Source organism: Aeromonas cavernicola (assembly GCF_002795305.1).
GTDB lineage: Bacteria > Pseudomonadota > Gammaproteobacteria > Enterobacterales > Aeromonadaceae > Aeromonas > Aeromonas cavernicola.
In genome coordinates, this window is record NZ_PGGC01000109.1 from 1 (window position 1) to 51,938 (window position 51,938).

General features: G+C 54.1%; 45 protein-coding genes, 6 tRNA genes, 1 pseudogene and 1 riboswitch. Of the genes and pseudogenes, 29 read left to right on the forward strand and 23 right to left on the reverse strand.

Annotated features, from left to right (window positions below):
- Positions 1-49 precede the first annotated feature (49 nt).
- The 3 genes and pseudogenes from CUC53_RS12410 to CUC53_RS12420 form a co-directional block, all read left to right on the forward strand.
- A tRNA-Lys gene (locus CUC53_RS12410) sits at positions 50-125 on the forward strand.
- Positions 126-142: 17 nt separating this feature from the next.
- A tRNA-Val gene (locus CUC53_RS12415) sits at positions 143-218 on the forward strand.
- Between the two features lie 139 nt (positions 219-357).
- A pseudogene (locus CUC53_RS12420) lies at positions 358-874 on the forward strand (transposase); the annotation flags it as partial.
- A gap of 64 nt (positions 875-938) precedes the next feature.
- On the opposite strand, the gene CUC53_RS12425 reads toward CUC53_RS12420, so the two are convergent.
- The 8 genes from CUC53_RS12425 to CUC53_RS12460 form a co-directional block, all read right to left on the reverse strand.
- Positions 939-2,000 carry a class I SAM-dependent methyltransferase gene (locus tag CUC53_RS12425; RefSeq protein WP_236757917.1) on the reverse strand — a complete coding sequence of 354 codons (1,062 nt, stop codon included), beginning with the start codon at positions 1,998-2,000 and terminating at the stop codon, positions 939-941.
- A 147-nt stretch (positions 2,001-2,147) separates the two neighbouring features.
- Positions 2,148-3,509, reverse strand: a complete 1,362-nt coding sequence (locus tag CUC53_RS12430; protein ID WP_100294454.1) for a DUF4910 domain-containing protein — start codon at positions 3,507-3,509, stop codon at positions 2,148-2,150.
- A complete protein-coding gene (locus CUC53_RS12435; RefSeq protein WP_100294455.1) occupies positions 3,506-3,907 on the reverse strand; it encodes a VOC family protein in 402 nt (133 codons plus the stop codon). The genes CUC53_RS12430 and CUC53_RS12435 overlap by 4 nt, the downstream gene beginning before the upstream one ends.
- Positions 3,897-4,661, reverse strand: coding sequence for an AAC(3) family N-acetyltransferase (locus tag CUC53_RS12440; protein WP_100294456.1), 765 nt, complete (start codon positions 4,659-4,661; stop codon positions 3,897-3,899). The genes CUC53_RS12435 and CUC53_RS12440 overlap by 11 nt, the downstream gene beginning before the upstream one ends.
- Positions 4,658-4,888 carry an acyl carrier protein gene (locus tag CUC53_RS12445; protein WP_100294457.1) on the reverse strand — a complete coding sequence of 77 codons (231 nt, stop codon included), beginning with the start codon at positions 4,886-4,888 and terminating at the stop codon, positions 4,658-4,660. The genes CUC53_RS12440 and CUC53_RS12445 overlap by 4 nt, the downstream gene beginning before the upstream one ends.
- Positions 4,881-6,566, reverse strand: a complete 1,686-nt coding sequence (locus CUC53_RS12450; RefSeq protein WP_236757918.1) for an HAD-IIIC family phosphatase — start codon at positions 6,564-6,566, stop codon at positions 4,881-4,883. Before CUC53_RS12450 ends, CUC53_RS12445 begins: the two co-directional genes overlap by 8 nt.
- A 255-nt stretch (positions 6,567-6,821) precedes the next feature.
- Positions 6,822-7,355, reverse strand: coding sequence for an ATP:cob(I)alamin adenosyltransferase (locus tag CUC53_RS12455; protein WP_100294459.1), 534 nt, complete (start codon positions 7,353-7,355; stop codon positions 6,822-6,824).
- 124 nt (positions 7,356-7,479) lie between these two features.
- Positions 7,480-8,592, reverse strand: coding sequence for a DUF5610 domain-containing protein (locus CUC53_RS12460; protein WP_100294460.1), 1,113 nt, complete (start codon positions 8,590-8,592; stop codon positions 7,480-7,482).
- Between the two features lie 172 nt (positions 8,593-8,764).
- Between CUC53_RS12460 and trmA the strand changes: the two genes are divergently transcribed.
- Complete coding sequence (gene trmA / locus CUC53_RS12465) at positions 8,765-9,898, forward strand: tRNA (uridine(54)-C5)-methyltransferase TrmA (protein ID WP_100294461.1); 1,134 nt, start codon at positions 8,765-8,767, stop codon at positions 9,896-9,898.
- 74 nt (positions 9,899-9,972) lie between these two features.
- Here the strand turns inward: trmA and thiQ are convergent, their stop codons facing one another.
- The 3 genes from thiQ to thiB are packed head-to-tail and all read right to left on the reverse strand — an operon-like array spanning position 9,973 to position 13,263.
- Entirely contained in the window at positions 9,973-10,680 is a 708-nt protein-coding gene (gene thiQ, locus CUC53_RS12470) for a thiamine ABC transporter ATP-binding protein (RefSeq protein ID WP_100294462.1), read from the reverse strand.
- Positions 10,667-12,286: a thiamine/thiamine pyrophosphate ABC transporter permease gene (thiP, locus tag CUC53_RS12475; protein WP_100294490.1), complete on the reverse strand. Its 1,620-nt coding sequence runs from the start codon at positions 12,284-12,286 to the stop codon at positions 10,667-10,669. Before thiP ends, thiQ begins: the two co-directional genes overlap by 14 nt.
- On the reverse strand, positions 12,283-13,263 hold the full coding sequence (gene thiB, locus CUC53_RS12480) for a thiamine ABC transporter substrate binding subunit (protein ID WP_100294463.1): 981 nt from the start codon (positions 13,261-13,263) through the stop codon (positions 12,283-12,285). Before thiB ends, thiP begins: the two co-directional genes overlap by 4 nt.
- A 60-nt stretch (positions 13,264-13,323) precedes the next feature.
- A riboswitch (TPP riboswitch) is annotated at positions 13,324-13,414 on the reverse strand.
- A 105-nt stretch (positions 13,415-13,519) separates the two neighbouring features.
- Between thiB and CUC53_RS12485 the strand changes: the two genes are divergently transcribed.
- From CUC53_RS12485 to ribBA, 5 genes are all read left to right on the forward strand, one after another.
- Complete coding sequence (locus tag CUC53_RS12485; protein ID WP_167386752.1) at positions 13,520-13,810, forward strand: PilZ domain-containing protein; 291 nt, start codon at positions 13,520-13,522, stop codon at positions 13,808-13,810.
- Between the two features lie 327 nt (positions 13,811-14,137).
- The gene (nrdR, locus tag CUC53_RS12490; protein WP_005298086.1) at positions 14,138-14,587 is read left to right on the forward strand and encodes a transcriptional regulator NrdR; all 450 of its coding nucleotides are present in this window, start codon (positions 14,138-14,140) and stop codon (positions 14,585-14,587) included.
- Positions 14,588-14,692: 105 nt separating this feature from the next.
- Positions 14,693-15,802, forward strand: coding sequence for a bifunctional diaminohydroxyphosphoribosylaminopyrimidine deaminase/5-amino-6-(5-phosphoribosylamino)uracil reductase RibD (ribD, locus tag CUC53_RS12495; protein WP_100294464.1), 1,110 nt, complete (start codon positions 14,693-14,695; stop codon positions 15,800-15,802).
- 54 nt (positions 15,803-15,856) lie between these two features.
- Positions 15,857-16,510, forward strand: a complete 654-nt coding sequence (locus CUC53_RS12500; RefSeq protein ID WP_100294465.1) for a riboflavin synthase — start codon at positions 15,857-15,859, stop codon at positions 16,508-16,510.
- 152 nt (positions 16,511-16,662) lie between these two features.
- Positions 16,663-17,772 carry a bifunctional 3,4-dihydroxy-2-butanone-4-phosphate synthase/GTP cyclohydrolase II gene (ribBA, locus tag CUC53_RS12505; protein ID WP_100294466.1) on the forward strand — a complete coding sequence of 370 codons (1,110 nt, stop codon included), beginning with the start codon at positions 16,663-16,665 and terminating at the stop codon, positions 17,770-17,772.
- 60 nt (positions 17,773-17,832) lie between these two features.
- On the opposite strand, the gene CUC53_RS12510 is transcribed toward ribBA, so the two are convergent.
- Positions 17,833-18,993, reverse strand: a complete 1,161-nt coding sequence (locus CUC53_RS12510) for a S1 family peptidase (protein ID WP_157798266.1) — start codon at positions 18,991-18,993, stop codon at positions 17,833-17,835.
- Positions 18,994-19,242: 249 nt separating this feature from the next.
- Here CUC53_RS12510 and ribH point away from each other — a divergent pair, with 249 nt between their 5' ends.
- From ribH to CUC53_RS12550, 8 genes are all read left to right on the forward strand, one after another.
- The gene (gene ribH / locus CUC53_RS12515; RefSeq protein ID WP_100294467.1) at positions 19,243-19,713 is read left to right on the forward strand and encodes a 6,7-dimethyl-8-ribityllumazine synthase; all 471 of its coding nucleotides are present in this window, start codon (positions 19,243-19,245) and stop codon (positions 19,711-19,713) included.
- A 14-nt stretch (positions 19,714-19,727) separates the two neighbouring features.
- Positions 19,728-20,141: a transcription antitermination factor NusB gene (gene nusB / locus CUC53_RS12520; RefSeq protein WP_100294468.1), complete on the forward strand. Its 414-nt coding sequence runs from the start codon at positions 19,728-19,730 to the stop codon at positions 20,139-20,141.
- Positions 20,142-20,198: 57 nt separating this feature from the next.
- Positions 20,199-21,158, forward strand: a complete 960-nt coding sequence (gene thiL, locus CUC53_RS12525; RefSeq protein WP_100294493.1) for a thiamine-phosphate kinase — start codon at positions 20,199-20,201, stop codon at positions 21,156-21,158.
- Positions 21,155-21,649: a phosphatidylglycerophosphatase A family protein gene (locus tag CUC53_RS12530; RefSeq protein ID WP_100294469.1), complete on the forward strand. Its 495-nt coding sequence runs from the start codon at positions 21,155-21,157 to the stop codon at positions 21,647-21,649. Before thiL ends, CUC53_RS12530 begins: the two co-directional genes overlap by 4 nt.
- 490 nt (positions 21,650-22,139) lie before the next feature.
- The gene (locus tag CUC53_RS12535; protein ID WP_100294470.1) at positions 22,140-23,864 is read left to right on the forward strand and encodes a dipeptide ABC transporter ATP-binding protein; all 1,725 of its coding nucleotides are present in this window, start codon (positions 22,140-22,142) and stop codon (positions 23,862-23,864) included.
- A gap of 69 nt (positions 23,865-23,933) precedes the next feature.
- Positions 23,934-25,490, forward strand: coding sequence for an ABC transporter substrate-binding protein (locus CUC53_RS12540; protein ID WP_100294471.1), 1,557 nt, complete (start codon positions 23,934-23,936; stop codon positions 25,488-25,490).
- Positions 25,491-25,590: 100 nt separating this feature from the next.
- On the forward strand, positions 25,591-26,565 hold the full coding sequence (locus tag CUC53_RS12545; RefSeq protein WP_100294472.1) for an ABC transporter permease: 975 nt from the start codon (positions 25,591-25,593) through the stop codon (positions 26,563-26,565).
- A 3-nt stretch (positions 26,566-26,568) separates the two neighbouring features.
- Complete coding sequence (locus CUC53_RS12550) at positions 26,569-27,510, forward strand: ABC transporter permease (protein ID WP_100294473.1); 942 nt, start codon at positions 26,569-26,571, stop codon at positions 27,508-27,510.
- A 290-nt stretch (positions 27,511-27,800) separates the two neighbouring features.
- Here the strand turns inward: CUC53_RS12550 and CUC53_RS12555 are convergent.
- Positions 27,801-27,877, reverse strand: a tRNA-Ile gene (locus CUC53_RS12555).
- A 429-nt stretch (positions 27,878-28,306) separates the two neighbouring features.
- On the opposite strand from CUC53_RS12555, the gene pth reads away from it, so the two are divergent.
- The 5 genes from pth (at position 28,307) to CUC53_RS12580 (ending at position 30,621) form a co-directional block, all read left to right on the forward strand.
- Positions 28,307-28,897: an aminoacyl-tRNA hydrolase gene (gene pth / locus CUC53_RS12560; RefSeq protein WP_100294474.1), complete on the forward strand. Its 591-nt coding sequence runs from the start codon at positions 28,307-28,309 to the stop codon at positions 28,895-28,897.
- A 61-nt stretch (positions 28,898-28,958) separates the two neighbouring features.
- Entirely contained in the window at positions 28,959-30,050 is a 1,092-nt protein-coding gene (gene ychF, locus CUC53_RS12565) for a redox-regulated ATPase YchF (RefSeq protein ID WP_100294475.1), read from the forward strand.
- Between the two features lie 233 nt (positions 30,051-30,283).
- Positions 30,284-30,360 (forward strand) — tRNA-Met (locus tag CUC53_RS12570).
- Between the two features lie 9 nt (positions 30,361-30,369).
- Positions 30,370-30,444, forward strand: a tRNA-Gln gene (locus CUC53_RS12575).
- A 93-nt stretch (positions 30,445-30,537) separates the two neighbouring features.
- Positions 30,538-30,621, forward strand: a tRNA-Leu gene (locus CUC53_RS12580).
- A gap of 64 nt (positions 30,622-30,685) precedes the next feature.
- Here CUC53_RS12580 and CUC53_RS12585 read toward each other — a convergent pair.
- Positions 30,686-32,023, reverse strand: coding sequence for an MATE family efflux transporter (locus tag CUC53_RS12585; protein ID WP_100294476.1), 1,338 nt, complete (start codon positions 32,021-32,023; stop codon positions 30,686-30,688).
- Between the two features lie 352 nt (positions 32,024-32,375).
- Between CUC53_RS12585 and ung the strand changes: the two genes are divergently transcribed.
- The 3 genes from ung (at position 32,376) to grcA (ending at position 34,709) form a co-directional block, all read left to right on the forward strand.
- Positions 32,376-33,044: a uracil-DNA glycosylase gene (gene ung, locus CUC53_RS12590; RefSeq protein ID WP_100294494.1), complete on the forward strand. Its 669-nt coding sequence runs from the start codon at positions 32,376-32,378 to the stop codon at positions 33,042-33,044.
- Between the two features lie 76 nt (positions 33,045-33,120).
- The gene (locus CUC53_RS12595; protein ID WP_100294477.1) at positions 33,121-33,678 is read left to right on the forward strand and encodes a hemerythrin domain-containing protein; all 558 of its coding nucleotides are present in this window, start codon (positions 33,121-33,123) and stop codon (positions 33,676-33,678) included.
- A 650-nt stretch (positions 33,679-34,328) separates the two neighbouring features.
- On the forward strand, positions 34,329-34,709 hold the full coding sequence (grcA, locus tag CUC53_RS12600) for an autonomous glycyl radical cofactor GrcA (RefSeq protein ID WP_100294478.1): 381 nt from the start codon (positions 34,329-34,331) through the stop codon (positions 34,707-34,709).
- Between the two features lie 298 nt (positions 34,710-35,007).
- Here the strand turns inward: grcA and CUC53_RS12605 are convergent, their stop codons facing one another.
- Positions 35,008-36,147: a MalY/PatB family protein gene (locus tag CUC53_RS12605; RefSeq protein WP_100294479.1), complete on the reverse strand. Its 1,140-nt coding sequence runs from the start codon at positions 36,145-36,147 to the stop codon at positions 35,008-35,010.
- A 184-nt stretch (positions 36,148-36,331) separates the two neighbouring features.
- Between CUC53_RS12605 and CUC53_RS12610 the strand changes: the two genes are divergently transcribed.
- Positions 36,332-37,504, forward strand: coding sequence for an MFS transporter (locus CUC53_RS12610; RefSeq protein ID WP_100294480.1), 1,173 nt, complete (start codon positions 36,332-36,334; stop codon positions 37,502-37,504).
- On the opposite strand, the gene CUC53_RS12615 is transcribed toward CUC53_RS12610, so the two are convergent.
- Together CUC53_RS12615 and CUC53_RS12620 are read right to left on the reverse strand one after the other, a co-directional pair.
- On the reverse strand, positions 37,501-38,391 hold the full coding sequence (locus tag CUC53_RS12615; RefSeq protein ID WP_100294481.1) for a LysR family transcriptional regulator: 891 nt from the start codon (positions 38,389-38,391) through the stop codon (positions 37,501-37,503). The two genes, CUC53_RS12610 and CUC53_RS12615, sit on opposite strands and share 4 nt — an antisense overlap.
- 129 nt (positions 38,392-38,520) lie before the next feature.
- Positions 38,521-39,276: a YciK family oxidoreductase gene (locus tag CUC53_RS12620; protein WP_100294482.1), complete on the reverse strand. Its 756-nt coding sequence runs from the start codon at positions 39,274-39,276 to the stop codon at positions 38,521-38,523.
- A 220-nt stretch (positions 39,277-39,496) separates the two neighbouring features.
- On the opposite strand from CUC53_RS12620, the gene sohB reads away from it, so the two are divergent.
- Positions 39,497-40,504 (forward strand): protease SohB, encoded by a 1,008-nt coding sequence (gene sohB / locus CUC53_RS12625; protein WP_100294483.1) that lies wholly within the window; start codon positions 39,497-39,499, stop codon positions 40,502-40,504.
- Between the two features lie 192 nt (positions 40,505-40,696).
- Here sohB and astB read toward each other — a convergent pair whose 3' ends face one another.
- Positions 40,697-42,034, reverse strand: a complete 1,338-nt coding sequence (astB, locus tag CUC53_RS12630) for an N-succinylarginine dihydrolase (RefSeq protein WP_100294484.1) — start codon at positions 42,032-42,034, stop codon at positions 40,697-40,699.
- Between the two features lie 328 nt (positions 42,035-42,362).
- Here astB and topA point away from each other — a divergent pair, with 328 nt between their 5' ends.
- Together topA and CUC53_RS18975 are read left to right on the forward strand one after the other, a co-directional pair.
- On the forward strand, positions 42,363-44,984 hold the full coding sequence (gene topA, locus CUC53_RS12635) for a type I DNA topoisomerase (RefSeq protein WP_100294485.1): 2,622 nt from the start codon (positions 42,363-42,365) through the stop codon (positions 44,982-44,984).
- Positions 44,985-45,078: 94 nt separating this feature from the next.
- Entirely contained in the window at positions 45,079-45,243 is a 165-nt protein-coding gene (locus tag CUC53_RS18975) for a hypothetical protein (protein WP_167386753.1), read from the forward strand.
- 32 nt (positions 45,244-45,275) lie between these two features.
- On the opposite strand, the gene CUC53_RS12640 is transcribed toward CUC53_RS18975, so the two are convergent.
- The 5 genes from CUC53_RS12640 to CUC53_RS12660 form a co-directional block, all read right to left on the reverse strand.
- Positions 45,276-45,629 (reverse strand): MGMT family protein, encoded by a 354-nt coding sequence (locus CUC53_RS12640; RefSeq protein ID WP_100294495.1) that lies wholly within the window; start codon positions 45,627-45,629, stop codon positions 45,276-45,278.
- A gap of 66 nt (positions 45,630-45,695) precedes the next feature.
- On the reverse strand, positions 45,696-47,249 hold the full coding sequence (locus tag CUC53_RS12645; RefSeq protein WP_100294486.1) for a methyl-accepting chemotaxis protein: 1,554 nt from the start codon (positions 47,247-47,249) through the stop codon (positions 45,696-45,698).
- A gap of 244 nt (positions 47,250-47,493) precedes the next feature.
- The gene (locus tag CUC53_RS12650; RefSeq protein ID WP_100294487.1) at positions 47,494-49,359 is read right to left on the reverse strand and encodes a beta-N-acetylhexosaminidase; all 1,866 of its coding nucleotides are present in this window, start codon (positions 49,357-49,359) and stop codon (positions 47,494-47,496) included.
- On the reverse strand, positions 49,344-50,216 hold the full coding sequence (locus tag CUC53_RS12655; protein WP_100294488.1) for a glucosamine kinase nucleotide-binding domain-containing protein: 873 nt from the start codon (positions 50,214-50,216) through the stop codon (positions 49,344-49,346). The genes CUC53_RS12650 and CUC53_RS12655 overlap by 16 nt, the downstream gene beginning before the upstream one ends.
- A 110-nt stretch (positions 50,217-50,326) precedes the next feature.
- Positions 50,327-51,938, reverse strand: a 1,612-nt coding sequence (locus tag CUC53_RS12660; RefSeq protein ID WP_100294489.1) for a glycoside hydrolase family 9 protein, incomplete at its 5' end; no start/stop codon positions are given.

Sequence of the window (51,938 nt, forward strand, 5' to 3'; positions counted from 1 at the left end):
CAGTAACGACCACCATATTTGTAGTAAAAAGTTTAAAAATGACGTAGACGGGTCGTTAGCTCAGTCGGTAGAGCAGTTGACTTTTAATCAATTGGTCGCTGGTTCGAATCCAGCACGACCCACCATCATTTAAAGAATCCCAGGTCGTTTAGCTCAGCTGGGAGAGCACCTCCCTTACAAGGAGGGGGTCACTGGTTCGATCCCAGTAACGACCACCAGTTTTGATACCTCATAAATGAAGTCCCCCTCCAATACTATTCCTGCATACATTCGATTCTTTAAGCAGGGTAATCCCCCCGAAAAACAGGGATGCTCATAATTAGAATTTTCTCGTATCTTGAACGCAGTAGGTTCTACATGAAAGCATCGCGCTTTAGCGATGCCCAAATCATCGTTATTCTCAAGCAAGCCGAGTCTGGTTCACCCCTCCCTGAGTTGTGCCGTGAGCATGGCATCAGATCCGCGACCTTTTATAAGTGGCACTCCAAATTCGGTGACATGGATGCCTCCCTCATGACTCGCCTCAACGAGCTGGAGGAGGAAAACTGCCGCTTCAAGAAGATGTATGCCGAGGAGCGCCTCCAGACAGAGAGCATCGCCGAGACCATGGCAAAAAAGGGGTAACGCCATCTGCCTGCAGGGCGCTGGCTACCAAAGCGGTTGCGCACTTTGCCATCTCAATCAGGCTGGCCTGCAACATCTTCACAGTCAGTGAAGGCTGTTATCGCTATCAACCCGTGCTCGCCGATGAAAACTAGCTCATCGCGGACTGGTTGCTGCGCATCACCAACACCTAGTGGAACTGGGGCTTTGGCCTCTGTTCTCTCTACACCTGCGTCATATCAAAGGGTTTGCTTGTAACTACAAGCGGATCGACGATCATCCCATTTTTCATTTCGATCCACCCTTGGTGAACGGTTACTTATCTGAGGTCATGGTTAGGCATCACTAAATATTTCAACGTTGCTATATCGGATGCCATGGGCTTCCATAGTTTTAAAGATCTCGTTATAAAAGCTAGAAGCAATAATCAAATCTGTAATATGAGAATTCCTTATTATTTCATAGCTACATACCTTTAAATTAACACCAGGAATCGTTAAGTCGGCCTTATTTTTGTCGCCATCAATCACTATCACAGTTGTTTCTTGTAAAATCGCTGGATCAAGGTTATTCAATAAAATAACTGATGCGGACCCAGCCCCCCACCAGAATACGGTTTTTTTATTTCTGAGGAAGTCATTTGCTCTGTGACTCAGAGACTCACATTGCTGTTTCACTTCCACTAAGTTTTTGATGTAGTCAATTTTATTGAAAGCGAACTCTACCTCGCGGTAAGAGGCATTACTATTTTTTGCAAATACTACCCGCAGGCTGTCCATCTCTATGGCAAAATCGATAATTTTTAACTGATGAGCACGAGCTAATGTATGCATGAATTGAATATTGTAATAGAAGAGATGTTGAACATGAAATCCCCCAAAATCAGGAACCTCTATGACAATCTTACCTTTGTCGCTTAATGAGTTTGCCATTAGAGTAAATATTGAAAAAGGATCTTCAAAGTGCTCAAATACGTGCATTAAGTAATAGCCATCTATTTTATTTGCTGCATAGCTTTTATCAAAGTAACCCTTTATTACATTTAATCCTAATGCCTTGGCACTGTCCGCTTGTGGGCCAGGCTCTATGCCTGTAATATTTGAAAAACCGCTATCACTCAGCACTTTTAATAAATATGCTTCGGAGCAGCCAATTTCAATTATTTTGTCACGGGAATTAAAATGCCGCTTTATTGTATTAATCATGCCATCATATTTAGTTGTGCCAATATTATTTAATGGGGAAATATATAGATAGTTGTCATATATTTCCTTTAATTCTTCAGAGGACAATTTCTTTGATGCAAACCCCAACATGCAGTCCTTACAAATGCTTACTTGCATATCGGCTACTTTGACGGGAAAATTCCCCGCATATGCAGATAAAATAATCGGCATGCTTCGCTCAAGGAAAACTTGGGTGTTATGGCTATGACAATAAGGGCATTTCATCATATTCATCCTTAAATATAAAATAATACAAAATTGAAGCTATAGAATGTCATTTTTACTAAATAATGTATCGGCTGGTTTTCGGTAAAGCACTTAACTATTTACTGAGTTTTCAGAAATAACGTTAACACGGCGCAATAAATCTGCGCCTAGCAAGATGTCCGCTAGCGGTGCTATCTGCCAAAAAGGGACTTTAATAACCTCAGCAATTTCAAATAGCGTGAGGCGGCCATCACTATAGGCCAGTAAATTCATCATGTCCTGTGTTTGCCCACCTGAGCTACGTGTGGATAAGTTTGGATAGAGTCCTCGTTTACCTAGCTGGGGTTCACCTAATACGGTTACCTGATAACGGTCATCCAATTCTAGGATTTCGATAGCTCGGCGTAGTGCTAAGAAACTACCAGCGAGGCCTGCAGGTGTGACTAAGGTGAGATCATCTAATGAAGTGTGATACTCGGCATAACAACCATATTTACTGCGCATTAATGTGGTTATTGGGAGATCAATACCAGGTGCACAGAGTTGACGTTCGTTAGAGCCTCGCTCGAGATAACTGTATACCTGATAATCTGGCGCGATATGGCTGAGCACATGACGGCCAATGCGATCAGCCAAGCTGTTACCTTGTCGAGAAGGCAAGAATGAGTAGCAGCGCTCATCTCCCATGCAGGTTAGATTGAATCCAGCTAGTGTATGACGTTTGAGATGATCTAGGTGCTGAGCCAAGTAGACGATTGCGCCCAAGGTTTCAGGAACAAGCATTAGCCGATAGCTATAACGACGTCGGGGCAATGAGGCTAGCCAAGCCATCAAAAAGACTCCGACACCAGGTCCTGATAGCTCGTTGTTAGCCATGGATGGATGACAGATATAGCTAGATAATAAGATTTCCTGCTCGCTCTCCCCCGGTAATACCCACTCGGCGTAGGTCATTGAACCTGGTTGCAAACGGGTATCAATTACCACTTGATAATCGCCTTCTGGCAGTGCTGCACGGACTTTGTGGGGTAAACAAAATCCCCAGTAACGTTGGTAATAGGAGGTGATATAAGGAATGGCGTCAGGTAATTCGGGTAATGAATGTAAATGAGGCTGAAGTTCAGCTAATGAGAGAGTACAGCGGATCGGCTCTGAATAACCAACCAGATGTAAATTGTGATCATCGAAATCAACCACTTTTTGGCCGTCAGGTCCTATCAGATAGGCCTGTTGCACATTCCATTCATCAGGTACGGTCCAATCAAAAAATTTAGTTCCGCTTGGGATCTCGTGAATGCGTAAATCTGGCAGGCAATGTTCGCGTAATAAGTGCAGCGTTTGCCGGGCACCATCGCCTGTTAAGCTGCGATTGAGTGGGAATAATAAGGTAAGTAAACGGTGTAGTCGCTCACCTAGTTCTGTCTGGTTGTTCCAATCAGTAGGGAGATAATCGCTCTTATCTGAAGATGTCATATCGCTTCCTCAATTAATTCGACGATATGGCCTAAGGGGCTTAGAAAGAACTGAACGTATGCCCCACCGAATGCCACAGCGGGTTGGCGAGGGCCAAGGGGAAGGTGGCGCTGTTCCCTTAATTTATCCGCTGTTGTGGTCAAGCACGTTACCCGATAAGCCAGATGATTAATCACGTTACGGCGTGTTTTGAGTACCTGTGTAACAGGACTGTCTTCCCCAATTGGGGCAATTAACTCGTAGCATATTCCTGCAGGGTCATGAACGAATTGTACCCACACCTTTTGCAGTGGATCTTTGACTGCCACTGAGAATTGGCTTAGTCCTAATACCTCTCGGCAGTAATGCTCCCCATTCGCTAGGTCTGTCACAACCAGCCCAATATGATCAAACCGCATTTTGGTTCCCTCCCGCTCGGATAAGTGCATAGGGGGTGCTGGCTATCAGCTCACGGGCTACACGACTAAAATCACGGCAAGATACCGCCCATATCGGTACGCGTTGGCATAGCGCCTGGCGCCAGGCACCTTCAGCCTTTAATTGCTCGACCAAGCGAGTCAGGTCTATTTCACTCGCGAGGGATAAGTCGCGGACGTAGTAATCAGAGCGCCAATTTCGACTTATCCCTTCGCTATACACCTGACCTTCAAACCATTTGTGATAACGGTAAGGTACCGCTAATTGCTGCTCTACATAGTGGGTAAAGGTCAATCGATCAGGGTGACATCCCAGCCCTAGCAGCCACCCCTCTTGCTCTGCTAGCCAAGCAAACACACTCTCAGGGCCAAAGCAGTCGTGATATTCCTGAGTGGCGAGCTGATGAGCGCTAGGTCCGCTGATTGCGATACTGAAAATAGGGTCTAATGTGCGATGAACCCCCTCACGTTGCCTGAAAATTTCAGTCATCAAACCCACTCTGCTGGGGGTCGTCGCAGGGTTAAAACATTCAGCCTCCATCGGGCTGTATGTAAAGGTGGGGACTAGCACGTTTCCAGCCAACCAATGTTCTAGATATGACCAAAACATGTTGATCCCATGAGGATTTCCCATATTGGGAAATTGCGCTACTACCATCGCATCTGAGTGGACCATCACGGAGCAGCCTTTGGGAATAGCTAGCATGTCTAATGCCTGCTCAATCGCCTGCTTCATCTAGTCACACCTTTATGAAGCAGTGCTTGATGAATATCAGGCAAGTTTTTGAGCATGGCTAATTCTTCTGGCTCAAACCGAATAGCAAAATGCTGTTCAATTAATAACAACAGGTTGAAATGCCCCAGCGAATCCCATTCAGGAAAGCAGCCAAGGCCGAGTGCTTGAGGATGGTCTAAATTGGCGTGGGGAAATTGCTGACTAACCAGATTAATTAGATCATTCATGGGTATAAAACTCCAAATATGGAAGAGACACTAACGGCAAATCCAGAGATAGCAATATTTCATCAGCCTGCGGCACATACCCAACGTCAGCGGCGACTGGGTGAGTCGGTAAGGTCGCTAAAAAATTCCGTGCAGGTTGGTTTCGGTCGGTGGCGATGTAACTTATGACTAATTGGCTAATGCCTTTTGCCATTAACGCGGTGGCTAATTGGGCAAGCAACCAATATTCAAAACCACGGCCTAATACTCGACAACTAATGGCTAAGGTATCGAGCAACGCCGTATTGGTATTAAGAGGGCGCACCATCAACAAGGCTGTCATACCATGGTCGGCGAATTTGTCTTGTAACGACGCTAGCCAAACATCCCCCTGATCTTTGGCAAATAGCGCCAGCTCTCCTGCCTGATATCGTTTGCCTGAGAGGTTAAACTGGTTTGTTTTTTGGGTCAGTTGTTCGGCCCGCAGCTGATTAGAGGGGGCGAGTGGTTGCCATTTCGCCGCTAGCCTCAGTTGCTGTAAAAAAGCTCGCTCATCGCCCAGTTGTTGCTGTACTTCTTGTGCTTGCGCTTTAGCCCGATAAGAGCGTTGGCGTAGCTGATCATCAGGGCTATGTTGATGGCGATGGAGTGCCGTTAGCATCATCAATGCATCAGGCCATTCCCAGATTTCACTTGGCGGGGTCACTACCGTTACTTCTGGGCAGTTGGCCCTGACCTCACTACGTTCTAATTCACTGTCATCCCAGAACACCATGCTCTCTAAGCCAACATTGAGCTGCTGTGCTAAGCGCCGTAGGCCGGCCGACTTCGTATCCCAGCCGATTTCAGCGGCAGTGATCTGTTGCCGAGTCAGCACCATTCCTTGGTGGCGATCGAACAAGTGCCAGACATCATCGGCTCCATTTTTAGAGCAAAGTGCCAAGATGACACCTTGGCTATGCCAGTAGCAAACGGCCTGCTGAAAAGCCTGATAAACGCGCCCAATACCATCTTGTCCAAGTGAGATGCCTGCAATGCCATCTTCACCGACCACTCCTCCCCACAATGTATTATCGCAATCTAGCACCAGCACTTTATGAGCTGGGTGATGTAGCCGGTGCAATAAGGGGGCGATCCACTCCGCTAAACTTACCAGTCCAGTCATGGAGAAGGGACAAGACATTAAGTAGTAATTACGGCTATCAAAGTGGTGTGAGTATCCGTGTCGCTGGAGCCAAAGTGGCAGGTGCAGGTTACTTAAACTGGGGTAACGTTGGTGCAACGAAGCTAGTTGATGATCAAATTCATTGGATAAGCGCGCAAGAACGGAAGGAGCTGTGCCAAATACGGATGCCGGTGAACGGCTATATGCCCCCACTAACAAGGTATCTTGCGGCCGCAGCTGTAAACGTTGGACAAGTGGTTGACATAGCGTATTAAGCCACTCGGTAACGGCTTGTTGCTTCCCCTCCTCAGCTAATCGCTCCCAGGTTAGTAAGGTTTGGGTTGGCACCAAATCTTCCCACAACCAGATAATAATATGTGTTTGTGGCTCGGCATCAGCGGGTTGGCTCATCAAGGTCTGTAACCACTGGCCATGTGGGGCAACGTGGACCTCTGTAGCCGGAGATAATGACCGCCACGCCACGTTGCCTGGCATTAAAAATGAGCTGCCACTCAGATAAATCGTCCTTGTCACCTGCAAGCCTCGTTATCACTAAACCCATCAGTTAATGGAGTAATAGAACTAGCCCGAACTTAATGCAAAATATTTCAAAGGGTTATTTTTATTTTTTGGGGAGGGCACGATCAAAGGCATATGGCTAAAAAGAGTTACTTTTATCAGTAACTAGAGATTGATAAGTACGACCGTCTCAGCTGTTTTTGCAACCGAAAAACTGATGATGTTCATATTTACCCAAAATGGAGTTATCCCCTATTTTAAATGGCAATATTAGTAATTGATGCTGATATAGGTAGATTCTGGTATATCCCACAGATGTTTTAGGTATACGGTCAGCACAAAGAAGAGGTTGGCCAGCAGATTGGTAAAGCGATACAGGATAGGGTCAAAACGAGCGCCACTTTCCTCCAGCCTGACCAGCCATCGTACGACTTTTTTACTGCCACAACGACATAGGTGTAGGGTGGGAACAGGTTGGGGGCCTTGAGGTAGCACAAAGCCGGTTACTCGTCCTTTAGTGGCTTCGTTATAGTGATCGTAACGTTTTTTTAGCCATTCGATGTCTGTCTCAACAATGCCCAGCCTGCCTCGTACAGAACCATTTAGATGGTAAATTAATCGCTGGATCGCCTCTAAGTCGCTGGCGACCTCTTGAGTGTTGTCTTGCCTCGGTAACTGAGCAAGGGCAGCACCAACTTGGCAGCAGAGTTCATCGGTGGCAATTTCATAATCACAGCTGAGCCGTGTTTCGAAGATAAAGGGATAACAAAGTTCCCGCTTATCACTGGGTTTTTTGGGGTTCATAAGCTGACCAAGGCAGAAAAAAATGAGAGTGTGCCAGCCCCAAGAGGGGCTGGCACATGGTGAGTCATTGATAGCAGATATTATTGCCAGACTTTGGTCTGATAGTGGGCTGTGCCCCTATGTTTTATAGCGCGTTGAGCATGCGCTGGTTAAAGCTACTGAAGCGACTGAGATCGTCAGCATTTCCTTGACCACGGGCCGCCAATACTGCAGCAAGTAACGCTTGCTGCTGAAACCTAGGCAATATGACATCGGATCTTTGCTGAAGTTGTTCCAACTTGGGTAGATAGTCTGCCATTGGCTGGAGGGTTTCTTGCAGCGGGTTTGCTCCTTGATACGCTTGGCTTATTTTGAGATTTTGCTTAATTCTCATGGAGAAAGAGGCGAGATTGCTGTCGTCCAGATTTAACTTACCGGCTTTCTCGAGTAATTCCTCGAAGTTGCCGGAAAAAAAGTGTCCAAGCAGTTCATCTATTCCCTTCACTATGTCGCCAATGGCACTCATATCACCACTGCTCACATTTCCTTCTACTGAAAATTTAAAGCTTTGACTCGATTTAAGGGTGAACTGATTACCAGTTTGCTCAGGCTGGGACGTCTGCGCATCGTCGTTGAAACGCAGTACCACGTTGCTACCGCTATTGGTCTGGATTTCCAGCATGTTTTGCAAAGGCGCTGCGATATCGTCAGCATCTGTTTTGGGGGCAGGAACCTGGCCGAAAAACTCTTGCTCAAATTCATCCATGCTTTCTTGGATAAGCTTGTAGCTCTGCTCGATGCCGACCCTGATGTCTTCATTATCTGTTGCTAGAGAGCCGAGTTGTCGCTTCGCATCCTCAAAGCCCATATCTATGCCTCTGCGGGCCTGAGCCATCATCTCGGTCAGTTCCGCATCCGATTTGCCATTGGCGCGGGCTGCATTCAGTCCACCGGTGACAAATTGCATCACATTGTCTGACACCTCTTGGAAGTCAAACAGCGTCTCTGGCGTCACCACTTCAGGCTCTTCTATTGGCTCCTGCATTCTGGGCGCTTTGTAGCTCAAACCATGCAGCTCTAGCGAGAATTGCAATGTTTGCAGCACTAGCTTTTGCGCCCATTTAGGGGGCTGAGGCAACGAGACTTCATCTTCGCTTTGGGCGGGCTTTGGCTGCGCCTGCACCTGAGTTTGTTGAGGAGATTTGGAAGTCACACCCACTCCCCTAGGTTGAGCTACGCCCATTCCATCTATCTGCATGATCAACACTCCTATACATCTGGCAATGATCTATCGACACGATTGAACATTTCTTAACCAGAAAATACTGGACAATCCGCAGGAGCCTTTTAGAATCTGCCCCCTTTGGATGGCGTGGTGCCATCTCTCTTCGCTTTCATACCGGCACACTCGGTGTGCATATGAGGTAGTTATGACTCAGCCCCAGCAGGCTTCCCCCGATACTCCGCCCCTGCGGACTCCAGCTGACTATCAGACTCAGCTCGACGAAAAGAGCGCTCGCCTCCGCGCTCTGTTTACCGATTTCAATCCACCAGCGCTGGAAGTGCATAGTTCACCGGCGCAGCACTACCGGATGCGGGCCGAGTTCCGCATCTGGCACAACGGGGATGACCTCTACCACTGCATGTATGCACAAGCTACTAAAGAGATCATCCGAGTCGACCAGTTTCCTACCGCCAGCCGTCTGATTAACCAACTGATGCCGCTGCTACTCGACGGGCTGCGACCCCATCAGGTGCTGCGCCGTAAGTTGTTCCAGATCGACTACCTCTCCACCCAGTCCGGCCAGATTTGCGTGAGCTTGCTCTATCACCGCAAGCTGGAAGCCGAGTGGCAGCAGGCCGCCGCAGCGCTGCAGGCTGACCTGCGTGCCAAAGGGTTCGCGCTGCAACTGATTGGCCGCGCCCACAAGCAGAAGATCTGTCAGGGGGATGATTTTGTCATCGAGCAGCTCAACGTGGCGGGTCGTCAGCTTATCTACAAACAGGTGGAGAACAGCTTCACTCAGCCCAACGCCGCCATCAACGAGCAGATGCTGGGCTGGGCGCTGGATGTGACCAAGGGGAGCGAAGGGGACCTGCTGGAGCTCTATTGCGGTAACGGCAACTTTTCCATCGCGCTGGCGCAGAACTTTCGCAAGGTGCTGGCCACCGAGATCGCCAAGCCAAGTGTGGACTCCGCCCAGTTCAACATCGCCGCCAACGGTGTCGACAACCTGATCATCCTGCGCATGTCGGCCGAAGAGTTCACCATGGCGATGCGTGGCGAGCGGGAGTTCAACCGCCTCAAGGGGGTAGACCTCAAGAGTTACCAGTGCAACACCATCTTCGTCGACCCACCCCGCGCCGGTCTCGACGATGCCACCGTCAAGCTGGTGCAGGAGTACGACAACATCCTCTACATCTCCTGCAACCCCGAGACCCTGCAGGCCAACATGGCGGTATTGGGTGAAACGCACGAGATCGCCCGTTTTGCCCTGTTTGACCAGTTCCCCTGGACCCACCACATGGAAGCCGGGATCTATCTGCGCCGAAAAACAGCTTAATGGCTCCCAGTGCAGCTGAAAAAGAGCCGGTTGGCAGTAGGCCAACCGGCTCTTTTTACTTGTGGTGAGGCCGGTTAGGCTGCCGTGGTACGGCCTAGATAACGCAGCAGCCCAGGATGTTCGCTGGTTTGCAGGATGTCCGGTGTCCCTTGCAGGGCGATCTGCCCCTCGTCAACGAACAGCACCTGATCGGCGATGAGCTGGGCATCTTCTGGATTATGGGAAACCATCAATACGGTGATGCCCTGTTCGCAGGCGAGGCGAGCCACTTCGGCCAGCATCTCCCGGCGCAGGGCGGGATCGAGTGCCGAGAAGGGTTCATCCAGCAGCAGCAGCGGTTTGCCTCGCACCAGCGCACGGGCCAGCCCGACTCGCTGTTGCTGGCCGCCGGAGAGCTGTTCAGGCTGGCGGTCTAACATCTCACCAAGGCCAACCCGCCCGGCTGCATCGATCACCTGTGCCCGCTGGGCTGCACTCAGGCGCAGGCCCGGGTGCAAGCCGATGGCGATATTGTCGAACACCGACAGGTGGAGGAACAGGTTGTGATCCTGAAACAGGGTGGTGACCGGTCGCTCGGCGGGGCCCAGCGGCAGCAGATCTTCGCCACCGAAGCTGAGGCGACCTGATTCTACTGGCACGAAGCCGGCGATCATCCCGAGCAGGGTCGACTTGCCCGCGCCGCTTGGGCCAATCAGCGTGGTGATCTCCCCCTTGGGCAGGGTCGCGCTGAAGCTGACCCGCCAGTCGGGGTAGCTGGTCGCCAGCGTATCAATGTTCAGCATGTTTTCCTCCTAGTCCCCGTTCCACCAGCCAGAACAGGGAGAAACAGAGTGTCAGCAGCAGCAGAGCGGTGGCGGCTGCCTCGGTCAATCGATAGCTGCCAAGCTGCTGGTAGAGCAGCCAGGGCAGGGTGGTGAGCTCCTGACTGCCAAACATGGCGATGGCGCCAAGATCCCCCAATGAGAGGATCATCGACAGTGCCATCGCCAGCGCCAACGGACGGCGCAGCAGCGGCCACTCCACCAGCCGCAGGCGATGCAGGCCACGTACCCCCAGGCTATCAGCCAGCCGGTCATATTGGCGCACCACCAGCTGCATGGGGGCACAGAGGGTGCGCAGCACATAGGGCAGCGCCATCAGGGCGTTGACCAGCACCACCAACCAAGGGCCTAGAGCGAACACGTCGGCAAAGGGCATAAACAGGATAAAGAGGCCGGTGGAGAGCACCACCGCCGGGATCATCAGGATCATCGAACCGCTGGCCTCCCACAGGGCGGCAGCTCGCCGCTGGCGGGTGCGTACCTTGAGGTGACGGCTGGTGAGCAGCAGGCCGCTACCGAGCAGGGTAGCCAGGGTGCCTGCTGCCAGTGCAATCAGCAGCGACTGGCCGCTTGCCTGCCACAGCTTGCTGGAGGTGAGCGCTGTCAGCAGGCCGGGGTGAAGACCAGCCACCACAATGGCCAGCAGCGGCGGCAGAAAGATGGTGAGCCCGATGCCGAGCGAGAACAGATCCACCACCGCCGTACCCGGTTGATGGCGATCCGGCCGCAGGCAGGGACGACGGGGAGTCACCCGACTGGCCGGGGTACTCTGCAGCTTGTGCTGCAGGGCGAGCAGGGCGGCGGTCAGGATAAGTTGCACCAGCGCCAATCCGCCCGCGGTGGCGAGATCGAAGTCAAAGCGCAGCGCCTGATAGACGGCCACCTCCAGGGTGGTGGATTTCGGCCCGCCTCCCAGCGCCAACACTGTGGTGAAGCTGGTGAAACAGAGCATGAAGATGAGGCTGGCCAGCCCCGGCAATATGCCGCGAATAAGCGGCCACTCCAGCAGCCGGAAGATGTGGGAGGAGCGCATGCCTAGCTGACTGGCAAGGCGCCAGCTCGATTCGGGGATGCTCTCTATGCTCTGCAGCATCAGGCGGGCCGCCAGCGGCATATTGAAGAAGACATGGGCCAGCAGGATACCGAACAGGCCGTAGAGATAATTGCCGGGATCCAGCCCCAATGAGCGCAACAGTTGCGGCAGCCACCCCTGTTTGCCATGTACCGCCACGATGCCGAAGATGGCGATGATGACCGGCAGCACCAGCGAGAGGCCAAACAACTTGATCAGCAGGGTGCGGCCAACGAAGCGGCGCCGCGCCAATGCACGGGCCACCGGAATGGCGAGCCCGAGACTGAGCAGGGTGGAGAGCAGTGCCTGCCCCAGACTGAAGCCCAGCACATGACGCAGATAAGGATCTGCGAACAGGGTGCGGGGTGCCAGCGAACCGGCCTGCCACAAGAGGGCCGCAAGCGGCCCGAGGGATAACAGCAGGATCAACAGGGTGGCTGCACTGCCCGGCAACCACCAGAGGGGACGAGCCTGTGGTCTCAGATGACGGCTCACTGGGTGACGGCTTGCAGCCACTCGCGGATCCACCCTTTGCGATTGGCGGCCACCTCATCGCTGCTGAAGGCGAGCGGCTTGGCTACGGTGATCATCTGCTCGAAGCCCTTGGGCAGCGGCGTGTCGATTACCGGATACATCCAGTTGCCGGTCGGGATCTCGTGCTGGAAGGCGGGGCTCACCATAAATTGCAGGAACTGGTCAGCCAGCTTCTCCTGTTTGGCGCTCTTCAGCTTGGCGGCCACTTCTACCTGACGGTAGTGACCCTCTTCGAAGGCGGCAGCCTGATACTGGGGCTTGCTCTCGGCAATCAGGTGATAGGCCGGAGAGGTGGTGTAGGAGAGCACCATATCCGCTTCACCATCGAGGAACATGCCATAGGCCTCTGACCACCCCTTGGTGACGGTGACCGTCTTTTTGGCAAGCTCGGCCCAGGCGGCAGGCGCCTTGTCGCCATAAACGGACTTCATCCACAGCATCAGCCCCTGTCCCGGGGTGGAGGTGCGGGGATCCTGATAGATCACCTTGAGGTCAGGTCGCTCCACCAGCTCTTTCAGACTCTTGGGTGGCTGCTTGAGTTTGTCCTTGTCATAGACAAAGGCGAAGTAGCCGTAGTCGTAGGGGACAAAGGTGTCATCCTGCCAGCCACCCGGCACCTTGATGCCGTCGAGCTTGGCGGGATGGGGGGCGAACAGGCCACTCTGCTTGGCTTCGCTAATGAGAGCATCATCGAGCCCCAGCACCAGATCGGCCTTGCTGTGGTTGCCCTCCAGCCGCAGCCGGTTGAGGATGGCGACCCCATCTTCGAGGGGAACCAGATTGAGGGTGCAGTCGCACTCTTTCTCGAAGGCCTGTTTGATCTTGGGCCCCGGGCCCCACTCGGCAGTGAAGGAGCTGTAGGTGTAGACGGTGAGGGTATCGGCGGCGAACGCATTGGCCGACAGCAGGCTGGTGGCGACCAGCAGCAGGGCTTTCATTGATGGCACTCCCTATTACTTATTCCTAATGAGGTGCCAGCGGATGAGGGCGCCCACAATGAGCGCCATGCCTCAAATTCCTCCGCCAGCATTATCTGGATCAGGTACACGGGTATAATCTCAGCGGTAAACCGCACCCCGTTTGAGAAACGAACCGCATTGTATTAACGTTCTTTTGGGTAGGCCAGCACTATGTTTCTCGGGTTATCGAGGTGTGGCCATCAAGATGGCATTATCCCCAACAGAGGATGTTCTCGTGATCAACAGCACCAATGAAAGACGCGCGTTCCAGCGCATGTTAATTAATGCCCCCGTTACCCTCTATCAACAACAGCTGGTCTTGGAGGGGATTTGCCACGATCTCAGTGCCAATGGCATGGGTGTCACCGTGGCTGAACATCGGCTTGATGTCAGTCAACCGTTGCGGGTTAGCCTTGCCACTCACAGTAATCAATTACCCCCTTTTGAAGCCCACGCTCGCATCATTCGGGTATTAGAGCAGCCAGATGGGGTGCTGATGGCCATCGAATTTTACTCGCCAGCTTAACTCGGCCCGATGAGGGGGCGTCCACCTGCAATCTTGGCCATGGGCTGCGCAGTTTATATAGACGGCCCGAGCCATGCTCACTCCCCCATGATGCGGCAGTGTGCTGTTCAGAGGGGCCACTCACCCTTGGGGCCCTGAGGAGAGGGCGCATCAGCCGATGCGGTGCCAATAGTACCATCCGGCCTACTTAGATCCTTGCCACTTAGCATCGAACCGCTGCCACAGGCGGCTGGCTTGTTCCGGTTTTATATGGCCGTGCTACACTGCCCCTCCCAATCATCCCGCCCTGATGCGGCAGGATCTTGTTTCGTCAGCGCCGGAGGTCCGATGCATTGCCCATTTTGTAGTGCAGTTGATACCAAGGTGATCGACTCCCGGTTGGTGGCTGAGGGCCATCAGGTCCGTCGCCGTCGAGAGTGTCTGCTCTGTCACGAGCGTTTTACCACGTTTGAGATGGCAGAGTTGGTGATGCCGCGAGTGATCAAATCGAATGGCTCCCGTGAGCCGTTTAACGAGGATAAGCTGCGCGCGGGGATTTTACGGGCGCTGGAGAAGCGGCCGGTGAGCATGGAGGCCATCGAAAAGGCGGTCAACCACATCAAATCCCGCTTGCGTGCCACCGGTGAGCGCGAAGTCGCCTCCGAGCTGGTGGGTAATCTGGTGATGGATGAGCTCAAGGGGCTAGATAAAGTCGCCTATATCCGCTTTGCCTCGGTCTATCGCAGCTTCGAGGATATCCGTGAGTTTGGTGAAGAGATCGCCAAGTTGGAAAAATGAACTTGCTCGGATGTAGGTTCGATCAGCGATACGTCATCGGACGTGGTCACGCAGTCAGTTAGCTGATTCGATGCGGTTAGGGTGTTGTTGAAGAGAGGAGCCCAGATGTTTAGTCAAGATGATTACCAATGGATGAGTCGGGCCCTCGAGCTGGCCCGCCGTGGCCGTTACACTACGGCCCCCAACCCCTGCGTCGGCGCTGTGCTGGTCAAGGATGGCGTGCTGGTCGGTGAAGGGTGGCATCAGAAGGCGGGTGAGCCCCATGCCGAGGTCTACGCCCTGCGCGCCGCCGGTGACAAGGCCCGTGGCGCGACTGCCTATGTGACTCTTGAACCCTGCTCCCACCATGGCCGTACCCCCCCCTGCGCCGAGGCGCTGATTAATGCTGGAGTGGCCCGAGTGGTGGCGGCGATGATCGACCCTAATCCCGAAGTGGGCGGGCGTGGCTTACACAAGCTGTCAGAGGCGGGTATCAAGACCGATTTCGGCCTGTTGGCGAGCGAAGCCGAAGCGCTCAACCCGGGCTTTTTCAAGCGGATGCGCACCGCGTTCCCGCGGGTGACCGTTAAGCTGGGGGCTAGCCTCGATGGCCGTACCGCCATGGCCAGTGGCGAGAGCCAGTGGATCACCTCTCCCGATGCGCGCCGCGATGTGCAGCGACTGCGGGCCCGTCATGATGCGGTGCTCTCTAGCGCCGAGACGGTGCTGGCCGATGGCGCCTCCCTGACCGTGCGTTGGGACGAGCTGCCTCCTTCGGTCAAGGCGAGCTCCCCCAAAGAGCGGGTGCGCCAGCCGCTGCGGGTGATCGTCGATTCGCAAAACCGGCTCACCCCCGATCTGCCGCTGTTCCAAAGCGAGAGCCCCGTGCTGTTGGCCCGCCATACCGCATCCGGCGAGTGGCCCGAGTGGGTACAGCAGCTGGAAGTGCCGCTGCTGGATGGCAAGTTGGATCTGGTCAGTTTGTTCATGCTGCTGGCAAAGCAGAGCGTCAACTCGGTACTGGTGGAGGCGGGGCCAAGATTGTGCGGTGCCCTGCTGGAGAAGGGGCTGGTGGATGAGCTGGTGCTCTATCAGGCGCCCAAGCTGATGGGTGATGAGGGGCGTGGCCTGTTTCATCTACCGGCGCTCACCCGACTGTTACAAGCGCCTAAGCTCGTCATCAAGGATGTGCGCATGGTCGGGTCTGATATTCGCATTACCGCCAACATAGCCTGATTTATCCATGTTCATGAAGGCATAAGCTGTCTTCGTTACAGTAAGGTGATTTGCATGTTTACCGGAATTATCGAAGCGGTGGGAACCTTGGCCGAGCTGCGTCGGCAGGGTGATGACATGGCCCTCACCGTCCACGCACCGGGCCTCGATTTTGGCGACGTCAAACTGGGTGATTCTATCGCTACCAACGGCGTCTGCCTTACCGTGGTAGCGCTGGGCGACCAGCGTTATACCGCCGATGTGTCGCTGGAAACTCTCTCCCGCACCGGCTTTGCCACAGCAAAAGTGGGCGATCGGGTCAACCTCGAGAAGGCGCTGATGGCCACTTCCCGTCTCGGCGGCCATCTAGTCTCCGGCCATGTAGATGGGGTCGGGGAGGTCAAGAGTGTATCCAGCAGTGGCCGCGCCATTGAGTACTGGATCAAGGCACCGAGCGAGCTCTCCCGCTACATCGCCGAGAAGGGCTCGATTGCGGTGGATGGCATCAGCCTCACCGTCAACGCGGTGCAGGGCGACCGTTTCCGCCTGACCATCGTGCCCCACACCGCCCAAGAGACCACCATCACCCGCTGGAAGCCTGGCCATAAGGTCAACCTTGAGGTGGATCAGATCGCCCGCTATCTGGAGCGGCTGATGATGGGCAAGCGTCAGGAGAGCAGTGCCTCGACCCTGACCATGGCGACGTTGGCCAAGGCCGGTTTTCTCTAAGGGGGTTCTCTCAATCAGGTCACAAAAACGATTTTCTGTGATCCCGCTCTGGTTGAAACGGGGCGGCTTGCCCCCCATCTAGTAGAGCAACCTATACCGCATTTGTGTTGAGCCAGCAGGCTTAACCCCCACGCACACTAATGGAGTAGCTAATGGCGCTGAGCACAACCCAGGAAATCATTGCCGATATCAAGGCCGGCAAGATGGTGATCCTGATGGATGACGAAGACAGAGAAAATGAAGGTGACCTGATCATGGCTGCCTCCTGCGTTCGTCCGGAGGATATCAACTTTATGGCTCGCTACGGCCGTGGCCTCATCTGTCTGACCCTGACTCGGGATCGCTGCAAGCAGTTGGCACTGCCGCTGATGGTGGATCGCAACAATGCCCAGTTCTCCACCGCGTTTACCGTGACCATCGAAGCGGCCGAAGGGGTGACGACCGGTATCTCCGCAGCCGATCGCGCAGTGACCGTGCAAGCGGCGGTGGCGCCTGATGCTAAGGCGGCTGATCTGGTGCAGCCGGGCCATATCTTCCCGCTGATGGCGCAAGATGGCGGTGTGTTGACCCGTGCTGGCCACACCGAAGCGGGCTGCGATCTGGCTCGTCTGGCCGGTTACGAGGCGGCCTCCGTCATTGTCGAGATCCTCAACGACGATGGCACCATGGCGCGCCGTCCGGATCTGGAGGTGTTTGCCGAGCAACATGGCATCAAGCTTGGCACCATCGCCGACCTTATCGAGTACCGCAACCAGCACGAGACGACAGTCGAGAAGGTGGCCGAATGCAAGTTGCCCACCGAATTTGGCGAGTTTGACCTCATCACCTTCCGCGACACCATCGACAATCAGGTTCACTTTGCCCTGAAAAAGGGTGAAGTACAGACCGACCAGCCGACGCTGGTGCGGGTGCACCTGCACGATGTGCTGAGCGATCTGCTGCTGACTGACCGTCACGCTGCCCGCAGCTGGCCGTTGCCCAAATCCATGGCCCGTATCGCCAGCGAGGGCGGGGTGCTGGTGATTCTGGGGGCGGAATCCCATGGCGAGGAGCTGCTGGCCCGAGTGAAGGGATTTGAAGCCGCCGACAAGGGGCTGGCACCGGAAGGGGCCAAGTGGCAGGGCACTTCGCGCCGGGTTGGCGTGGGCTCTCAGATCCTCAAAGCCCTTGGCGTGGGTAAAATGCGCTTGTTGAGCTCGCCGAAGAAGTATCATGCGCTTGGCGGCTTTGGCTTAGAAGTGGTGGAATACGTGGGCGAGTAGTCTCATCTATGTAAAAAACGGGGGATGGTGAGCCATCCCCCGTTTTTTATGCGCGAGTGTTTATGCCTTACGCCGGCGTAACCACAGTAAGGGCAGCAGCAACAAGGCACTTAAACCAAATGCACCGCCGCCATTGCTTGATGTGCGAACCGGTGGAGGGGCTACCGGATCCGCACTAACTCTACCTATCATCACGGCCTTTAGCTGTTTGCGATTGCCATTTATCGCAGTCTCGACGGTGACATTTTCTAGTTTAATCGTGTTCTTCGCATACTTGCCTTCGAACAGGGCTTCAATCATGCAGCTCTGGTTTGGTTGCAGCTGGGCTGGGCAATCAGTGCGCAGGTCTGCAGCGGAGCCGCCCATATCGCTCAGTTCTGCCACGTCGCCAGTGCGATTGGCAACGGTGAATGGGGCCCAGCCACGTTCATTGACTTTAACCTCAACGCTGCTCTGTGTGGTAATGGTCAGGGCAGTTTGCTGCTCATTGATCCAATTTACAAATTGTGGCGCATAGGTATACCCACCTGCTTTATTCGTTTGCGCACAGGGAGAGGGGCCGTAGCTGACAATGCCGACTAGTTGATTGTTAAAAATAAGCGGGCCGCCGCTGTCGCCTTGGCAGGTGTCTTTGCCTAGCACGTAACCGGCAAAAATATGGGAGGTTGTTGGGTCATTCACCCATAAATCGGTATCCCCTTTATAAGCGAGCTCGACAGTTAGTGAGCGCTGGCTTTGGCTTTCACTATTGCCTTCGGGGTTCGTCGCACCATAACCGTAGGCTCTTAGCTGAGTACCATCCGGCCAACTGTGTTTGATATTCTCTGCGGCAATCGCCAGAGGGGTATTGGTCGTCGGCGAGGCGAGATGAAGCAGCGCAATATCATTTTCGTATGTAGGTATTGGGAGGGCGAGCAGGGGAAACATACTATTTCGGTGATAGGTCTCTTCTATGAGTATTTGATCGACCTTGATTCGCTGATGCGGCGTGGTTAGATCTGTGACGCCAACAGCCACTTCGAGTGGCAGCCCCGCCGTTACGCAGTGTGCCGCGGTGAGGACCCACTCGCTATTTATCAGCGTTCCACCACATTGGCTTTTCCACGGTTCTGTTTGATTGCTCGTACCAAACGCAACCATCCAGCTGGGCGCGTTGGCGAGGTCGCCATTAATAATTCTGGTACTCGCATAGGCTGGGGCGGCTGCGATCAGGGCGATCAAGACAGACCCTCTTATGTGTGGCATATCAGCTCCTTCTAATTACTGCCCACTTAAATTCAATGAAGTTACTTGTGTAAGCTTTAACCTACGCAGGTCGCCGCACGTTATCACCCGCCTTATCACAGTGTAAAAACTCAATAAATTATTCCGCTCAAGATTTATTGGCTGGTTTTGGTAATAGGGTGGCTGTGTTAGAATGCGGCCACTTTTGACCTCGGCCCTTTGGGTTGCACAGAGACAGGATTGCCAATGAAGGTTATCGAAGGAAACATCGCCGCCCCCGAGGCGCGCATTGCGATTGTCGTTGCTCGTTTCAATAGCTTTATCAACGACAGTTTGGTGAATGGTGCCGTAGACGTATTGACTCGTCAGGGCCAGGTACAAGAGGGCAACCTTACCTTGGTAAAGGTGCCGGGTGCGGTTGAAATGCCATTAGTCATCAAGAAGCTGGCCAAGAGTGGCCACTATGATGCGATTGTTGCGGTTGGCACGGTTATCAGAGGTGGCACATACCACTTTGATCTGGTGGCAAACGAAAATAGCAAAGGCATGGCCCAAGTAATGATGGAATATGAAATTCCGGTTGCGTTTGGCGTGCTGACCACTGAAAACATTGAACAAGCCATCGAGCGTGCCGGAACCAAGGCGGGTAACAAGGGTGCAGAGGCTGCACTGGCGGCGCTCGAAATGATCAACGTCCTGCAACAACTGGACGTGTAACGAGGAGAAGTACATTGAAACCGTCTGAGCGCCGTAAAGCCCGCCATTGTGCCATCCAAGCCATCTATCAGTGGCAGATGACCAAGGCTAATGTGGGTGACATCGAAGAGCAGTTCAAGATCGATCAGGATACCAAAGGGGTAGACCTGAGCTATTTCCGTGATCTGCTGTTTGGGGTCGCTATCCACTGCAATGAGCTGGACAAGGCGTTTGCTTCTTATCTCTCCCGTCCGCTAGAAGAGGTGGACATGGTTGATAAGGCAATCTTGCGGTTGGCAACCTATGAGCTAACTCGCCGTGATGATGTGCCACCACGGGTGGTGATCAATGAGGCGATCGAGCTGGCGAAAGCGTTCGCGGCCGATGACAGCCACAAGTTTGTCAACGGTGTACTTGATAAGGTGATCAAGTCGCTGAATAAGCGTTGATCCTACTGTCGATGACCATTTAAGAGAGGAGCCAGCAGATTGCTGGCTTTTTACTGTATGGGTGAATTTGAACTGATAGAGAAGTACTTTAAGCACAATCATGCCCGCAAGGACGTGGTGATGGGGCCTGGTGATGACTGTGCATTGCTGACGTTGCCTGCGAACACCCAGTTAGCGGTGAGTACCGATACCTTAGTGAGCGGTGTTCATTTTTTACCTGACATGGACCCAGTCGACTTAGGTTATAAGGCACTGGCGGTCAATCTCTCGGATCTTGCTGCGATGGGGGCTGAGCCACGCTGGGTTTCGTTGGCGTTGACCCTGCCCGCCATCAACGAAGCTTGGGTGGCCGGCTTTGCCGAAGGATTTCTTGAGCTTGCCGAGTATTACAATGTGGCGCTGGTGGGGGGCGACATGACTCGTGGTCCCCTCTCCATCACTGTATCGGTCAAAGGGTCAGTCCCTGCTGGCCGCGCTTTACTGCGCAGTGGGGCCAAAGTTGGCGATGGTATCTATGTGACCGGCACCTTAGGTGATGCCGCCTTGGCACTTTCTCATCTCTTGGGTAAACGCACCCTCAATGAAAACCAACTGGCGGCCGTGTTGCCACGGCTTGACCACCCTCATCCTCGGATTTTGGCGGGGCAAGCACTGCGTGGGCTGGCCAGTAGCGCACTCGATATTTCCGATGGCTTAGTCTCCGATCTTGGCCATATCCTCACTGCATCTGGGGTGCGGGCCCAGCTTGATCTCACTTTGCTGCCGCTTTCACCTGTGTTGCAAGATGCCGTCGCCCAGCGTGACGGGTGGCAATTAGCATTAGCAGGGGGCGACGATTACGAACTTTGCTTCACGGTGCCCGAAGAGCACCGTGGTGCATTGGATACGGCGCTAGCGAATTGCGGCGTTAAATTCACCCGTATCGGTCGTATTGTGAGCGGTGCACCTGGGATCGACTATCACTACGATGAGCAAACGATCCTGTTGCAACTTAAAGGATGGGATCACTTCGCATGACCTTTTTTATGATAAAGCCTGAGCTCAAAAGGCTGAGCCTGAAAAATCCCCTGCACCTATTGGCAGTGGGATTTGGTTCCGGCCTTTGCCCTAAAGCACCCGGCACGATGGGGACGCTTGCCGCAGTTCCCCTCTATTTGCTCGCGAGTGGCCTCAGTACTCCTTGGTTTATTGCGCTACTCGTCGTGGGATTTGTGGCAGGGATCTGGATTTGTCAAAGTGCGACCGATGCCATTGGTGCGCCTGATCATGGGGCGATCGTATGGGATGAGGTAATCGGATTTGGCGTCACCATGATTGCGGCGCCTGCGGGCTGGCAGTGGGTGCTGGCGGGGTTTCTGCTATTTCGTCTGTTTGATGTGCTAAAACCCTGGCCTATCTCTTGGTTTGATCGTCGTATTCATGGTGGCCTTGGCATCATGCTCGATGATCTGATTGCCGGTCTGTTGGCCTTGTGTTGTATGCAATTATTCGCGGTTTGGTTTGCCTAACGCGCCTCAATTGGGGGAGTGACTTTTGTCAGGTGCCCCCGATTTAACCCTGCCGGATTTTTAGTCACTGATATATTGTGCTAATAATTAACATTTCAACATAAATATTCACTATTAATCGGTGTTATCACGTTATTCATGAAATAGTGAATATTGTTGTTTGTTGCGCTATTGTTGAAGCGAACAAGCCAAATAAGGGGATGAATTGGTTTTATTATCTATAAAATAATTTAAAACCAATATTTAAACCTTAATTTCATATGACTACCTGCACAAAATATTGCGAAATTGTATAGCGCAATCATTTACACCCGTGGGCAAACCGTCTAAGTTACTCGCGGGTTATTCCAAGAAAAATGCAAAACCCCGCCCAGATCGCTAGTCCCACCATCCCATAGAGTGAGTCTCTATTTACCCAAGGTCATGACTGGCATCTGTGGCTGATTGACAGATGAATTATTGGGGGTGAATGTCCCCTGCAGAGGTAACCATGTCCTTGCTCGAAGTAAAAAACTTAGCGATCGAGTACCCCTCCCGCTATGGGGTGTTGGCCGCAGTTAAAAATCTCTCTTTTTCCATCGAAAAAGGGGAAATCGTTGGCATCGTAGGTGAGTCCGGCGCAGGTAAATCGACTATCGGCAACGCGGTTATTGATCTGCTTAGTCCACCGGGACGCATCGCCCGTGGTGATATCTACCTCAATGGTGAGTTGATTTCAGGCAAGAGCCAACGTCAGATGCGTGCTATTCGTGGTTCACGTATCGGTTTTATCTTCCAAGACCCGATGACTTCCCTCAATCCACTGTTCACGGTTGAACAGCAGTTGATTGAAACCATCTTGGCTAATACCGAGCTTTCCCGTGAGGCAGCGTTTAGTAAAGCGTTAGCATTGATGACCGCTGTGGGTATACCGCAGCCGGAACTACGGATTAAACAGTACCCACATCAGTTCTCGGGGGGGATGCGGCAACGGGTGGTCATTGCCATTGCGCTCTCTTGCGATCCAGAGCTCATTATTGCCGACGAGCCAACCACGGCGTTGGACGTCTCTATTCAGGATCAGATCCTCCAGCTTATCCGTACCCTCTGCAAAGAACGGCAAGTAGGCTGTATGTTGGTGACTCACGACATGGGCGTGGTCTCTAACATCACCGACAAGGTGGCGGTGATGTATCGCGGCGATCTGGTGGAGTTTGGCAGCACCGAGCAGGTACTTGGTGCACCTAACCACCCTTATACCCGTAGTCTGATCTCAGCAGTGCCGCGCTCAGATGTGAAGCTGGTGCGCTTTCCACTGGTCTCTTATATCGAAGATGCCAGTGCACCGGATACCCAAATCGACCTTAAGACCCATTGGCTTGGCCAACGTCAGGACGAGCGGGCCTATCAAGGGGCGCTGCTGCGGGTGGAGCACGTCGATCTTAAATTTGTCACCAAGGACTCCCTGTTCCCGAGCCGCCGCCAGTATGTGCAGGCCTGCAACAACATCAGCTTCGACATCTTCGAAGGGGAGACCTTTGGGTTGGTGGGGGAGTCGGGGTCCGGCAAATCGACCATTGCCCGTGCCATCACCGGTTTGTATCCGCCTGATAGTGGCAAGATCGTGTTCGAGGGGATCGATCTGACGGCGCTTAAGGGCGAGGGTGAGCGTCGCCCGCTACGCCGCCAGATGCAGATGGTGTTCCAAAACCCTTACTCATCAATGAATCCACGGATGAAGGTCGCGGACATCATTGCCGAGCCGATCCGTTTTCATCAGCTAGCCAGTAGTGAAAGCCAGATTGAGGGCATTGTCGGTGATCTACTGGATCATGTTGGCCTTGGCCGCCGTGCCGGGCTGAAATATCCCCACGAGTTCTCCGGCGGTCAGCGCCAGCGCATCTCCATTGCCCGCGCCCTGGCCACGCGGCCGCGCTTCCTCATCTGCGACGAACCGACCTCGGCGCTGGATGTGTCGGTGCAGGCCCAGATCCTCAACCTGCTCAAAGATCTGCAGCAGGAGTTGGGGCTCACCATGCTGTTCATCAGTCACGATCTGCCGGTGATCCGCCAGATGTGCGATCGCATTGGGGTGATGCAGCACGGCCATTTGGTCGAGGTCGCCGAGACCGAAAAGTTGTTTACCAATGCTGAGCATGAGTACAGCCGCAAGCTGATTTCCCTGATGCCAGAGTTCAAAGGAATGTCCCGCGAGGGGCTAGAGATAGCAAGCTAGGAAGTTCCTATTCATCAGCTTTGCTTGCCAATGTTAAGTGTCAATAAAATAAGACGCATGGAGAAAAAAATGAAAAAAGGATTATCCAAGATTGCGATGGCGCTGTTTGCTGCTGGGCTGGCTTTTAATGTCAGCGCCGCCGACATCAAGGTGGCTGTTGCTTCCGATGCCACGTCGCTCGATCCGCAGGAGCAGCTGTCTGGTCAGACTCTAGAGATGTCTCATCTGGTGTTCGATCCCTTGGTTCGCTACAGCCAAGATATGCAGTTTGAACCACGTTTGGCGGAAAAATTTGAGCGCATCGATAACAACACGGTGCGTTTCTTCCTGCGTAAGGGGGTCAAATTCCACTCCGGTAATGACTTCACCGCTGATGATGTGGTGTGGACCATGACTCGGATGAAGTCCTCGGTCGACTACAAAGCGATTTTTGAGCCGATCACCGAAGTGAAGAAGATCGATGACCATACCGTCGATTTCATTACCGCTAAGCCATTCCCACTGGTGCTGCAGACCGCGACCTATTTCTTCCCGATGGATACCAAGTTCTATGCGGGCAAAACCGACGCGGGTAAAGATAAGGCCGAGATCGTTAAAAACGGCAGCTCCTTTGCCTCGACCAATGTCTCCGGTACTGGTCCGTTCACCGTGAAGTTCCGTGAGCAAGGGGTGAAGCTGGACTATGCCCGTAACGCTAACTACTGGGACAAAGCCTCTAAGGGCAACGTTGATAACTTGACTGTGGTGCCGATCAAAGAAGACGCCACCCGTGTTGCGGCCCTGCTGGGTGGCGACGTAGATGTGATCTATCCGGTCGCCCCTAACGATCTGGAACGGGTCAAAAATGGTAAGGATACCCAGCTGGTGACTCTGCCAGGTACGCGTATCATCATCATCGAGCTGAATCAGAACACCAATCCAGCCCTCAAAGACAAGCGTGTCCGCCAAGCGATCAACTACGCCATCAATCAGGTAGGCATCGTCGAGAAGATCAACAAAGGCTTCGGTACACCGGCCGGTCAGCTGAGTCCGCAAGGCTATGTCGGCCATAACGACACCCTGACCCCGCAATATGATGTGGCTAAAGCGAAAGCACTGATGAAAGAGGCCGGTTATGAGCAGGGCTTCAAGCTGAGCTTTATCTCGCCCGCCGCGCGTTATGTCAATGATGTCAAGATTGCTCAAGCGGTCTCCGCCATGCTGGCCAAGATCAACATCAAGGTGGATCTGAAGACCATGCCGGTAGCCCAGTATTGGCCGGAGTTTGATAAGTGTGCCGCTGATATGCAGCTGATTGGCTGGCACTCAGACACCGAAGACAGCGCCAACCTGTTTGAGTTTTTGACCTTCACTAAAGATGCCAAAACCGGCATGGGTCAGTACAACTGTGCTGGTAATGCCAACACCGACGTCGACAACTTGGTGATGCAAGCCAACACCGAGACCGATCCTGCCAAACGTGCCGAGATGCTGAAAAAGGCTGAAGCGTTGTTAATTGAAGACGCTGCTTATGTGCCGCTGCATTGGGAAAACGTGGCTTATGGTGCCAAGAAGAACGTGGACATCAAGCAGGTCGCTAATGCCATGGTATTCCCTTATTTGGGTGACTTGGTGGTCACTAAGTAAGCACATCATGAAGTAAGAGTGGAATGAAGTGACCTCAATGGTCACTTCATTCATGAAATAGAGCCTGTGTTACGTCACAAGCTACGTATGAAGGACAAGCATGTTTACATTCCTGCTGAAACGGTTTTGTCAGGCCGTGATAGTGATGTTCGTCATCAGCCTGGTCGCCTTTTCCATCCAGGATAACCTGGGGGACCCCTTGCGTGAGCTGGTCGGACAATCTGTCTCCGAAGCTCAACGTCAGGAATTGCGCGAAAAAATGGGCCTGAATGATCCCTTTTTAGTCAAATACAGCCGTTTTTTGCAAAATGCGGTACATGGGGATCTGGGCACCTCTTATTTTTTCAAGCGACCAGCCCTTGAGGTGATCCTCGACAAGCTGGTAGCAACCCTTGAGCTGGTCTTTGCGGCTGCCTTGATCATCGTTGCCGTTTCGATCCCGCTTGGGGTCTATTCGGCCATCCGTCCGCGCAGCGTTGGCACCAAGTTCATCATGGCTGCCAGCAGTATCGGTATTTCGATCCCCGTCTTTTTGACGGCCATCATGCTGATGTATCTCTTCTCGATCCAGCTGGGCTGGCTGCCGGCCTATGGCCGTGGCGAGACCTACAACCTGTTGGGTTGGGAGTCGGGCTTCTTCACTTGGGATGGTATCTTGCACCTGATCCTGCCGGCGGTGTCGCTCTCCTCGATCATGCTGCCGCTGTTTATCCGATTGGTGCGCTCCGAGATGCTCGAACAGCTCTCCTCGGAATACGTCAAGTTTGCCCGCGCCAAAGGCTTGGACAACAACAAGGTTTACTACAGCCATGCCCTCAAGAACACCATGCTGCCGGTGATTACCGTCGGTGGAGTGCAGATTGGCACCATGGTGGCCTACACCATCCTGACCGAAAGCGTATTCCAGTGGCCGGGTACCGGTTTTCTGTTCCTTGAGGCGATCCACCGGGTTGATACCCCTCTTATCACCGCCTACGTCATCTTTGTGGGACTGATCTTTGTGGTGACCAATACCTTGGTCGACCTGCTATATGGGTTGATCAACCCGACCGTTAACCTAACTGCCAAGGGGTAACAGATGACTAATGCTGTAACTGCAAGCCCAAGCCGTTGGGCGCGATTCAAGAACTCTGACATCGTCTACTACTTCCTGCGGGACAAGGTAGCCATGTTCAGTTTTGCGGTGTTCATGGTGTTTGTGCTGGCAGCACTGCTGGCGCCTTGGTTGGCCCCGCACAACGTCTATGACCAAACAACCTTCGATCTGATGGATGCCGAGTTACCGCCCTCTTGGCTGGAAGGCGGCGAAGCGCGTTTCTGGCTCGGCACCGATAACCAGGGCCGCGATATCTGGAGCACCATCCTCTATGGCGCCCGTATCTCGCTCACTATCGGTCTGTTTGCGGTGGCGCTGCAGCTGGTGATCGGCATCGTCATCGGTCTGATCGCCGGTTATTTCGGCGGGCGTGTCGATAGTCTGCTGATGCGTTTTGCTGATGTGCAGCTGTCGTTCTCCACCATGATGGTGGCGATCATCATCTCGGCGATCTTTCAGGCAACCTTTGGCTCCGAGTTCTACTCGAAGTTCGCCATCATGATGCTGGTGGTGATCATCGGTATCGCCGAGTGGCCGCAATATGCCCGTACCGTGCGGGCCTCGGTGTTGGCGGAGAAGAAGAAAGAGTATGTGGAAGCGGCCAAGGTGATGGGGTTCCGTGCCCCGCGCATTATGTTCCGCCACATTCTGCCTAACTGCTTGTCACCCATTTTGGTTATCTCCACCGTGCAGGTGGCCAATGCCATCATGAGTGAGGCCGCACTCTCCTTCTTGGGGCTCGGGATGCCGGTCGATCAGCCGTCATTGGGCTCGCTCATTAGCGTCGGTTTCAACTACATCTTCTCCGGCTCTTGGTGGATCACCGCCTTCCCAGGCATCTGCCTGGTGGTGCTGGTGCTGGTCATCAACCTGCTGGGGGATTGGCTGCGGGACGTGTTTAACCCCAAGATCTATAAAGGTTGATCGGCAAAGAGCCGCCCATCATCTCAGTGATTGATAAACCCCCAAGCGCTGCTTGGGGGTTTATTTTTTGAGCACCTGATAAGCGATCGAGCTTGCCGCAGGGGTCATCACGCGGCTGTGCAGCTGTAGGGGAAGGTAACTAGACCGATAGTGTCATTTGCGGGGGGACGAGAGGAGGAGCAGACCATCACGATTTTATCCAAGCATCACCTCAACAGCGGCCATGACACCCCAAATGCCAAGTAAGCAAAAGGCGCAGCGGTGAATCACCTGCTGCGCCTTGCTGAATTTGGTGGCCCCTGCCCGACTTGAACGGGCGACCAATCGATTATGAGTCGAGTGCTCTAACCAACTGAGCTAAGGGGCCGAAGCGTATGTTTTGCGGCGTGAATTATAGGGCAAGAAAAAACAACAGTCTATAGGTACATCAATCACTTGGCGATACTTTAGCCAGTATGGCAGGAGATAGAGAGCGTGCTTGTTCACTGATGATCCCACGGTTTATCGGCCCAGTTTATCATCAGCGTCTCCCTGACCTAGGTGCGTGACTGACGTTTCTTTTGACAAGGATGGGTAGGGCGTTGCAGTCGGCAGCTCGCTCGTCGATGGCACCATTATATGCTCGGGTAACGTCATGACCGTATGGCAGATGGCGACATTCACGACACCACTACGCCTGCTACCTCATCATGAGCAGCCGTACATTGGTTGAGTGATTGGCACTCGGCGGCTAGAATATCGCGTCCTATTGCTTTGGGTAGTGTGCCCACGGCAGCTGCGAGCGAAGACATCAAGCGTGACAAGCGAAATCAAACTGATCGTCGGACTGGGCAACCCCGGCCCGGAATATGCCAAAACCCGCCACAACGCGGGCGCTTGGTATGTGGAGCAACTGGCCCGCTGGCACAATGTCAGCCTGCGTGAAGAGCCCAAGTTCTTCGGCCATACTGCCCGCATCCTCGTTGAGGGGCAGGATGTGCGGTTGCTCATCCCGCACACCTATATGAACCTCTCTGGCAAGGCGGTGGCCGCACTGGCGCGTTTTTATCAGATTGAGCCGGAAGCGATGCTGGTGGCCCATGACGAACTTGACCTGCCGCCGGGCATCGCCAAATTCAAGCAGGGTGGTGGCCATGGCGGCCACAATGGCCTCAAGGACATCATCGCCAAGATGGGCAACAACAATAACTTCTTCCGGCTGCGTCTTGGGATCGGCCATCCCGGCAGCAAAGAGTTAGTGGCAGGCTTTGTCCTGACCAAGGCCCCCAGCAGTGAACAGAGCCTGATCGACGCCGCGCTGGACGAATCCCTGCGCGCCACCGATATCCTGTTCAAACAAGATATGACCAAGGCCATGAACCGTTTACACAGCTTCAAGGCCGAATAAAGCATGACATGGGCCGCCTGCGGGCGACCCTCAATAGCATCCATCAATAAGGTAACAATCCATGGGTTTTAAATGCGGTATCGTGGGCCTGCCCAATGTAGGCAAATCCACCCTGTTCAACGCGCTGACCAAGGCCGGTATCGAAGCCGCCAACTTCCCGTTCTGCACCATCGAGCCGAACACTGGTGTGGTGCCGATGCCGGATCCCCGCCTCGATCAGCTGGCGGCCATCATCAATCCGCAGCGCGTTGTACCGACCACCATGGAATTCGTCGACATCGCAGGTCTGGTTGCTGGTGCCTCCAAGGGTGAAGGTCTGGGCAACCAGTTCCTGGCCAATATCCGTGAAACCGAGGCGATCGGCCACGTGGTGCGCTGCTTCGACGACGAGAACATCATTCACGTTGCCGGCAAGGTCTCCCCTGCGGATGATATCGAAGTGATCAACACTGAACTGGCCCTGTCGGATCTGGATGCCTGCGAGCGTGCTATTCACCGCCAGTCCAAGCGCGCCAAAGGCGGCGACAAGGATGCCAAGCTGGAAGTGGAGGTGCTGGAGAAGGTCAAGGTCGCATTGGAAAACGGCCAGATGATCCGTGGTCTGAAGCTTGAGAAAGACGAGCTGGCCGCCGTGAGCCACCTCAACTTCTTAACCCTGAAACCCACCATGTATATCGCCAACGTGGCGGAAGATGGCTTCGAGAACAACCTTTATCTGGACAAGGTGCGCGAGATTGCTGCCGCCGAGAACGCGGTCGTGGTGGTGGTCTGCTGCGCCATCGAAGCGGACATCGCTGAGCTGGACGATGAAGATCGCGCTGAGTTCATGGCTGATCTGGGTATCGAAGAGCCGGGCCTGAACCGTGTTATTCGCTCCGGTTATGAGCTGCTCAATCTGCAGACCTACTTCACCGCCGGCGTGAAAGAGGTGCGTGCCTGGACTATCCCGGTTGGAGCCACTGCCCCGCAAGCGGCTGGCAAGATCCACACTGACTTTGAAAAAGGCTTTATTCGCGCCCAAACCATCGCCTTTGACGACTTTATTACCTACAAGGGTGAGCAAGGCGCCAAGGAAGCGGGCAAGATGCGTGCGGAAGGGAAAGAGTACATCGTCAAAGATGGCGATATCATGAACTTCCTGTTCAACGTCTAATCCCATGCCAGGCCAGCATTTGCTGGCCTGTTTTTTATTTGTTATTGCCCGTGCAATCATGGCCATGTCTTAAAAAAAACCAGATTGTTGGCCTTTTGCGCAACAGAGGCCAATATCTGGTCAAACGCACTCAAATTGCGTTTTTCTGGCAAAAAAAGGGTTGACGCCCTAGAGCCAGATACGCATAATTCGGCCCGCACAGTGACGAAGCAACTCCTCACTGGACGCAAGTTGGCTATGTAGCTCAGTTGGTTAGAGCATCGCACTCATAATGCGGGGGTCACAGGTTCGAATCCCGTCATAGCCACCATTTAGTTGTTGGGGCATCGCCAAGCGGTAAGGCAGCGGGTTTTGATCTCGCCATACCTAGGTTCGAATCCTAGTGCCCCAGCCATATTTAGACCGTGGTTATCGTGATGTGCGGTCGAGCGTTTTAGTGATGTTGATAGTCAGACATCGTTAAAATCGCGAGTAGGATTGAAAATTTGCGGAAGTGGCGAAATTGGTAGACGCACCAGATTTAGGTTCTGGCGCCCTAGGCGTGAGAGTTCGAGTCTCTCCTTCCGCACCATTAAACTAAAAAGACCAGCATTAGCTGGTCTTTTTTTATGTTGATGATTTGGGATTGACTTAAGTCAGCCTTTCCCTCTGTGTAATGCGGCTTCTTGCCGCATCGCTTGCCACATCAGCAGTACCAACAGTGTGCTGCAAGTGGGGAGTGCTAACCAGACTCCGGCAACGCCCCACAATGTCGAAAATCCCCACAAAAATCCGCCAATAAAGACCAGTTTCCCTCCAGTGAGTAAGGAGGCAATACGAGCGCGATTGATGGCTTGGAAGTAGGTTGCCCCGACGAGTAATAACCCTTCCATCGGTAATCCCCAGAAGTAGAGCCAGATCCCCAGCGTTGCGACAGGCAGTAAGGCAGGATTGTCACCGGCAAACAGATAGACGGCCGCTTCAGGCCATATATAGAGTGGGACCATGCCACACAGGGCGATCACCAAGGTGATCCCCAGTGCTAGATTGCGAATCCGCATCACCCGTTGCCAGTGACCCGCCCCAGCGTTGTAGCTGGCGATCGGCTGGATACCCATGGCGATGCCTTCAAAGATGAGATAGAAGAATGCTTCGGTATAGCTGAGCACGCCATAGGCGGCGATATGTAATGAGCTGCCAACAACGAGCAGTGCTTTATTGTGCAGGGCAAGTACCACCGATAAATAGAGGTACATGAGTAAGCTGGAAGTACCGAGCCGCGTCATTTCGAGCATGAGTTGCCAATTGGGGAATAATGTGTCCCAACCAATCCGTAACGTGCTGCGGGGGGTAAAGAAATGCCATAAACAGAGACTGCCAGTCACGGCTTGGGACAACATGGTCGCGGTCGCCACCCCTGCTAAGCCAAACGGAAAAACAACCATCAGTAGATAATCGAGCCCAACATTAATCAGCCCTCCTAGCACCATAATGATGGTCACAAAACCGGGCCGGCCATCGTTGCGCAGCAATGAGCTGAATGTCATTGAAAGTATTGCAAAGAAACCAAGCCACGCATAAGCCTGGAGATAGGCCAGCCCTGCGCTAAAGATCTCACCTTCCGCGCCCATCCAAGCCAACATGGCTTCGCCATAGTAGATCCCGAGACTGCTCAGCACGAGGGAGCTGAGGAGCACCATCACGAGGGCATTACCGACGATATGGCGGGCTTTGGTGTGTTCGTTCTTACCCAGATAAAAAGAGACCAGTGCAGAGGCCCCCATGCCGATCAATGCTCCTACGGCATAAAGCACGGCGCAGATAGGGTAGGCAAGCATCAGGCCCGCCAAGCCATCTTGCCCCAGCAGATGGCCGACAAAGATGCCATCGATCGTGACATAGATACCTGTGACTAACATGGCGGCTACTGTCGGTGTGACATAGCGTAAAAACAGGCGGGAAAGCGGGGCTTGCCCCAAATCAGTAACAGACATACAACGCTCTCGAACAGCAGGGCCGGAATAATAGGTTCTCTTGGTGCTCAGGAGCAAGCAAGATTACGGTCACTACATCGCCCATCCTGTGAATCGTCGGGTGATGCTGTATCGTCCAGTATGGGTCAGCGCCTTGTTGTCACCATGGCCCAAGAGATAGCCTGATAACCCCCGCCTAAACTGCCCGCATGAATGAGCTGCCTCTGGTGACGACCAAAGGGAAAGCACCATGTTATGTGCACCTGATATTCGCTCTGTGTTGGCTCAATCACGCCGTCAATCGGCGGTGGTTGCGTCTTGTTAGCTGGCCCCCTATCCTGAGCGCTTTACCTTGGCCAGTGAGGATTTTGCAGTGCTAAATTGGAGTGATGTTATTGGTTCTGAAAAAGAGAAAGACTACTTCAAAAGTACATTGTCTGCCGTCAGAGCTGAGCGGGAGGCGGGCAAGATAATCTATCCCCCCGCGAGTGACGTATTCAACGCATTCAAGTTAACCGAGTTAAATCAGGTGAAGGTCGTCATCCTGGGTCAGGACCCATATCATGGCCCGCATCAGGCCCATGGCCTCTGTTTTTCTGTTTTACCCGGCGTTCGAACGCCACCTTCACTGGTCAATATTTATAAAGAGATGCAACGGGACCTCCCTGGGTTTGTCACCCCCAATCATGGTTTTCTTGAATCGTGGGCCAAGCAGGGCGTGCTGTTGCTTAACACGGTTTTGACTGTACAGGCAGGCATGGCGCACTCTCATGCTCATTTGGGCTGGGAAACCTTTACCGACCGAGTGATTGAACAAATTAATATCAGTTGCCAAGGTGTTGTATTTCTACTGTGGGGCGCGCATGCCCAGAAAAAAGGGCGTTTTATTGATCGTCAGCGCCATTATGTGTTGACCGCCCCTCACCCCAGCCCACTCTCCGCCCACCGAGGTTTTATTGGGTGCGGCCATTTTTCTGAAGCTAATCGGCTATTGGCACAACAAAACCAAGTTGAGATCGACTGGAAGTCAGTCTGCTATTGATCCAGTACAATATTTGCCCTGCAGATAACGGTATGCTCAGGTAATTGACGGTTTCATTAAGTGCCAAGGAGTGCATATGTTATCGAGCTTGCATGAGGATCATCTCAATATCACCCGGCTGCTGGCCTTGCTTAAGCATAAGTTAGCCGCTATTCGCACTGAAAAAACCATCAGTTACTTTTTGGTGCGCGATGTCATCAATTATCTGCGCGACGTATCTGACAAGCATCATCACCCCAAGGAAGATCTCATCTATGAGCACTATCTGAAATACCGAGTCGTCGAAGGGGAGATCGCTAATCGGCTGCATCAAGAGCATGCCACGTTATTGGAAGCTGGGGCTGAACTCAAAGGGATGGTCGAGGTGATTTTGCTCGATGCCGTGATCCCGCTTGAGCAATTTACCGCTAAGTTGGAGCGCTTTATCGCGCTGCAAGAAAGTCACATGAATTATGAAGAGGGCGTTATTTTTCCACTGTTACGCAGCGCCTTAACAGAGGATGACTGGCGTTATCTGGAGCAACATTGGCACCATAAATCCATGGATGACCCGCTGTTTGGTGGGCAAATTAGCCAACATTATCAAGCACTCGCTAACCGACTCTCCCTACCACACGTTTCTGAGGTCGCTTAAAGGGCCATCATATTTGGCCGGATGCCGTGGCGAACCGCCACGGGGTCTGCTACCAACAGGTGGCATGTGTGATTGGCAGCCTGCCAGCCAAGTTATTTCGGTTTACCTGCGACCTTCGCCACCTTCTGCCTTGCCGCAATCACCGTGACATGAGCGCGGATCATTTTTCCTCAGCAAGGATCAGGGTCGTCCTGACCGATAGGCGTGTTTGTGATGGCGCCATGGGTGACCACCTTCACTATGCCACTACAGCCCATCACGCCTGCAGGGATAGACCCTCAGTGCTAGGCCAAGGATCTGGATTTGGCAAGTTCCTTTTGTATCTCATTTATGATATCGCCCAGTAAATATGTAGTTAACTTACTAGATTTGATAAATAAAAGATGTAGAATTTATCCATCTTATCGACTCATTAATTGTTGGTTTTTTTGATTATGCTCAATGATTTAATCAAAAAAACACGGTGAAATTTAGGTTTTATTGATTTGGGTCAATTTTTGTAACTTGATCATCATGGTATACATGAACTCAGCAAAATAAAGGTGTAAGGCAAGCCCCTCTTAAGTCAGCTGAGTATCAACACGGTAACTTAAATACAGCAGGGTAATTTCCTTACAGTCGAGTCTGTTGTCCTATCGAGGAGCCCTACCATGATTAAAGGCATTCAAATTACGCAAGCCGAACATAGCACCCTGTTGAACTCTTTCTGGCTGCTGGATGAAGAGAAGCAACAAGCTCGCTGCATTTGTGTCAAAGGCGATCTATTTTCTGCTGATCAAGAAGTCCCATTGGCTGACCTCGGGCAGTTCGAATACCGTGAATTACCGGTGCAAACTGAGCCTGTTGTCGAAGGTGGCCAACACCTCAATGTGAACGTACTGCGCCGTGAGACCCTGGAAGATGCCATCGCCAATCCAGAAAAATATCCGCAGTTGACCATCCGTGTTTCTGGCTATGCGGTGCGCTTCAATGCACTGACCCCAGAGCAGCAGCGTGATGTTGTCACTCGTACCTTCACACAAAGCCTCTAACTAGCACTTGTTGCCGTGAAAAATGCGCCCCAATCGAATTCGATTGGGGCGCATTTTTGTTGTGCTAGATAACGTCGTGATGTGCGGTGACTGGCTAGTAATGCAAGGCTGTTGCAGCCATCTGCCGATCATCAGGTCGGCGTCAAACATACCGACATGATCGCTGGGTGACGGCTGTACTATTTGCCGCATCAACTTTCCTTATCGCTGTGCGTCGCGGATGCTGGCGTATCTCCCTGCGTTGTGATCTTCCTCCTCGCACTGACTTGGTCGCTCTGCTAGCGAGATCGCTCAGCTATCAGGGGCGGTTTAAAATAGCCTGTTCCATCCGCTGCAGTGCTTGCGTCAGTGTGGCGCGGGTGCAGCCAAAATTGAGACGAACAAACTGGCCATCGCCAAACTGGGCACCGGGGGAGAGGCCCACCCCGACGTGCTCGAAGAAGGCAATTGGGTCTGCTAGATCAAGAGCACTGACATCGATCCAAGCGAGATAGGTCGCTTGATGCTTAGCCAAGGTGACGCCAGGCCAGCGGCTGACGGCTTGTTCAATCAGTGCCAAGTTGCCAGCTAAGTAGTCCAGTTGCTCGCTGAGCCAAGGTTCCCCCTCTTGGTAGGCAGCTTGTGCGGCCACAAAGCCCAGCAGATTAACATCGGCGCTGATGCCACGCATGGCCTGCTGCAATTTCAGGCGCAGGCGGGCATTGGGCACGATCGCGAACGAGCAGCACAGCCCAGCGATGTTGAAGGTTTTACTGGGGGCCATCATCACCGCTGAGCGCTCCGCTGCGGCAGGGGTTAAGGCGCCATAGGGGATGTGACGAGCTTGCTTATCAAGCAACAGATCACAGTGGATCTCATCGGAGCAAATCACCAGATTATGGCGTTCGGCGATGGCGTCGATAGCCAGCAGCTCAGCACGGGTAAAAACGGTGCCCCCCGGATTGTGCGGATTACACAGCAGCAGCAGATCGGCTGAAGGGGCTTGGCGCTCTAACTCTGCGAGATCCAGTACCCAGCGTTCCGCCTCTAACACCATGGGGACGGTGAGCAGTGGGCGATCGTTAAAACCCGGTGCTTGCAAGAAGGGGTAGTAGACTGGTTTGGGGGTGACGATACCTCGACCAGGCTGGCTCCACGCTTTGCAAGCTAAGTTCAGGCCTGGTACGACGCCGGGCAGAAACACCAGCCACTCTGGTTGAATATCCCAGTGATAGCGGCTCGCCATTCGTTGCATAATGAGTTCGATCAGGCGAGGCGAGGGGCGAGAATAGCCAAAGATGCCGTGAGCAACCCGCTCGGTGAGCGCTGCTACTACGGCGGGGGGGGCGGCGAAATCGGTATCGGCGACCCACATCGGGAGCACATCTTGCCCCTTGTACTTGTCCCACTTAAGGCTCATGGTGCCACTGCGGTCTATTTCCTGATCAAAATCAAACATGCGAACTCCTGGTGCTGGCCGATGGGCCTTCACTGTACGAGGTCGCAGCTCGCCTCGCAAGCGGCAAGCGGCAGGGTGATAACCTTGAGCCAGATCTCGATAGTGAATAAGATAAATGCCGCTATTTCATACGGTTGTCGGGTTATCCCGCCCGTCCTGCTCGATCCTACAAAGGGTAAATTCCATGGCGTTATTGATGGCGCTAGCCCGCCGTCCAGATCCTGTCTCGCTCTCGTTTGTGGCGGTGACCTTCATAACGGGGATGGCGGTGGCACTGCAGGTGCCAACGTTGAGCCTATTTTTAGCCAAAGAGGTACAAGTTCGCCCCTTTCTGGTGGGGCTGTTTTATACCGTCAATGCAGTAGTGGGTATCTTGATCAGCCAGTGGCTTGGTCATCGCTCCGATCGCAAAGGGGATCGTAAGCAGTTGATCTTGCGCTGTTGTCTGGCTGGAGTCGCGCTCTCGTTACTGTTTGCTTGGCATCGCAACTACTGGCTACTGGTGAGTGTGGGGGTGCTGCTGGCCAGTTTGGCTTCTACCGCCAGTCCCCAGCTCTTTGCCTTAGCGCGGGAGTATGCCGACCGCCACAACAAGCGAGCTGACATGTTCAGCTCAGTGCTGCGGGCCCAGTTCTCATTAGCGTGGGTCATTGGCCCACCGCTCGCCTTTGCACTGGCTATCGGCTATGGCTTTGACGTGATGTATCTCGCCTCGGCGTGTGCGTATCTGCTCTGTGCGGTGGTTGTGTGGCGCTGGCTCCCATCAATTCCTCGGCCCGCCCAAGACCCGGATCAGGAGCGGGTCAGTAGTTGGCGTGATCCGGCGGTACGTGCGCTGTTTATCGCCTCTACCCTGATGTGGACCTGTAACAGCATGTACCTCATCAATATGCCCCTTTACATTACCCGTGAGCTGGGATTAGAAGAGCGATTGGCGGGTCTTTTGATGGGAACAGCAGCCGCCATCGAGATCCCTTTCATGTTATTGGCGGGTTATTACACCGCCCGTGTTGGCAAGCGGCCCATGCTGCTAGTGGCGGTGGGAGCAGGGCTGGCGTTTTACGTGGGGTTAGTGACCTTATCTAGTCAAACGGCGCTGCTGGCCTTGCAGCTACTCAATGCCATTTTCGTCGGCATCGTGGCAGGGATCGGCATGTCATATTTTCAGGATCTCATGCCGGGCCGGACGGGGGTAGCCACTACCTTATTTACCAACAGTATCCGAACTGGCTCGATCATGGCGGGGGCCATTGCGGGAGGGGTAGCCGAAGTGTGGAATTTTCACGGGGTCTTTATCGTGGCGACCGGATTAGCGCTAGCAGCGCTGGTCGCCTGCTGGCGGGTGCCAAACGTTTAGCGCGTTTTGCCCTGCTCACCTTGATACTCATTGCGCAGGCAGCGTAGCAGCAACTCTGCGGCAGGGCCGAGCGATTCCGGCGCAAGGGTTAACAGGTAGGTATAAACATGGCGTTCACTGCCACTTTCCAGATCCAGCGCGACCAGCTTACCTGCAGCCAGTTCGGCCTCGATCAAGTGTCGAGGTAGCCAGGCGTATCCCAATTCCATCGCTATCATGGTCATCACTTCGTGATAGTGCGTCGCCCGCCAGCCGGTGTCGTCGGCATCGTTCCAATCAACGGAGCGGTGGATCGGAGGGTGGAGGCTGAGTTGGTTATAGTTGGCCAGCGCGTCAGTGTTGAGGGGCGATGGCTGGCTCGCCAGCGGGTGAGTCGCCGCGCACACTGGAATGAGACAGACCTCATCGAGCAGCAAGCCGGTATGTTCGGTCGGCAAGTGCTCGGTGATCATCAGATCGCCCATTTGCAAGGTATTGAAATGGCAGTGAATACGCTCATGCAGATTAATGCGGCAACCACGACTGCGAGGATAGAACTGGACCAGCGCGCGGTAGAGCCGAGCCCGTGGATGAAGCGCTGAGACATAGAGATTGATCTGCGGTTCCCACTGTCGTTCAAGGTTATTGGCCAACAGTTCCAACTCTTCCATCTGTTGGCTTAGCTGACGAGCTCGCTTGAGGAAAATCGCCCCTGCTGGGGTTAACACCGCTTTACGGCCACGAACCTCCAAGAGAGGGACGCCGATACTCTGTTGTAATTTCGCAACCGCATGATTGAGGGCTGATTGGCTTTTGTTCAGCGCCTCAGCAGCTTGGGCATAGCCGCCATAGTCAACCACTGCTTGAAAGATCCGCCATTGCTCAAAAGTGCTTTTGGGACGAAACATAACTCAACCTGATTGAGGATTAGGTGGCTATCGAATGGTACAGGGTCTGCTCGCCCTGTACCTGTTAGGGGGTTACCGCACCCTATTAATGTAACGCTAGCCGCGCAGGGAATAGATTTTTTTCGTCAACTATTTGGGCTGAGCCACAAAAGTTTGGCCGGTTTTGCCGCGACTGTCTGGCCCTATCAGATAAAGATAGAGTGGCATCAAATCGGCAGGGGTTTTGAGGGTTTGCGGATCTTCGGCGGGAAAGGCGCTGGCCCGCATCTTAGTGCGAGTGCCGCCGGGGTTGAGGGTGTTTACGCGAACTCCGGTGTTCTCCAACTCATCAGCAAGCACCTCCATCATCCCCTCAATGGCAAATTTAGAGATGGCATAAGTGCCCCAATAGGCGCGGCCCTTACGGCCCACACTCGAAGAGGTATAGATGATGGTGGCATCACCGTGGCTTTTGGCACTTTGGCGCAGCAGTGGCAGCAGGGCTTGCGTGAGCAAAAATTCCGATTTTACGTTCACCTGCATCACCTCATCCCACTCTTTTTCTTGAATATGTTCGAAGGGGGAGAGGGTGCCCAGTAGGCCAGCATTGAACAGCACACCATCAAGGCGGCCAAACTGCTGGGAGAAGGTTTCCGCCATACCACGGTAGTGTGCCGCCGTCGCCCCTTTCAGGTCGACAGGCACGATGGCGGGCAGCGGGTGGCCGGCCGCCTCAATTTGGTCATACACCGCTTCCAGTTTCGCACTCGTGCGGCCAAGTAAGATCACCGTGGCTCCGTGGGCAGCGTAAGTCAGGGCTGCCTCTCGGCCAATGCCGTCACCGGCGCCGGTGACCAGAATGACTTTGTCTTTAAGCAGATCGCAGGGGGCCTGATAATCAAGCATGGCAACTCCTGTAGGCAATAAGGGGCATAAGAGCATGATAATAGTGGCCAAGTGTACTGATTTGCGAGCCACTTTGACCAGCAAGGGGCACAAAAAAGTGAATAAAATAGCGGGGTTGTAATCAATAAGATGGCTTTTTAGGAGGCTCGATTCGTTTCTTTGCGCAAGCTGAGCAAAGTCCCTAGAATGTGCAACAAATCGACCGTCTATGGAGTCCATCGTGACATTTTTGACCGAATATGGCCTGTTTCTGGCCAAGATAGTGACCTGTTTGCTCGCCATCGCAGCCCTCATCGTACTGGTCATGAGCAGCCGTCAGCCACGGGCTCGTAAGGGGGAGTTGGTGGTCACCGATCTCTCTAGCGAACTTGAGCAAGGGCGTTACCAATTGCAACTGGCACTGGCCGACAAGGCGCAGGGCAAGCTGCTGGAGAAGCAGCATAAAGCGCAGCAAAAGCAGCGTGATAAGGCGGTAGATGATCGCAGTCGCCTGTTTGTCCTCGATTTTAACGGCAGCATGGATGCAAAAGAGGTCGCCTCGCTGCGGGAAGAGGTGAGCGCGGTCATTGGTGTTGCACAGCCCGGTGACGAGGTACTGCTACGACTTGAATCTGGCGGGGGGGTGGTGCATGGCTATGGATTGGCGGCATCCCAGCTGCAGCGGTTACGTGACAAGGGGATCAAACTCACTGTTGCCATCGACAAGGTGGCGGCGAGCGGTGGTTATATGATGGCCTGTGTGGCGGATCAAATCCTCGCGGCACCCTTTGCGATCGTTGGCTCCATCGGGGTGATCGCCCAGCTACCCAACTTCAATAAGTTGCTGAAAAAACATGATATTGAGTTTGAGATGCACACGGCCGGTCAATACAAGCGCACCATCACCATGTTCGGTGAGAACGACGATCTGGGTCGTGAGAAGTTTCGCGAAGAGCTAGCCGCCATTCACCAGCAGTTCAAAGCATTTGTCGCCGAACATCGACCACAACTCGATATCGATCAGGTCACGACAGGGGAGCACTGGTTGGCGAGTCAGGCCAAGGCGTTAGGGCTGGTGGATCTCCTCTCTACCAGTGATGACTATCTGTTGGCGCAGGCCAGCCAGCATAAGGTGATCGGTGTCAGCTATCGCAAACCGAAAAGCTTGGCCCAAAAGTTGGGACAGCAGGGGGCTCAAGCGTTGGCAACAGGGCTTGGTCGTTTATGGCAGCAGAGCCCGTGGCGTTAAGGTGGATGCGCTCTGGTAAGCCCGCTTAGAAAAATCAGTCGGGTAGATACACCGCAACAGCCAGCCAGTGTGAACTTGCTGGCTTTTTGATGAGCACGATTGATGGTGGGGATCGCTGAGGCGATGGCCAGCATACAGGTTGCCATCGGTACACTATCAGGTGGCAACCGGTGGCTTATCCCAATGGCTTTGTTAGCGTTGAAATGGGTAGATAGCGCCTAGTTTGAGAATTTGGGTTAGCTCATCAAGCGCACAACGAGATTCTTCGACTAAGGCGGGGTCACGCAGGTCGTCAAGGCTTAGGCGATCTCGATAATGGCGTGTGATCCATTGATCCAGCCGAGTTAATTGACGGTCGTTGATCAGGCACGCTGGGTTGACGGCTGCGAGCTCCTCGTCATTCATCGCTACCCGCAATCGCAAACAGGCTGGCCCACCGCCATTGCGCATACTCTGTTTTACATCGAGATAGTGCACTTGGCTGATGGGGGTGTCGTTGCGCAGCCGTGTCTCCAGATAGTGCGCGATCGTAGGATTGTCACGGCATTCAGTGGGGGCAATTAGGGCCATATCACCGTTCGGTAAGGTGAGGATCTGGGTGTTAAAGAGATATGATGTCACCGCATCTCGTACCGACACCTCCGCAGTTGGCACTTCGATAAAGTGCAGCTCCCCCTCACCAAATTTATGGCGAATGTCGGCCAACACCTCCGCGGTGTTGAGGAACGCTTGCTGATGGAACAACAGTACATTTTGGTTGCCCACCGCAATCACATCGTTGTGGAATACACCTTGGTCGATCACGGCCGGATTTTGCTGGATAAATACCACGTTCTCGTCGTCTAGGCCGTGCAGACGGGCGATGGCTTGGCTCGCCTCTAGGGTTTGCCGAGCCGGATAGCGTTGCGGTGCTGGGCGGGCGTGATCAAATGCGCTGCGGCCATAAACAAACAGCTCAACCCCCGCTTCGCCGTAGGCACGGCAAAGTCGAGTATGGTTGGCTGCCCCTTCGTCACCGAAGTGATCATTGTCTGGTAAATGGCGATGGTGACTGAAGTAGCGCTCATTGTTGAACACTGCGCGCAGGATACGACCCGTCATATCGGGCTCGAGGGAGCGGTGAAACTTGTTAGTGAGGTTGGCTGGGGTGAAGTGAATGCGGCCATCTTGGGTATCGGCACTGGGGGAGACGGTGGCGGCGTTGGCAGTCCACATGCTGGAAGCCGAATAGCAGGCTGCCAGCACGGCAGGCGCCTGCTTGGCTGCCTGCTCCAGCACCCGGCCGTCGCTGCCGGTGAAACCGAGGCGACGCAGGGTGGCAAGGTCGGGCCGCTCTTGGGGGGCCAGCACGCCTTGGGTCATGCCAAGTTCGGTCAGCGCTTTCATTTTGAGTAGCCCCTGTTTTGCCGCCTCTTGTGGGTTGGAGATGGCATGGGCATTGCTTTGCGAAGCGACGTTACCGTAGGAGAGACCCGCGTAGTTATGAGTCGGACCGACCAGACCGTCGAAATTAACTTCGAAGTGTTTCATTGGCTGTATCCTTATTCCTGCGAAATTGGGTTCCATCCGTGCACTACGTAGGATGTGGCCATTATAAGGATGTTTTGTATTTTTGTAATAAAGGGAGAACAGCCGCTTTTTTATGTTTATTCAGATATAAAAAGGGCTTGTTTAGCTAAAAAATGAAAAAGCGGTTGCGTATAGCGCCTCGGCTTCGCATTAATAATAAAGAAACTAAAGCGGTTGGGCTGGCTAGGTAAATGAGTTCATGTGATTGCTTTTTCGCGTTAAATCTCTTATACAGCCCACAAAACCGCACACCAACCCCGTCGGGTGCAATGAGGATAATAGTTACAGCATGGGCAAATCACTGGTCATAGTGGAGTCTCCGGCCAAGGCCAAGACCATCAACAAATATCTGGGCAAGGACTACGTGGTGAAATCCAGCGTAGGCCATGTTCGCGATCTACCCACCAGCGGCAGTGCCAGCAGCGAGCCCAAGAAACCCGTTATTCGCGGTATCAAGTTGAGCGAAACGGAGAAGGCAGCCAAGGAACGCAAGGCCCTGTTTGCCCGGATGGGCATCAATCCGACCGCTGGTTGGCAGGCTAACTACCAGATTTTGCCCGGTAAAGAGAAGGTGGTCAGCGAGCTACAGAGTTTGGCTGAGAAGGCCGATACCATCTATCTCGCAACCGACTTGGACAGAGAAGGAGAGGCCATCGCTTGGCACCTGCGTGAGATCATCGGCGGTGACGACAGCCGCTATAAGCGGGTGGTGTTCAACGAGATTACCAAAACGGCTATCCAAGAGGCCTTTGCCCAGCCATCTGAACTTAATATTCACCGTGTCAACGCCCAGCAAGCCCGTCGTTTCCTCGATCGGGTGGTGGGGTACATGGTTTCGCCGCTGTTATGGAAAAAATTAGCGCGTGGCCTGTCCGCCGGTCGAGTACAGTCCGTTGCGGTGCGCCTCATCGTCGATAAAGAGCGTGAAATCAAGGCCTTCGTACCGGTCGAGTTCTGGGATCTCAATGCCGACTTGCTGACCGGTGATAAAGCCGATCTGCGGATGGAAGTGGTCAGCCAGAACGGGGCTGAGTTTAAGCCAGTGACCCAGGCCGAGACGTTCGCTGCCGTCGCAGCCCTGCAAGGGGTCGACTATAAGGTAGTGAATCGGGAAGATAAGCCGACTGGCTCTAAGCCCTCTGCACCGTTCATCACCTCCACCCTGCAGCAGGCGGCCTCTACCCGGCTGAGCTTTGGGGTGAAGAAGACCATGATGATGGCCCAGCGTCTTTATGAAGCGGGTTACATCACCTATATGCGTACCGATTCGACCAACCTCAGTAAGGAAGCGGTCGAGGCTCTGCGCGAATATATCGGCGAGCAGTATGGCGCTGCCTATCTGCCCGCTGAGGCGAACCTCTACGGCCCTAAAGCCAATGCTCAAGAAGCACACGAGGCGATCCGCCCGTCCAGCGTACAGGTGACTGCTGAGATGCTGGAAGGGATGGAGCCTGATGCTATGCGGCTCTATGACCTTATCTGGCGTCAGTTTGTTGCCTGCCAGATGACCCCTGCCCAGTACGACTCCTCCACCTTGACCGTCAAGGCGGGTGAGTTCGAGCTCAAGGCTCGTGGCCGTATTCTGCGCTTTGCTGGTTGGACCAAGGCCCTGCCACCGATGGGTCGCAAGGGGGAAGATACCCAGCTGCCAGCCGTTATCGTGGGCGAGGTGCTGAAGCTGGTCAAGCTGGATCCGCGCCAACACTTCACCAAGCCGCCTGCCCGCTTTACCGAAGCGGCGCTGGTGCGGGAGTTGGAAAAGCGTGGCATCGGCCGTCCTTCTACTTACGCCTCCATCATCTCTACCATTGTCGATCGCGGTTATGTGCGGGTCGATAGCCGCCGTTTCTTCGCCGAAAAGATGGGCGAGATCGTCACCGACCGGCTGGTGGAGAACTTCGTCGAGCTGATGAACTACGAGTTCACCGCCAAGATGGAAGATAAGCTCGATGGCATTGCCGAGGGGAGCTTGGAGTGGAAAAAAGTGCTCGATGCCTTTTACGCCGAGTTTACCCAAGAGTTACAGCAGGCAGATAAGGAGCAGGAAGAGGGGGGGATGCGTGCCAACCAGATGGTACTGACCGACATCGACTGCCCCGATTGTGGCCGTAAGATGGGGATCCGTACCGCTACCACAGGGGTGTTTCTCGGCTGTTCTGGTTATGCCTTGCCACCGAAAGAGCGTTGCAAGAAGACCATTAATCTGGTCTCGGCCGATGAGTTTGTCTCTGCTACCGACGGTGAAGAGGCGGAAACTGAGGCGCTGCGGGCCAAACACCGCTGCGGCGTGTGTGGCACCGCGATGGATGCTTACATCATCGACGATAGCCGCAAGCTGCACGTCTGCGGTCGCAATCCCGACTGCGATGGCTACGAGATTGAAAAAGGTCAGTTCAAGCTTAAAGGTTACGAAGGGCCGAGCATTGAGTGCGACCGCTGCGGCAGTGAAATGCAGCTCAAAAACGGTCGTTTTGGCAAGTACATGGGCTGCACTAACGAGACCTGTAAGAACACCCGTAAGATCCTGAAAAACGGTGATATCGCGCCGCCGAAGGAAGATCCGGTTCCGCTGCCTGAGCTCAAATGCACCCAGTCCGATGCTCACTTCGTGCTGCGTGACGGCGCTGCTGGTCTGTTCCTTGCGGCCAGCAACTTCCCCAAATCCCGCGAGACCCGTGCACCGCTGGTGGAGGAGCTCAAACGTTTCAAGGATCGCATCTCTGCTAAGCATAAATATCTGGCGGGCGCCCCGCTCACCGATCCAGAGGGTAATCCGGCCATTGTGCGGTTTAGTCGCAAGACTAAAGAGCAGTATGTGATGACCGAGCTGAACGGTAAGGCAACCGGTTGGACGGCTCACTACGATAATGGTTCTTGGCAAGAGAGCTTGCCAAAGCCGAAAAAAGCCTGATAACTAAAGAGACCCCGTTAAGGGGTCTCTGAATTTAGTGGCTTAGCACAACGTGCGGCAGATGGAATGTCGCTTGGTTACATAGGGGAGAGTGATGGAGATAAACGAGATTCGCCCTGGCATGAGTTGTCTGACTCGGGAGGGGACGGCTTATGTGCTGGAGGTTGATCCGCAACGTTTATTGGTCTTGTTGCAGCGCGAAGATGAAACGATTCCGGTTCAGGTGCGCAGTGATGAAATCTTAGCGTTGATCGATTAATCCGCAAAAGGTGGCGTTGCTGAACCGTCTTCTTAGAAAGGCAATGTAAAGAGCAGCTCGGTTAGGTCGGGCTGCCACTGCCACTCTTTCATCTTGATTCGTCCGCCGATCACTACGACCCCTTCTGTTTGCAATCGTCCGACTTGCTCTGTGAACCCAGCTGATCCTTTAGGCAGTGAAATCGTGCCCGTGGTGCTCACGACGCGATGCCATGGTAAGCGCTTATCGGTTTGCCGTAATACTTTCCCAACTAGCCTGGCACGGCCAGGCAGCCCAGCAAGGTCGGCAACTTGCCCATAACTGGCGACGCGACCGACAGGGATAAGAGATACGATGGCTTCGATACGAACAGCATTACGCAAAGCAGAGGGGGACGAGATGGGCATGGTGCGGCGCAGCAAAATAACGGAGGCGCCATTGTGGCGCCTCCGCAGGGAGCTTGGCAATGGCCATCAGCCAAAGGTCTGGCTTAGCTTTTGTAACTGCTTGGTGCCTTCTAACAATTGCTGGCTGGATTTATCGACACTGAGGATCTGCTCGCTGTTAGCCCGCGAGTATTGAGAGATCTGATTGATACTGCGGCTGATCTCTTCAGCGACCGCCTGTTGCTGTTCGGCCGCAGCGGCGATCTGCGCGGAAAACTCGGAAACTTGCTCAATTTCACTAAGTACGGTGTGTAAATTACTGGAGCCTTGGCGGGTGATGTCGGCACAGTTTCTGGTCTGTTCAAGATTCGTTTGCATTGTATCTCGCCAACGTCCTAGGGTGTGCTGGATCTGAGTGATGCTACCTTGGATCTGTTCGGTTGCTTTGTGGGTGCGAGTTGACAACGTCCGCACCTCATCGGCCACGACGGCGAAACCACGACCGAGCTCACCCGCGCGGGCTGCTTCAATCGCCGCATTGAGGGCCAGTAGATTGGTTTGCTCGGCAATTCCTTGGATCTCTCCCATCACGCTGCCAATCCGTTCCGATTCATGAACCAGTTCGACGGTCGAGTTAAATGCTTGCTCTGCTTGCTGGGTCAACAGGTCAATTTGCTGCTCGGTCTGGCTTAGTTGACGGTCAGTGTGCATACAGTGGCTGCGAGCTTGCGACACTTGCTGATTGGTATCTTGAATATTACGAGCAATCTCCTGTGCTGAAGATGCCATCTCAGTCATTGCGGTTGCAATTTGTTGGGTCTGGGCATCTTGTTCCGCCATATCGTGGTAAGCGCGATGGGATGCCTGTTTCAAGTCGGCGGCAAGTCGTTGCAGTGGCTGAGTGGCGTCATTGACGCGGCCGAGCACTGTCCTGATGCGGGCTTGCCACATTTTGAGATGAAAATCGGCAATTGCCCCGGGCTTGTCGCCAGAGTAGATGATGCGGGTCAAGCTGTCGTAATCCCGCTCCAAGTGTCGCATATAGCGAGGGAGGGTCACCAACTCACGCCAGTACGCCAAGATAAAAAGCAGCAGAGGTAGCAGTACCCATACTGCGCCGAGCCAACGATGGTCATGAACCGCACTGGCCAAAATGGCTAGCAACAGGGGGACCACCAGTAGGTGGCGGATTGTACCAAGCGAGAGATTCAATGCTTTGCGGCCTTGCTCTTGTTTTAGCAATTCACAATAGGTTTTGGTGGCGATCTCTTTATGATGCACCTCCGGCAGGGTGCGTACTGATTGATATCCGCTGATTTGATTCCCTTCATAGAGCGGGGTGACATAGGCATCGACCCAATAGTAACGGCCATCTTTGCAGCGATTTTTCACCATACCACGCCAAGGTTTACCCTGTTTGAGGTGCGACCATAGGTCAGCAAAGGCGGCTTTAGGCATATCAGGATGGCGCACCATGTTGTGGTTATGCCCAACAAGCTCTTCAATGTCATAGCCTGCCACTTGGCAAAATGCTGGGTTGGCGTAGGTAATAACACCGCGCAGATCGGTCGTGGATACCAGTTGTACATCGGCAGGAAAAGTAACTTCACTATCCACCGTCTGAATGTCTCGGCGAGCCATCGTGATACACCCCTTTGTTATTGATAATTAAGTTTTTTCATTGTGGCAGATCTTAGTTGGCGTGAGGTGATTTCTGCTTATTTTGTCAGGGATATTTGCGGTATCGATAAGAAGGGGCTGCTCAATTAACAGATGGCAGAAGCATGTCAAAGCGGTCAACAGTAAGAGGGGTTGCCATGGTGGCAACCCCTCTTGTTATTGCTTGCATATCCCCATCAACGGTCACTTTTAGGATAGGGAAAGGTTAGCGTTGAGGAACGCGATAACGTACCTGCTGCTGGTCAAGGATGTGCAGTTGACCCGGTAGGCGGGCTGCAAAGTGGGTCCACGCTTTGTGCGCGGTAGCACTCCATGCGACTTCTGCGGTGGCGAGCATGCGCGGAAACAGCATGTAGTCGAGACGATCACGGGAGGTAATCAGCTCTGACCACAAAGGGCTTAATACCCCGAGGATGTTATCGCAGGCATGGCAATCAGCTGGGGCCGGATCGCAAGCGTAGACCTGTTCCAGATTGAGGGTGCCCGCCCAGTAGAGGCCAGGCTCATCAATGCTGTGGTTCCAAGCGAGATCTAGGTAGAGAAACTGGGCTGGCGCCATCACCACCGGATAACCCGCATTGGCGGCATCAAGCCCTGCTTGAAAGCTGGTCCATGCGAAGACGGTGGCATCTCGGCTCACCTTATCGCCATGTAATACTTCTTCCCAGCCCATCATGCGTTTGCCTTTGGTCGCCAGATAGCGTTGACAATGGCGCAACAAATGCCCCTGTAGTTCACGGCAATCGAGGTATCCCTCCTGCTGCATCAATTGCTGACAAGCGGGGCTGTCGGTCCAGACGCCGGTTGGCACCTCATCCCCCCCCATGTGGATATGTTCACTGGGGAACAGTTCGCATACCTCATCTAGCACTGTCTCTAAAAAGCGATAGGTGCCAGGCAGTGCGGGGTTTAGCACGTTGTCATCAAAATATTGCACTGACAGGTAACGGGAGCGATCCGCTGCTTCAACCAGTAATTCAGGTAACGCCTTGATGGCAGCATGGCAATGACCCGGGATATCAATTTCGGGAATGATGGTGATACCCAGCTCGGTGGCGTACGCCACCAGTTCACGGACCTCGCGTTGGGTATAGTAGCCGCCATAGGGGGCGTGGCCCCCGCTCAATTGTGGATCGATGGGGAGACCATAACCGCGCCACGCGCCAACTTTGGTGAGCTCGGGAAAGGCATTGATTTCGAGCCGCCACCCCTCGTCATCAGTGAGGTGCCAGTGGAAGCGATTGAATTTATACAGGCTCATCAGCTTGAGCAGCCGCTTAATGGTTGCTGTGCTGTGAAAGTGGCGACCACAGTCGAGAAAAATCCCGCGAAAACCAAACCGTGGCTGATCGGCTAATTCAATGCAGGGTAGGCTTTCACCGTGTTGCAGATACCACTGAGCAAGGCTTATCAAGCCGTGGCGCCATCCAGTGTCGGTGGCTGCTGCAATACGCACTTCGTGAGGGGTAATGCTGAGTCGGTATGCCTCTGGCGGCATGGCGGCTTCAATCAGTTGGATCTCGGCATCATGATCCTGGGTCAGAGCGAGCGAGGTGAGCTCATTAAAATGGTTAAGTAAACCGGTCAAATTGACTGGCCCTGTGACGTGAGCGCGCTCAGCTAAGCGAAAGTTTCCCTCCAGCAGAGTCAAGCTGGCGGGGTGTGGCACTATGCCATTAAATGCTTCGACGGTGGGCAAATCAGCACCGTGTGAGGCAGGCTCATCCATTGCCAGATCTTGGGCCATCAGGGTAACGGGCAGTAACTGGGGACCGATGGTTGCTTGCGGCAGGCTAAGAAAGAATCTTTGTGGCATATCCGAGTTGCGTTTTATCGGGGTTCTACGGCAGCAAAACTGGATGTTGTGGCTAGCTGAGTGAGGCACCATCACCTTGTAGCTACCGCTTTGGCGCTCAAGGGTCGCTCCTTGCAGCGAACTCGGGTCGATCTGGCGAGCCAGACAGAAATGCAGCTTCCACTGAGTGTCAGGCAAATCAGAGAGGGTGAGTTGGAACCAGACATCATCGCCATCACGGCGAGTGACCTGGCTATGGATCAGGGGTGCAGGCATGGGAGATCCTCTGACTGAGCGAATAAAATGGCGCCGTCTAGGGCATCAGCCCGAGGCGTCACCAGAGGGAAGTGAGCAAGACGGGGGGCTAGGCGGGTGCCAATACCACCAAACAGGGCGATGTTTTGCGCCCCTAAACGCAGCATACCGTCGAGCAATTGACTCAATTGAGCGGATGTCTCATCCAACAAGTTGCAGGCTAGCTCGTCACCATCGTTAGCGGCATCAAATACCCAAGGGGCAAAATAGCCATAATCGGCGGGAATCGCTCGGCTAGCCCAATGGATGATGTGCGTTTGGTCTCGCTTGAAGTGATCGAGCAGGCGGATTGCCAACAGGCTAGGGGGCAATATCCCGTCGTGACAAAGCAGGGATTGTTGCACCGCGCGTAGTCCCAGCCACGCGCCGCTTCCCACATCGGAGATGGGAAAGCCTCGGCCTGAGCAGGTGCGAATTTTTCCTTGCTGGTAGATCAGTCCCACTGAGCCTGTGCCTGCAATCAGAATCGCGCCCTCGTCGCCGCCAAACGCGCCGAGACAGGCGCCAAAGGCATCAGAAGTGAGCCTGACACTGGCAAAAGGGAAGGGCATGTCGAGCATGGCGTGATAGCGGTCGGCCAGCTCAGCGGAAGCAAGCGCCAGCCCGACGCCCATCTGCTGTTCGCATTCGCTCCCAATGCCTGCACTGATCCGCGCACTTCCGATAGCCGCCAACACATTGGCATGGGCGAAATCGATGCCCAGCTCAAGATTGGAGCCTGCTGCATAGCCCTCTCCCAGTAACTTGCCCGCCCGATCGCGAATGCGGGCGCGAGTGTGAGTGCCGCCGCCATCAACGCCAACCCAGTACTCAACCATGGTGACCTCCCTGATCATTTCGATCACTCAGGGCATTTTGCCAGCAGATAGCCAACGCAAACCAGGCTGGCTGTATGGAGGATCCACTACTCTCCCTGCTCGAACCGATCTCAATCATGGTGCTCTCCCTGCTCATGTCGATCACGCTGCGCACTCTGCCAGCTGATAGCCAAGGCAAACCAGGCGGCGTGGGGGATCCACTGCTCACCCCAGCGCCAATTTTGATCCAGCCGATCCTTGTATGCCTCCGGGATAAAGGCCACGTCGTTTTCGTCATCGAATCCGGCGGTAATACCGTTGCAGATCCCCCCCTGCGCATTGGGATACCCGGCGGTATAGGCGGGGTTGTTGATACCGTGGCCCGCCAGCATGCAGGCGTTGAACGGGTTTTGCCCGAGGATCCAGTCGAGCTGGCGCTGACCGTAAGTGATGAGCGGCTGGCTCTGGCGGGGGAAGTGGCGGGCGCCAGCAAAGGCCATGGCCGCCAGCGAGGCCAGGCGGGCATTCTCCCCCTGCCACCAGTAACCGGACTCGTTGTCGTGGGGCATAAAGAAGCTGACGCGCGGCGCTTCATCCACCCCTTTGACATATTGGCGGGCGAGGGAGAAGGGGTTGCCCGCCCGTGCGCACAGTGCCAGCTCGGCGGCCAGTGCCTGCTCCACCACGGTTTGTACCCGGGCCTGGTGCTCCTGATCCGGCTCTACACCCAGATATTCCAGCAGCGCCAGCACCGGCAGGCCCGCCTCGGCGGCGTGATAGTAGGGGCGCGAGCCATCCTCGTTGGCCGACCAGTAGTGACCCAGCTCAGGATGGGGGCGCTGGCGGGCGCAGAGTTTGCTGGCACGGGCTCTCGCCTCATTCAGCCACTCGTTGCCGAAAGTGCGGGTCAGCTCCACCGCCGCCAGCAGGGCGCAGTAGTCGTCGATGATGTTCTCGACCCCGTCATCGAGGTAGGCAAGGTTGTGCTCACGCAGATGCAGGTAGCCGCGTTTGGCTGCCTCGGCGTAGCGGCTGGCATCGAAGTCGCCACTTACGCGCTCGCGGGCGGCGCGGGCCAGCGCGGCGATGGCCATGCCGCCCCCTTGGCGAAAACCCGCCTGCCAGTTGGCGGATTTGATCCCCTGTTGGGTAGCATAGGCGCACAGCTCGCGCTGGGCGGGATCCTTGCTCCACTTGTCGAACAGGGTCATGAAGAAGAAGCCCGACTCATCCTGCATCCGGCAGAGGAAATCGGCGCCGTGCAGCGCCTCGTCATTGAGCCGCTTGCAGAGGTTCACCCCGTCGATATCGCGGCGCGGCGTCAGCAGCAGTTCCCGGCACTTGAGCAGAGCCCACACCACCATGGGGGTCTGCTGGGGGTTGAGGTAGTTGGCGTAGGAGAGGTGGCTTAAGTACTTGCTCATGTCGCCGCTGGCATCGAACCAGCCGCCGTGTACATCTTTGTGCTGGTCGGTGCCAAACAGGCGGGCACTGCGGTCGGCACGATCGAAGGTGCCGCTGGCGCGCTGCCCCTTGAAGTAGTGAATGACGTCGGAGAGGCAGCGGCTGGCTAGCAGATCCTGGCCGATGGCAAAACGGGTCGAGCGGAAAATGCCTTGGGCAGTGATCGCCTCCAGCCGATAGTGGCCGGGCTCCTTGAAGGCGGAGAAGTCGGCGCGCCAGTAAGCGCGGCCCTGCCAGCCGGGGACGCTGCCAGCCGGTTGCAGCGGGGTTTCAAACAGG

Coding starts and splice junctions, on each gene's coding strand:
- CUC53_RS12655 (WP_100294488.1), bottom strand. CDS start 50,216: ATGGTTGAGTACTGGGTTGGCGTTGATGGCGGCGGCACTCACACTCGC.
- CUC53_RS12550 (WP_100294473.1), top strand. CDS start 26,569: ATGACTAATGCTGTAACTGCAAGCCCAAGCCGTTGGGCGCGATTCAAG.
- ribH (WP_100294467.1), top strand. CDS start 19,243: ATGAAGGTTATCGAAGGAAACATCGCCGCCCCCGAGGCGCGCATTGCG.
- CUC53_RS12610 (WP_100294480.1), top strand. CDS start 36,332: ATGGCGTTATTGATGGCGCTAGCCCGCCGTCCAGATCCTGTCTCGCTC.
- CUC53_RS12540 (WP_100294471.1), top strand. CDS start 23,934: ATGAAAAAAGGATTATCCAAGATTGCGATGGCGCTGTTTGCTGCTGGG.
- CUC53_RS12595 (WP_100294477.1), top strand. CDS start 33,121: ATGTTATCGAGCTTGCATGAGGATCATCTCAATATCACCCGGCTGCTG.
- ychF (WP_100294475.1), top strand. CDS start 28,959: ATGGGTTTTAAATGCGGTATCGTGGGCCTGCCCAATGTAGGCAAATCC.
- CUC53_RS12615 (WP_100294481.1), bottom strand. CDS start 38,391: ATGTTTCGTCCCAAAAGCACTTTTGAGCAATGGCGGATCTTTCAAGCA.
- CUC53_RS12445 (WP_100294457.1), bottom strand. CDS start 4,888: ATGAATGATCTAATTAATCTGGTTAGTCAGCAATTTCCCCACGCCAAT.
- CUC53_RS12620 (WP_100294482.1), bottom strand. CDS start 39,276: ATGCTTGATTATCAGGCCCCCTGCGATCTGCTTAAAGACAAAGTCATT.
- ribD (WP_100294464.1), top strand. CDS start 14,693: ATGTTTAGTCAAGATGATTACCAATGGATGAGTCGGGCCCTCGAGCTG.
- thiB (WP_100294463.1), bottom strand. CDS start 13,263: ATGAAAGCCCTGCTGCTGGTCGCCACCAGCCTGCTGTCGGCCAATGCG.
- CUC53_RS12430 (WP_100294454.1), bottom strand. CDS start 3,509: ATGACATCTTCAGATAAGAGCGATTATCTCCCTACTGATTGGAACAAC.
- CUC53_RS12585 (WP_100294476.1), bottom strand. CDS start 32,023: ATGTCTGTTACTGATTTGGGGCAAGCCCCGCTTTCCCGCCTGTTTTTA.
- grcA (WP_100294478.1), top strand. CDS start 34,329: ATGATTAAAGGCATTCAAATTACGCAAGCCGAACATAGCACCCTGTTG.
- nrdR (WP_005298086.1), top strand. CDS start 14,138: ATGCATTGCCCATTTTGTAGTGCAGTTGATACCAAGGTGATCGACTCC.
- trmA (WP_100294461.1), top strand. CDS start 8,765: ATGACTCAGCCCCAGCAGGCTTCCCCCGATACTCCGCCCCTGCGGACT.
- CUC53_RS12455 (WP_100294459.1), bottom strand. CDS start 7,355: ATGAACCCCAAAAAACCCAGTGATAAGCGGGAACTTTGTTATCCCTTT.
- CUC53_RS12500 (WP_100294465.1), top strand. CDS start 15,857: ATGTTTACCGGAATTATCGAAGCGGTGGGAACCTTGGCCGAGCTGCGT.
- thiL (WP_100294493.1), top strand. CDS start 20,199: ATGGGTGAATTTGAACTGATAGAGAAGTACTTTAAGCACAATCATGCC.
- CUC53_RS12640 (WP_100294495.1), bottom strand. CDS start 45,629: ATGCCCATCTCGTCCCCCTCTGCTTTGCGTAATGCTGTTCGTATCGAA.
- CUC53_RS12440 (WP_100294456.1), bottom strand. CDS start 4,661: ATGAAGCAGGCGATTGAGCAGGCATTAGACATGCTAGCTATTCCCAAA.
- topA (WP_100294485.1), top strand. CDS start 42,363: ATGGGCAAATCACTGGTCATAGTGGAGTCTCCGGCCAAGGCCAAGACC.
- CUC53_RS12605 (WP_100294479.1), bottom strand. CDS start 36,147: ATGTTTGATTTTGATCAGGAAATAGACCGCAGTGGCACCATGAGCCTT.
- CUC53_RS12435 (WP_100294455.1), bottom strand. CDS start 3,907: ATGCGGTTTGATCATATTGGGCTGGTTGTGACAGACCTAGCGAATGGG.
- CUC53_RS12650 (WP_100294487.1), bottom strand. CDS start 49,359: ATGCCTGCACCCCTGATCCATAGCCAGGTCACTCGCCGTGATGGCGAT.
- ribBA (WP_100294466.1), top strand. CDS start 16,663: ATGGCGCTGAGCACAACCCAGGAAATCATTGCCGATATCAAGGCCGGC.
- CUC53_RS12645 (WP_100294486.1), bottom strand. CDS start 47,249: ATGGCTCGCCGAGACATTCAGACGGTGGATAGTGAAGTTACTTTTCCT.
- CUC53_RS12460 (WP_100294460.1), bottom strand. CDS start 8,592: ATGCAGATAGATGGAATGGGCGTAGCTCAACCTAGGGGAGTGGGTGTG.
- CUC53_RS18975 (WP_167386753.1), top strand. CDS start 45,079: ATGGAGATAAACGAGATTCGCCCTGGCATGAGTTGTCTGACTCGGGAG.
- CUC53_RS12545 (WP_100294472.1), top strand. CDS start 25,591: ATGTTTACATTCCTGCTGAAACGGTTTTGTCAGGCCGTGATAGTGATG.
- CUC53_RS12530 (WP_100294469.1), top strand. CDS start 21,155: ATGACCTTTTTTATGATAAAGCCTGAGCTCAAAAGGCTGAGCCTGAAA.
- astB (WP_100294484.1), bottom strand. CDS start 42,034: ATGAAACACTTCGAAGTTAATTTCGACGGTCTGGTCGGTCCGACTCAT.
- thiQ (WP_100294462.1), bottom strand. CDS start 10,680: ATGCTGAACATTGATACGCTGGCGACCAGCTACCCCGACTGGCGGGTC.
- CUC53_RS12535 (WP_100294470.1), top strand. CDS start 22,140: ATGTCCTTGCTCGAAGTAAAAAACTTAGCGATCGAGTACCCCTCCCGC.
- CUC53_RS12425 (WP_236757917.1), bottom strand. CDS start 2,000: ATGCCGATTATTTTATCTGCATATGCGGGGAATTTTCCCGTCAAAGTA.